The sequence below is a fragment of the Pseudomonas sp. HP_14 genome (assembly GCF_055283875.1).
Genome location: NZ_JBTOQI010000017.1, coordinates 1 through 56,071, shown reverse-complemented (window position 1 = coordinate 56,071; position 56,071 = coordinate 1). Strand labels below are relative to the sequence as shown.

56 protein-coding genes and 1 tRNA gene (1 of these 57 cut by a window edge) are annotated in these 56,071 nt (G+C 57.7%); 26 read left to right on the top strand and 31 right to left on the bottom strand.

Annotation, left to right across the window (positions count from 1 at the left end; translation table 11 throughout):
- Positions 1–1,951: the 3' portion of a TonB-dependent receptor gene (locus tag ACYASS_RS13385; RefSeq protein WP_463586483.1), read on the top strand. It extends 77 nt beyond the left edge of the window; 1,951 of the gene's 2,028 nt are visible here — the last part of the coding sequence; its start codon lies off the left edge, out of view; the stop codon is at positions 1,949–1,951.
- Positions 1,952–1,962: 11 nt separating this feature from the next.
- On the opposite strand, the gene ACYASS_RS13380 is transcribed toward ACYASS_RS13385, so the two are convergent.
- The gene (locus tag ACYASS_RS13380) at positions 1,963–2,247 is read right to left on the bottom strand and encodes a DUF6124 family protein (RefSeq protein ID WP_463586482.1); all 285 of its coding nucleotides are present in this window, start codon (positions 2,245–2,247) and stop codon (positions 1,963–1,965) included.
- Between the two features lie 409 nt (positions 2,248–2,656).
- On the opposite strand from ACYASS_RS13380, the gene ACYASS_RS13375 reads away from it, so the two are divergent.
- The gene (locus tag ACYASS_RS13375) at positions 2,657–2,953 is read left to right on the top strand and encodes a YciI family protein (protein WP_463586481.1); all 297 of its coding nucleotides are present in this window, start codon (positions 2,657–2,659) and stop codon (positions 2,951–2,953) included.
- A gap of 180 nt (positions 2,954–3,133) precedes the next feature.
- The gene (locus tag ACYASS_RS13370) at positions 3,134–3,616 is read left to right on the top strand and encodes a DUF3617 domain-containing protein (RefSeq protein ID WP_463586480.1); all 483 of its coding nucleotides are present in this window, start codon (positions 3,134–3,136) and stop codon (positions 3,614–3,616) included.
- A 179-nt stretch (positions 3,617–3,795) separates the two neighbouring features.
- On the opposite strand, the gene ACYASS_RS13365 is transcribed toward ACYASS_RS13370, so the two are convergent.
- Positions 3,796–3,872 (bottom strand) — tRNA-Arg (locus tag ACYASS_RS13365).
- A gap of 352 nt (positions 3,873–4,224) precedes the next feature.
- Here ACYASS_RS13365 and gabD point away from each other — a divergent pair.
- From gabD to ACYASS_RS13350, 3 genes are all read left to right on the top strand, one after another.
- The gene (gene gabD, locus ACYASS_RS13360) at positions 4,225–5,667 is read left to right on the top strand and encodes an NADP-dependent succinate-semialdehyde dehydrogenase (protein ID WP_463586479.1); all 1,443 of its coding nucleotides are present in this window, start codon (positions 4,225–4,227) and stop codon (positions 5,665–5,667) included.
- Positions 5,668–5,841: 174 nt separating this feature from the next.
- Positions 5,842–7,122: a 4-aminobutyrate--2-oxoglutarate transaminase gene (gene gabT, locus ACYASS_RS13355; RefSeq protein WP_463586478.1), complete on the top strand. Its 1,281-nt coding sequence runs from the start codon at positions 5,842–5,844 to the stop codon at positions 7,120–7,122.
- 411 nt (positions 7,123–7,533) lie between these two features.
- Positions 7,534–8,880 carry an HDOD domain-containing protein gene (locus tag ACYASS_RS13350; RefSeq protein WP_463586477.1) on the top strand — a complete coding sequence of 449 codons (1,347 nt, stop codon included), beginning with the start codon at positions 7,534–7,536 and terminating at the stop codon, positions 8,878–8,880.
- 123 nt (positions 8,881–9,003) lie between these two features.
- Here the strand turns inward: ACYASS_RS13350 and ACYASS_RS13345 are convergent, their stop codons facing one another.
- The 4 genes from ACYASS_RS13345 to ACYASS_RS13330 all read right to left on the bottom strand — a co-directional run bounded on the left by ACYASS_RS13345 (position 9,004) and on the right by ACYASS_RS13330 (position 12,245).
- Positions 9,004–9,648 (bottom strand): LysE family translocator, encoded by a 645-nt coding sequence (locus ACYASS_RS13345; RefSeq protein WP_243244542.1) that lies wholly within the window; start codon positions 9,646–9,648, stop codon positions 9,004–9,006.
- 88 nt (positions 9,649–9,736) lie between these two features.
- Complete coding sequence (locus ACYASS_RS13340; RefSeq protein ID WP_463586476.1) at positions 9,737–10,033, bottom strand: hypothetical protein; 297 nt, start codon at positions 10,031–10,033, stop codon at positions 9,737–9,739.
- A gap of 14 nt (positions 10,034–10,047) precedes the next feature.
- The gene (locus tag ACYASS_RS13335) at positions 10,048–10,191 is read right to left on the bottom strand and encodes a hypothetical protein (protein WP_463586475.1); all 144 of its coding nucleotides are present in this window, start codon (positions 10,189–10,191) and stop codon (positions 10,048–10,050) included.
- A 560-nt stretch (positions 10,192–10,751) separates the two neighbouring features.
- Complete coding sequence (locus ACYASS_RS13330) at positions 10,752–12,245, bottom strand: YifB family Mg chelatase-like AAA ATPase (RefSeq protein WP_463586474.1); 1,494 nt, start codon at positions 12,243–12,245, stop codon at positions 10,752–10,754.
- Between the two features lie 401 nt (positions 12,246–12,646).
- On the opposite strand from ACYASS_RS13330, the gene ACYASS_RS13325 reads away from it, so the two are divergent.
- From ACYASS_RS13325 to ACYASS_RS13310, 4 genes are all read left to right on the top strand, one after another.
- The gene (locus tag ACYASS_RS13325) at positions 12,647–13,168 is read left to right on the top strand and encodes a hypothetical protein (RefSeq protein WP_463586473.1); all 522 of its coding nucleotides are present in this window, start codon (positions 12,647–12,649) and stop codon (positions 13,166–13,168) included.
- Between the two features lie 105 nt (positions 13,169–13,273).
- A complete protein-coding gene (locus ACYASS_RS13320) occupies positions 13,274–13,774 on the top strand; it encodes a sigma-70 family RNA polymerase sigma factor (RefSeq protein WP_463586472.1) in 501 nt (166 codons plus the stop codon).
- Positions 13,771–14,769, top strand: a complete 999-nt coding sequence (locus ACYASS_RS13315) for a FecR domain-containing protein (protein ID WP_463586471.1) — start codon at positions 13,771–13,773, stop codon at positions 14,767–14,769. The genes ACYASS_RS13320 and ACYASS_RS13315 overlap by 4 nt, the downstream gene beginning before the upstream one ends.
- Before the next feature lie 90 nt (positions 14,770–14,859).
- Positions 14,860–17,376 (top strand): TonB-dependent siderophore receptor, encoded by a 2,517-nt coding sequence (locus tag ACYASS_RS13310; protein ID WP_463586470.1) that lies wholly within the window; start codon positions 14,860–14,862, stop codon positions 17,374–17,376.
- A 46-nt stretch (positions 17,377–17,422) separates the two neighbouring features.
- Here ACYASS_RS13310 and ACYASS_RS13305 read toward each other — a convergent pair whose 3' ends face one another.
- Entirely contained in the window at positions 17,423–17,884 is a 462-nt protein-coding gene (locus ACYASS_RS13305) for an Lrp/AsnC family transcriptional regulator (RefSeq protein WP_122667313.1), read from the bottom strand.
- Positions 17,885–18,020: 136 nt separating this feature from the next.
- Here ACYASS_RS13305 and ACYASS_RS13300 point away from each other — a divergent pair, with 136 nt between their 5' ends.
- Positions 18,021–19,070, top strand: coding sequence for a PLP-dependent cysteine synthase family protein (locus ACYASS_RS13300; protein WP_463586469.1), 1,050 nt, complete (start codon positions 18,021–18,023; stop codon positions 19,068–19,070).
- A 314-nt stretch (positions 19,071–19,384) separates the two neighbouring features.
- Here the strand turns inward: ACYASS_RS13300 and ACYASS_RS13295 are convergent, their stop codons facing one another.
- Positions 19,385–19,648: an accessory factor UbiK family protein gene (locus tag ACYASS_RS13295; RefSeq protein ID WP_087271569.1), complete on the bottom strand. Its 264-nt coding sequence runs from the start codon at positions 19,646–19,648 to the stop codon at positions 19,385–19,387.
- Between the two features lie 418 nt (positions 19,649–20,066).
- Between ACYASS_RS13295 and glnK the strand changes: the two genes are divergently transcribed.
- From glnK to sutA, 4 genes are all read left to right on the top strand, one after another.
- Complete coding sequence (gene glnK, locus ACYASS_RS13290) at positions 20,067–20,405, top strand: P-II family nitrogen regulator (RefSeq protein WP_002555808.1); 339 nt, start codon at positions 20,067–20,069, stop codon at positions 20,403–20,405.
- A 32-nt stretch (positions 20,406–20,437) separates the two neighbouring features.
- Positions 20,438–21,775: an ammonium transporter gene (locus ACYASS_RS13285; RefSeq protein ID WP_087271566.1), complete on the top strand. Its 1,338-nt coding sequence runs from the start codon at positions 20,438–20,440 to the stop codon at positions 21,773–21,775.
- A 244-nt stretch (positions 21,776–22,019) separates the two neighbouring features.
- Entirely contained in the window at positions 22,020–22,445 is a 426-nt protein-coding gene (locus ACYASS_RS13280; RefSeq protein ID WP_463586468.1) for a secondary thiamine-phosphate synthase enzyme YjbQ, read from the top strand.
- A 100-nt stretch (positions 22,446–22,545) separates the two neighbouring features.
- Positions 22,546–22,872, top strand: coding sequence for a transcriptional regulator SutA (gene sutA / locus ACYASS_RS13275; protein ID WP_463586467.1), 327 nt, complete (start codon positions 22,546–22,548; stop codon positions 22,870–22,872).
- Between the two features lie 168 nt (positions 22,873–23,040).
- Here sutA and ACYASS_RS13270 read toward each other — a convergent pair whose 3' ends face one another.
- From ACYASS_RS13270 to lptM, 6 genes are read right to left on the bottom strand one after another with little or no spacing between them, the layout of a single operon-like run.
- Positions 23,041–23,733 (bottom strand): HAD family hydrolase, encoded by a 693-nt coding sequence (locus tag ACYASS_RS13270; protein ID WP_463586466.1) that lies wholly within the window; start codon positions 23,731–23,733, stop codon positions 23,041–23,043.
- The gene (gene xerC / locus ACYASS_RS13265) at positions 23,726–24,625 is read right to left on the bottom strand and encodes a tyrosine recombinase XerC (protein WP_463586465.1); all 900 of its coding nucleotides are present in this window, start codon (positions 24,623–24,625) and stop codon (positions 23,726–23,728) included. The genes ACYASS_RS13270 and xerC overlap by 8 nt, the downstream gene beginning before the upstream one ends.
- A 2-nt stretch (positions 24,626–24,627) precedes the next feature.
- A complete protein-coding gene (locus ACYASS_RS13260) occupies positions 24,628–25,362 on the bottom strand; it encodes a DUF484 family protein (RefSeq protein WP_463586464.1) in 735 nt (244 codons plus the stop codon).
- A 13-nt stretch (positions 25,363–25,375) separates the two neighbouring features.
- The gene (gene dapF, locus ACYASS_RS13255) at positions 25,376–26,206 is read right to left on the bottom strand and encodes a diaminopimelate epimerase (RefSeq protein WP_122396657.1); all 831 of its coding nucleotides are present in this window, start codon (positions 26,204–26,206) and stop codon (positions 25,376–25,378) included.
- Between the two features lie 3 nt (positions 26,207–26,209).
- Positions 26,210–27,457, bottom strand: a complete 1,248-nt coding sequence (lysA, locus tag ACYASS_RS13250) for a diaminopimelate decarboxylase (RefSeq protein WP_463586463.1) — start codon at positions 27,455–27,457, stop codon at positions 26,210–26,212.
- A gap of 9 nt (positions 27,458–27,466) precedes the next feature.
- Positions 27,467–27,613: an LPS translocon maturation chaperone LptM gene (lptM, locus tag ACYASS_RS13245; protein WP_049827215.1), complete on the bottom strand. Its 147-nt coding sequence runs from the start codon at positions 27,611–27,613 to the stop codon at positions 27,467–27,469.
- Between the two features lie 238 nt (positions 27,614–27,851).
- Between lptM and cyaY the strand changes: the two genes are divergently transcribed.
- The 3 genes from cyaY to rnk all read left to right on the top strand — a co-directional run bounded on the left by cyaY (position 27,852) and on the right by rnk (position 28,980).
- Entirely contained in the window at positions 27,852–28,184 is a 333-nt protein-coding gene (gene cyaY / locus ACYASS_RS13240; protein ID WP_122667304.1) for an iron donor protein CyaY, read from the top strand.
- A 2-nt stretch (positions 28,185–28,186) separates the two neighbouring features.
- Entirely contained in the window at positions 28,187–28,432 is a 246-nt protein-coding gene (locus ACYASS_RS13235) for a DUF1289 domain-containing protein (RefSeq protein WP_243244559.1), read from the top strand.
- A gap of 140 nt (positions 28,433–28,572) precedes the next feature.
- Positions 28,573–28,980, top strand: coding sequence for a nucleoside diphosphate kinase regulator (gene rnk, locus ACYASS_RS13230; protein WP_463586462.1), 408 nt, complete (start codon positions 28,573–28,575; stop codon positions 28,978–28,980).
- A 114-nt stretch (positions 28,981–29,094) separates the two neighbouring features.
- Here the strand turns inward: rnk and ACYASS_RS13225 are convergent, their stop codons facing one another.
- From ACYASS_RS13225 to ACYASS_RS13215, 3 genes are all read right to left on the bottom strand, one after another.
- On the bottom strand, positions 29,095–29,721 hold the full coding sequence (locus tag ACYASS_RS13225; protein WP_122667302.1) for a LysE family transporter: 627 nt from the start codon (positions 29,719–29,721) through the stop codon (positions 29,095–29,097).
- Between the two features lie 89 nt (positions 29,722–29,810).
- On the bottom strand, positions 29,811–30,398 hold the full coding sequence (locus ACYASS_RS13220) for a mechanosensitive ion channel family protein (RefSeq protein ID WP_122667301.1): 588 nt from the start codon (positions 30,396–30,398) through the stop codon (positions 29,811–29,813).
- A 16-nt stretch (positions 30,399–30,414) separates the two neighbouring features.
- Entirely contained in the window at positions 30,415–32,325 is a 1,911-nt protein-coding gene (locus ACYASS_RS13215; RefSeq protein WP_463586461.1) for an ATP-binding cassette domain-containing protein, read from the bottom strand.
- A gap of 45 nt (positions 32,326–32,370) precedes the next feature.
- Here ACYASS_RS13215 and ACYASS_RS13210 point away from each other — a divergent pair, with 45 nt between their 5' ends.
- A complete protein-coding gene (locus ACYASS_RS13210; protein ID WP_463586460.1) occupies positions 32,371–32,835 on the top strand; it encodes a TIGR02444 family protein in 465 nt (154 codons plus the stop codon).
- On the opposite strand, the gene ACYASS_RS13205 is transcribed toward ACYASS_RS13210, so the two are convergent.
- On the bottom strand, positions 32,832–34,022 hold the full coding sequence (locus tag ACYASS_RS13205) for an AlgP family protein (RefSeq protein WP_463586458.1): 1,191 nt from the start codon (positions 34,020–34,022) through the stop codon (positions 32,832–32,834). The genes ACYASS_RS13210 and ACYASS_RS13205 overlap by 4 nt on opposite strands.
- 217 nt (positions 34,023–34,239) lie before the next feature.
- On the opposite strand from ACYASS_RS13205, the gene ACYASS_RS13200 reads away from it, so the two are divergent.
- Complete coding sequence (locus tag ACYASS_RS13200; RefSeq protein ID WP_243244565.1) at positions 34,240–34,917, top strand: FKBP-type peptidyl-prolyl cis-trans isomerase; 678 nt, start codon at positions 34,240–34,242, stop codon at positions 34,915–34,917.
- Positions 34,918–35,105: 188 nt separating this feature from the next.
- Here the strand turns inward: ACYASS_RS13200 and rsd are convergent, their stop codons facing one another.
- The 8 genes from rsd to ACYASS_RS13160 all read right to left on the bottom strand — a co-directional run bounded on the left by rsd (position 35,106) and on the right by ACYASS_RS13160 (position 42,702).
- On the bottom strand, positions 35,106–35,582 hold the full coding sequence (gene rsd / locus ACYASS_RS13195) for a sigma D regulator (RefSeq protein ID WP_243244567.1): 477 nt from the start codon (positions 35,580–35,582) through the stop codon (positions 35,106–35,108).
- A 181-nt stretch (positions 35,583–35,763) separates the two neighbouring features.
- A complete protein-coding gene (locus ACYASS_RS13190; protein WP_463586457.1) occupies positions 35,764–36,291 on the bottom strand; it encodes a disulfide bond formation protein B in 528 nt (175 codons plus the stop codon).
- A gap of 228 nt (positions 36,292–36,519) precedes the next feature.
- Complete coding sequence (locus ACYASS_RS13185) at positions 36,520–37,764, bottom strand: heme biosynthesis HemY N-terminal domain-containing protein (RefSeq protein ID WP_243244571.1); 1,245 nt, start codon at positions 37,762–37,764, stop codon at positions 36,520–36,522.
- The gene (locus tag ACYASS_RS13180) at positions 37,761–38,903 is read right to left on the bottom strand and encodes a uroporphyrinogen-III C-methyltransferase (protein ID WP_463586456.1); all 1,143 of its coding nucleotides are present in this window, start codon (positions 38,901–38,903) and stop codon (positions 37,761–37,763) included. The genes ACYASS_RS13185 and ACYASS_RS13180 overlap by 4 nt, the downstream gene beginning before the upstream one ends.
- Before the next feature lie 48 nt (positions 38,904–38,951).
- Positions 38,952–39,728, bottom strand: a complete 777-nt coding sequence (locus ACYASS_RS13175; protein ID WP_463586455.1) for a uroporphyrinogen-III synthase — start codon at positions 39,726–39,728, stop codon at positions 38,952–38,954.
- The gene (hemC, locus tag ACYASS_RS13170) at positions 39,725–40,666 is read right to left on the bottom strand and encodes a hydroxymethylbilane synthase (protein WP_463586454.1); all 942 of its coding nucleotides are present in this window, start codon (positions 40,664–40,666) and stop codon (positions 39,725–39,727) included. Before hemC ends, ACYASS_RS13175 begins: the two co-directional genes overlap by 4 nt.
- Positions 40,667–40,876: 210 nt before the next feature.
- Complete coding sequence (locus ACYASS_RS13165) at positions 40,877–41,623, bottom strand: LytR/AlgR family response regulator transcription factor (RefSeq protein ID WP_463586453.1); 747 nt, start codon at positions 41,621–41,623, stop codon at positions 40,877–40,879.
- A complete protein-coding gene (locus tag ACYASS_RS13160; RefSeq protein WP_463586497.1) occupies positions 41,620–42,702 on the bottom strand; it encodes a sensor histidine kinase in 1,083 nt (360 codons plus the stop codon). The genes ACYASS_RS13165 and ACYASS_RS13160 overlap by 4 nt, the downstream gene beginning before the upstream one ends.
- 132 nt (positions 42,703–42,834) lie before the next feature.
- Here ACYASS_RS13160 and argH point away from each other — a divergent pair, with 132 nt between their 5' ends.
- From argH to ACYASS_RS13140, 4 genes are all read left to right on the top strand, one after another.
- Positions 42,835–44,229 carry an argininosuccinate lyase gene (argH, locus tag ACYASS_RS13155; protein WP_463586452.1) on the top strand — a complete coding sequence of 465 codons (1,395 nt, stop codon included), beginning with the start codon at positions 42,835–42,837 and terminating at the stop codon, positions 44,227–44,229.
- A 160-nt stretch (positions 44,230–44,389) separates the two neighbouring features.
- A complete protein-coding gene (locus tag ACYASS_RS13150; RefSeq protein ID WP_122667288.1) occupies positions 44,390–44,665 on the top strand; it encodes a hypothetical protein in 276 nt (91 codons plus the stop codon).
- 236 nt (positions 44,666–44,901) lie between these two features.
- Positions 44,902–45,150: a TIGR02647 family protein gene (locus tag ACYASS_RS13145; protein ID WP_122667287.1), complete on the top strand. Its 249-nt coding sequence runs from the start codon at positions 44,902–44,904 to the stop codon at positions 45,148–45,150.
- Positions 45,151–45,330: 180 nt separating this feature from the next.
- Positions 45,331–48,180, top strand: coding sequence for a class I adenylate cyclase (locus ACYASS_RS13140; protein WP_463586451.1), 2,850 nt, complete (start codon positions 45,331–45,333; stop codon positions 48,178–48,180).
- Between the two features lie 312 nt (positions 48,181–48,492).
- Here the strand turns inward: ACYASS_RS13140 and gltP are convergent, their stop codons facing one another.
- From gltP to ACYASS_RS13115, 5 genes are all read right to left on the bottom strand, one after another.
- Positions 48,493–49,833, bottom strand: a complete 1,341-nt coding sequence (gene gltP, locus ACYASS_RS13135; protein WP_463586450.1) for a glutamate/aspartate:proton symporter GltP — start codon at positions 49,831–49,833, stop codon at positions 48,493–48,495.
- Positions 49,834–50,485: 652 nt separating this feature from the next.
- A complete protein-coding gene (locus ACYASS_RS13130; protein ID WP_463586449.1) occupies positions 50,486–50,953 on the bottom strand; it encodes an inhibitor of vertebrate lysozyme family protein in 468 nt (155 codons plus the stop codon).
- A gap of 2 nt (positions 50,954–50,955) precedes the next feature.
- Positions 50,956–51,120: a DUF1328 domain-containing protein gene (locus ACYASS_RS13125; RefSeq protein WP_002555679.1), complete on the bottom strand. Its 165-nt coding sequence runs from the start codon at positions 51,118–51,120 to the stop codon at positions 50,956–50,958.
- 50 nt (positions 51,121–51,170) lie between these two features.
- Positions 51,171–51,452: a hypothetical protein gene (locus ACYASS_RS13120; protein ID WP_463586448.1), complete on the bottom strand. Its 282-nt coding sequence runs from the start codon at positions 51,450–51,452 to the stop codon at positions 51,171–51,173.
- Between the two features lie 223 nt (positions 51,453–51,675).
- On the bottom strand, positions 51,676–52,524 hold the full coding sequence (locus ACYASS_RS13115) for a BON domain-containing protein (protein ID WP_463586447.1): 849 nt from the start codon (positions 52,522–52,524) through the stop codon (positions 51,676–51,678).
- 245 nt (positions 52,525–52,769) lie between these two features.
- Between ACYASS_RS13115 and algB the strand changes: the two genes are divergently transcribed.
- Together algB and ACYASS_RS13105 are read left to right on the top strand one after the other, a co-directional pair.
- A complete protein-coding gene (algB, locus tag ACYASS_RS13110; RefSeq protein ID WP_463586446.1) occupies positions 52,770–54,116 on the top strand; it encodes a sigma-54-dependent response regulator transcription factor AlgB in 1,347 nt (448 codons plus the stop codon).
- 10 nt (positions 54,117–54,126) lie between these two features.
- Complete coding sequence (locus ACYASS_RS13105; protein ID WP_463586445.1) at positions 54,127–55,914, top strand: KinB sensor domain-containing domain; 1,788 nt, start codon at positions 54,127–54,129, stop codon at positions 55,912–55,914.
- Positions 55,915–56,071 lie beyond the last annotated feature (157 nt).

The following is a 56,071-nucleotide window of genomic DNA, read 5'->3' as shown; positions in this document are numbered from 1 at the left end:
AGACTCAACACTCACGCTCGGTACCGTCAACGTTTCCGGCTCTGCCACGGGCCCGTTGTCGACGACCAGCGTGTTGAGCTCGGTGGATATTCTGGGCGGCGATGTCATCGAAAGCATGCCGGTGGCCTACAGCTGGGAACTGTTTCGTCGTACGCCCGGCGTCACGATCACCGAGTTCAACCAAGGCACGACGTCCGGGAAAATCTCCTTCCGTGGCTTTAATGGCGAGGGCGAAGTGAATGCCGTGAAGTTGTTGATCGACGGCATTCCCAGCAACAGCAACGACGGCAACATGCCGTTTATGGACATGATCTTCCCGCTGGATATCGACAGCATCGAAGTGGTGCGCGGCACCAGCGACCCGCGCTACGGCCTCAACAACATTGCCGGTAACGTCAACATCAATACCCGGATTGGCGGCGATTACAGTAAGGCTCGGTTGCGATACGGCAGCTACAACACCCAGGAAACCCAACTGGCCAAAGGCATCGAAAGCGCCAACTGGACTCAGAACTACTTCTTCGCCTACCAAAAAAGCGACGGCTATCGCGATCATGCCCAGGCAGACAAATTTTCACTGGGCGGCAAGTGGTTCTACACGCCGGATGATGAAAGTTATCGCATCGGCCTGATCGCCCGGCACTACGAAACCGAAGCCCAGGAACCGGGCTACCTCACTGAAGACAATGCCCGCAACCACCCGCGCATGACCAATGCCTACAACGCCAGCGACAAAGGTACGCGGCGCATGAACCAGCTCAGCGTGCACTTCGACACTGACTTGACCGAGCAACTGGCGTGGGGCGCCAAGGCCTACGTCAACACCTTCGATGATCGCCGCTGGACGCAATACTGGAGCAGCAGCGCGCAACAGGAACGCGATGCCTACGAAAAGCAGTACGGCGCAATGAGCAACCTAACCTGGCGACCGGTGATCCGTGGGCTCTACGACTTCGCGCTGGAAGGCGGACTCGACGTACAAAAGCAGGACAACCAGAGTGAGCGTTATCGCACCCTGAATCGCACCCGCCAGACGCAAGCCCGGAGCCAGCAATTCGATTTCAATACCTATGGCGGCTACGTTCAGGCCGTCATCCAACCCTTTGAATCGCTGAAAATCATCCCGGCGTATCGCGTGGATAAAATCGAGGGCGACTTCACCAATCGCCTGACCGGTCTCGACTCCGACATCAACGACTACGGCCTGATCAAACAACCGAAAATCAGCGTGGTGTACTCACCCTGGAAAGAGGCCAGCCTTTACGCCAACTGGGGGCGCACCTTCCAGGTCGGCACTGGCGCCGCCGCCTACAAAGTGCCGCCTCGGGATACCGACCTCGAACCGTCAATCAATGACGGCTGGGAGACCGGCATCAAGTTCGCCCCCGCAGACTGGATCGACGGTCGCGTCGCCTACTGGCAACAGGAAGCCAGCGGTGAAGTCAGCCGACGCCTGAACGACCCAAGCGGCGAATCCGATAACGTCGGTGAAACACGACGCTGGGGCTACGACCTGCAAGTCAACCTGCACCCCAACGAACGCACCGACCTGTGGATGGCCTACTCCTGGCAGTACTCAAAAATCCTCCAGCCAAGCGCCACCTACCCCGACAGCAAAGGCCGGGAAATCGACCACGTCCCCCATCACCTGTACAGCGCGGGCGCCAACTACCAACTGACCGAAGCCTTGCAACTGTCAGCGTGGATGAACGGCCAGACCAACTACTACCTGGAGCGCGACAACACCGAAGGCACCTACGGCGGCTACGTACTGATGAACATCGGCGCCACCTACAAAGTCAGCCCAACCGTCACCGTCGACCTGCAACTGAAAAACCTGACCGATCGCTACTACGAATACGTCTGGTACGACCCGGACGGCGCGCAAGGCTCGCTGCACTCGCCGGGTGACGGGCGTGCGTTGTATGCGGGGGTTACGTTTGATTTTTGACGTCTGGCAGTTCAGCCCAGCTGATTCTTTACTGCGCCAGCCGACAACGCGTCATCCAGAATCGCCTTCGCCATATCACTCAAATGATGAACCGCCCACACACTCTGCTTACCCGCATCATTCATCGCGGCGTCGAGGCTCAATTCATGGATACACGCCAATAAGCTGGAAGCGTGCTCCAGTGCAGATTCGATAGGGATGTCGGGATTGATGCGGAACAGCGGCTGACGAGATGGCCCGCAGGTAGAGAAGGTGGTGGTGCCGAGGGTTTTGCTTGAGGTATGCGGTTGCTTCATTGACTGCTCCTGGAGTTGGAAGCTGCGACCGTTTGCGGCCAAGCAAATCAGGGTGGCAACTGTACGCGGGTTGGCCGACCGGAACTCCAGGCACCCGGCACACCCGAAGGTGTCCCGCGCACAGCTGCCATAACTCGATATCGCGGGCAGGCAACATGCCCTGAAATCGAATGGTGAGCGCCTGTGCGCCTGAAGTTTAGTCGAGCGGCCAAGCCCGGTCGTTACGTTTGCAGCGACGGCGTGGACTCTAGGGTTGTCGGGCGGGAGCGACAAGGATGTGAAGGGGACGGAGGGTGTAGGGGAATTCCGTAAATCAGTTTGGAGGTGGAGTGCGTTTTACGCAGGCAAGTCGACTATTCTGCTAGTGGGTGATGCGCCAAGGGCGCTACTAATTTCAAAAGGAGATGAGATGTTGTTTGCCGTATTTTTTGAGGATAAACCTGAGGCATCGGAGATTCGGAAAAAAACTCTCATCGACCATATCCAATGGTTAGAGCAGCACAAAGATTTGATTTTAGTAGGTGGATCACTCCGAGAGCATCCGTCCTCAGAACCTTTAGGGGGATTGTGGCTGGTCGAGGCGGAAAGCAAAGAAACAGTGACTCGTTTGATTCATACAGACCCGTTCTGGATCGAAGGTCTGCGTAAGAGTTTTAGAATTCTTCACTGGTCGAAGGCATTCCCCCATCTGAAAACTTTGGTTTAAAGAGGTCATTTATATTGGGATTTTAGGAATTTGTTAGGCTGAAGTGACTGACCGAGTCCGGCCAAAAGCCGACCATAGAGTGAAGTATTAGAGAACCTTGAATAGCGCATGCCATAAACGAATGGCGCAGCGCGCTTCTGTTTCGATATTAAATTTAGCGTTTTACAGAAAGGATTCATGATGAAGTACGCCGCGATATTGTTTTCGATTCCAGTCATAGCGCTTGCGCTCGTATTGCCGGTATCGGCCGATGAATCATCCCAGCGTCTGCAACGCGCCTCAGGCTTGTGGAAAGTGACACCGGCCACCTCGCCGTTTTCCTGGGAAATTTGCGTCGACCAGGCAAAGGACCGTCTGATTGACGACGACTTGTGGGCCAACTTCGAACAGGAATGCAAGATCGAGTCAAAAAGCGGTAACGGCGACGGCTACAGCTTTATATCCAGCTGCCCAGACGCGAAGCTGGCCGCCTCGTTCAAGGGCGATCTGACGAAATCGTACATATTGACGGCCGACACTTCGTTCGACCTGAACGGAAAAACCGAAACGCAACGCACCATCGTCAATGGCAGCTTTGAAGGCGCATGCCCGGCCGACATGGAGCCGGGCGTCAAGAAAATGCGCGGCGGCATGAAGATGAAAAGCCTGTACATCAACCGCTGAACGGTCAGAGATATTGCACTGGCCGCGGGACACTGACTGGTAGTACGAGTCAAGGCGATTGCTGACTGGTGCGATTTCGGCACAAGCCTCAGCGAAACTTTCCAGCAAAAACAACAAAGCCCGCACAAGGCGGGCTTTGGGTAATTTCAGATCTGCTAATCCAGCCCTGAAATCAAATATGGTGCACCAGGCGGGATTCGAACCCACGACCCCTGCCTTCGGAGGGCAGTACTCTATCCAGCTGAGCTACTGGTGCAATGCGGGCGCCATGATACTCATCTGGTTGGCGGGCGTCCATGCTGGTGAGTGCTGTTGTTGATTTTGCACGTTTCAAGGTATTTGGACGACGCTGATCAGAAAATCGGGCCGATGTTGGCAAATGCGTTCTTTTTTTCGAACGGCCTATTGTCCTTTGCCCTAGCAGTGCCTAGGATTCGTTTGAGATTTCAAACGCTCTTGTCCGGTTTACCTGCACTTTGTGACCCTGCGTCGCGGGGGCCGGCAGATGATTTCCTGATGGCAGCCTTGTTCGAGGCGCCTTTTGTACGATCAAAAACCTGCTCCGCCGGTGTGCGGTGCATTTTCGGTATATCAAAGCGGAGGCCGACATGCAGCTCAAAGACTCCAAGTTGTTCCGCCAGCAAGCCTATATCAATGGCACCTGGCTGGATGCGGACAATGGCCAGACCATCAAGGTTAACAACCCTGCAACAGATGAAACTCTGGGCACTGTGCCGAAGATGGGCGCTGCTGAAACCCGTCGTGCGATTGAAGCGGCTGACAAGGCGTTGCCAGCCTGGCGTGCACTGACCGCCAAGGATCGTGGCAACAAGCTGCGTCGCTGGTTTGAGCTGATGATCGAGAATCAGGACGACCTGGCTCGCCTGATGACCTTGGAGCAAGGCAAGCCGCTGGCCGAGGCCAAAGGTGAGATCGGTTATGCCGCTTCCTTTATTGAGTGGTTCGCTGAAGAAGCCAAGCGCGTGTATGGCGATGTCATCCCAGGCCATCAGCCGGACAAGCGTCTGATTGTGCTCAAGCAGCCGATTGGTGTGACCGCTGCTATTACGCCGTGGAACTTCCCGGCGGCGATGATCACCCGTAAAGCCGGTCCGGCATTGGCTGCCGGTTGCACCATGGTGCTCAAGCCTGCTTCGCAAACCCCGTATTCCGCACTGGCGCTGGCTGAACTGGCCGAACGTGCAGGCATTCCGGCTGGCGTGTTCAGCGTTGTTACTGGCAGCGCTGGCGATATCGGCAGTGAGCTGACCGGCAACCCGATTGTGCGCAAGCTGTCCTTCACCGGCTCGACCGAGATTGGTCGCCAGTTGATGGCTGAATGCTCCAAGGACATCAAGAAGGTCTCGCTGGAACTGGGCGGCAACGCTCCGTTCATCGTGTTCGACGACGCGGACCTGGATAAGGCTGTCGAAGGCGCGATCATTTCCAAGTACCGCAACAACGGTCAGACCTGTGTCTGCGCCAACCGGATCTACGTGCAGGACGCGGTTTACGATGCGTTCGCTGAAAAGCTCAAGGTCGCAGTGGCCAAGCTGAAGATCGGTAACGGTCTGGAAGAAGGCACCACCACTGGCCCGCTGATCGACGGCAAGGCTGTGGCCAAGGTTAAAGAGCACATTGCCGACGCGGTGAGCAAAGGCGCGAAAGTGCTGTTCGGTGGCAACAGCATTGAAGGCAACTTCTTCGAGCCGACTATTCTGGTCAATGTGTCCAAAGATGCAGCCGTTGCCAAAGAAGAAACCTTCGGCCCGCTGGCACCGCTGTTCCGCTTCAAAGACGAAGCAGATGTGATTGCCATGGCCAACGACACTGAGTTCGGCCTGGCGTCGTATTTCTATGCTCAGAACATGAGCCGCGTGTTCCGCGTGGCCGAGGCGCTGGAGTACGGCATGGTAGGCATCAATACCGGCCTGATCTCCAACGAAGTCGCGCCGTTTGGCGGTATCAAGGCCTCGGGCCTGGGCCGTGAAGGCTCGAAGTACGGCATCGAAGATTATCTGGAAATCAAATACCTCTGCCTGTCGGTTTAACGCAGGGGTTTGCAGCCGCCGGGGCGCGAGAGCGACGTTTCGGCGGTTTTTAGTGGCACCCAAAACCTTTTTGGTGGCCGGAGGCCGTGACAGTCGATCATCGAATGCTGTCACGCGTTGATCCGCCGCTTGATCCTTGAACCACGCCGACCGATGAGCGGCGAATGAGGAAACATGTCCCAGACAAACGCAGAATTGATGCAACGCCGCGAAGCCGCTGTTCCACGCGGTGTTGGCCAGATTCACCCGATCTTCGCCGAGTCGGCAAAGAACGCCACGGTTACCGACGTTGAAGGTCGTGAGTTCATCGACTTCGCGGGCGGTATCGCCGTACTGAACACCGGTCACCTGCACCCGAAAATCATTGCTGCTGTGCAAGAGCAACTGACCAAGCTGACTCACACCTGCTTCCAGGTATTGGCTTACGAGCCGTACGTTGAGCTGTGCGAGAAAATCAACGCCAAGGTGCCAGGTGATTTCGCCAAGAAAACCCTGCTGGTCACCACCGGTTCCGAAGCGGTAGAGAACGCCGTGAAAATCGCCCGCGCTGCCACTGGCCGTGCTGGCGTGATCGCGTTCACCGGCGCTTACCATGGCCGGACCATGATGACCCTGGGCCTGACAGGTAAAGTCGTGCCTTACTCGGCAGGCATGGGCCTGATGCCGGGCGGTATCTTCCGCGCACTGTACCCGTGTGAACTGCATGGCATCAGCGTTGATGATTCCATCGCCAGCATCGAGCGCATCTTCAAGAACGACGCCGAGCCTAAAGACATCGCGGCAATCATCATCGAGCCGGTTCAGGGCGAAGGTGGTTTCTACGTGGCGCCGAAAGCGTTCATGGCTCGCTTGCGCGAACTGTGCGACAAGCACGGCATCCTGCTGATCGCTGACGAAGTGCAGACCGGCGCGGGTCGTACCGGTACGTTCTTCGCCATGGAACAGATGGGCGTTACGGCTGACCTGACTACTTTCGCTAAATCCATCGCTGGCGGTTTCCCGCTGGCCGGTGTGTGCGGTAAAGCTGAATATATGGATGCCATTGCCCCAGGCGGTCTGGGCGGCACGTATGCCGGTAGCCCGGTGGCCTGTGCTGCTGCGCTGGCGGTGTTGCAGGTCTTCGAAGAAGAGCATCTGCTGGATCGCTGCAAAGCGGTCGGCGAGCGTCTGGTGACAGGTCTGAAAGCCATTCAAGCCAAGTATCCAGTGATCGGTGAAGTCCGTGCGCTGGGTGCGATGATCGCGGTTGAGCTGTTCGAAAACGGCGATTCCCACAAGCCAAACGCTGCTGCTGTTGCGCAAGTAGTGGCCAAGGCTCGCGACAAGGGTTTGATCCTGCTGTCGTGCGGCACCTACGGCAACGTGTTGCGCGTGCTGGTACCGCTGACCTCGCCGGACGAGCAACTGGATAAAGGTCTGGCAATCATCGAAGAATGTTTCGCTGAGTTGGCGTGAAAATGCCAGGGTCGCAATTGATTAAAATGTGACCAAACAGACAAAAAAGACCCGCTTCGGCGGGTTTTTTTGCGTCTAAAAGGGGTAAATGAGGCTTTTTGTCTATATCCCGTCGTTTGCTTTGGCTAAGGTGGGTGCATTGGTGGAAGAGGATCGTAGTTCTTCGTATTGGTGTTTCTGACTTCGCGCTGTCGTGAAGCAAGCACATGACCTGTAGGAGTGAGCTTGCTCGCGATTCGATCTCTTGGTCGACTAATTTGTCGCCTGGACTGGGGCTATCGCGAGCAATGTGGATCGCCACCCCGGTCACTTCTACAGGGAATGCATTCCAGTTCAACGGATGCAGTAAGGTTGGTTCATACAGATACATTTCAGTTCATTGGTTATGAGTTGTTCGACGAGAGAGTTCTGATGACAGCTGTAGATACACCCGCAGGACCTCGGGTTTTGATTGCTGAATCCGATCCATGGATTCGTGAAACGCTCAGTGAACTGATTCTGACTGTGCGTGACGATGTTGCGCTCGAGATTTGCAGCGATGGTAAGCAGGTCGTTGAGTTCTTGAAGAAGCACATTCCTGATCTGATCATCGCCGCCAGAGAGTTGCCCGTTGTCGACGGTTTGAGCTTGCTGCGCGGTGTGCGCGCATTGCGCCGCCAGCCCCAGGTACCTTTTATCCTGATCAGCAATCGCGGTGACACCGCCAGTGTCCGCGAGGCTGTCCCGCTGGCGCCGACTGCCTATCTGACCAAACCGCTGGACACCGAAAAACTTCGCCAGCGTCTTGAAGGATTGCTGCTGGCCTGTCCGGTGCCGGGCGCAGTGCCAGCGCTTGCGCCGGGTCAGACGCTGAGCAAGTACCTTGAAAAACACCGTGACACTGCCGACGGTGCGCCGTTGTTCGTGGACGTTGCCACTGCGCTCAAACTCAGTCAGGTAGGGGGCGGCGTTGATGCGACGTTGCTTGAACAAGAGCTACGCGCAGACCCGCATATCACGGCGGTGTTGATTGCTGCGGCCAATACGGCGGCCAAACATCTGGTCAAACCGGTGCAGACCCTCGGCGCCGCACTGGCGCTTTTGGGCGCTCCGCAGAGTGCCAGTATTGTTTCCGGTTTGACCAAGAAGCGCGTGTCTATCCTCAGCAGCAGTGCGTTACAGACAAAGGCCAGCGAGTTCTGGGAGATGTCGCAACGCACGGCCGAATATGCACGGGTGTTGGCGGGCATGCTTGATGTGGATCCGGAGCGTTGCTTCTGCGCGGGGCTGCTGCTGTCTCTGGGGGACCTTGCCGTGCTGGGCAGTTTGCAGGAGTGGCTGCTGGCCGGTGGCAAGCTGGATGACGAGCAGATAGGCAAGGCGCTGGAGCAGTATTCCGCCGCTTACGGCTCAGCATTGCGCGTGCGCTGGCGTCTGCCGCTTGAACTGCGTGAGTTGACTTCATCGGTCTACCAGTACAACACCGGGGTTTATACCCGCGAAGTGTTGGTCATGAACCTGGCCGGGCACATGGCGCGTCTGGGTGATGAAGACAGCGTTACGACGCTGCTCAAAACCAAACCTGCCAGATTGTTGAAGTTGACGGTCGCGGACTTGCAGCGGTTGCGCAAGAAGCTGACGGGTGTGACGGACCCAAGTCTGCTGGCGCCACCGGTAGCATTGGCGGTTGAAACGCTGCCCGAAGCGGAGGCGGACGAAGGCCCGGATTTGCTGGACGGTACGCCGGAGGTGGAGCCTGAAGCAAACACCGACCTGTAGGAGCGCACGAGCACCGCGAGGCCGCGATAGCGGTTTATCAGGCAGGCCGCCATCGCTGCCTCGCGGTGCTCGTGAGCTCCTACAGGATGCCTTCCAATTCAGCGACCTGGATGTAATTGGCCCCTACAGACCAACCGCCCCCCCGACAAACTCCGCATACCCGCTCACCACCACGTACACCGCGAAGTACGCAAAGATCAGCGCCGACGCGATATAGGTGTACTTCATCAGCTTCTCGCCGATGAGTCGACCGCCCTGGTAGGCCACCGCACACAGCGAAATAGACCACAGCAAACCCGCCGCAAAAAAGCCTGACAGGAATAGACCTGCACTCGCCACGTCATGCCCTTGTCGCGCAATGATCGCGCCGCCCACAGCCGCAAACCACAAAATGGCACTCGGTGAAGACATCGCCAGCATGATGCCTTTGGAGAACAACGCCAGATTGGTCTTGCCCCACTGCTCACCGCTTTGCTGCATTGTCCCGTCAGTCTTGAAGGCACTGAGCAGCATTTTCACGCTCAAGAAGCACAGCACCAGCGAGCCACCAATCCACAACACCCAGCGCACCGCTTCGAATTGCAACAAGACCGCCATGCCCATCATCGCCAGTACGGCATAGATCAGATCGCCGACGCAGGTACCCAGCCCCAACCAGACGCCCTGAGCAAAACCGCGCTGCATGGCGATATTGATCATCGCCATGTTGGCCAGGCCAATTTCCAGGCACAGCGACAGGCTGAGCAGGAAGCCGTTGTTGAATTCCATGAGGGTGTATTCCTTACTTAAGTGGGCGCCACTTTAAGCAGGAGACAAATGGCCCGCAAGATACAGTCCGCGATACCAACTGTATGGTTTAAGCCAGCAACCGTCGCCACCACGAAGCGGTCTTCCCGGCACTCTGCCGAGAACGCTCCAGCAAAATCTCTGGCATATCCCGCACGCGAATCCACGATTCGTTCTGCCAGTTCAGCAGGCTCAGCGTCATGTTGGGCCAATGCATCAAACCCAGCACCGGGCGTTGTGATGTTGGCACTTGATCACGGTCGCGCACGGCTTGCACAACATGATGCTCAAGCCATTCACGCAGCGGCCCGTTGTGAGCGCCGTGCTGGTAGAGCAACAGAGCGTAGGTCCCGGATTCGCTGATCATTAGCGCTTCCTGAGTCACCCCATAGCGCTCCAGCAAAACGGTTTACGCTGGTCGGGCGCCAGTTTGCGGGCGCGGTGCTCATCCAGAAAAATCCCCATCAGATAGCCCGGATCGCGCGCGCAGAACCAGACCTGGCCTTCGAGGCAAATGGCGTGCATGTGTTTTTTCTGGCGGATGAAGAGCATGGGGGGTGGGGTGGGTTAGTGCATGTATTCAAAAGTGCATCTCCTTGGTGGGAGCCACCGCTTCTCGTCGCCAAACGATAGGGTGGCAACTGCATGCGGGTTGGCGAACCGGTAAGGAGCGACCGGCAGACCCGAAGATCTCCCGCATACAGCAGCCATAACAAGGCGCAGGCAAATGTGCCCGCTTCATATGAACAGCAGTATCACTCCCTTTTCCAGATCGCCAAATCCAGTAGCTGAATATTCAGCCGGGAGAGAGGTTAATTCGTTGAGGCGCACACGACTGTCAGCGCAGGACACTGGCGACCTGTGGATAACTCCGTTCCTGCTGTAGGGCCGATCCTGTGGAAAACTCAAGGCTTACCCACACCTTAAAGAGCATTGCAAATCGCCTGTGGGAGCTGGGCTTGCCCGCGATAAGGACACCTCGGTATCTCAGACAAACCGCGATGCCCTTATCGCGGGCAAGCCCGGCTCCCACAGGATCTTCACAATTTAGTGGGACCATCAAACTCATGGTGCCAACCTGCTGATCATCCACTCGCCGGCCGATACTGCAACGCCTCGGCCACATGACTGCGGTTAATCGCATCCACCTGCTCCAGATCGGCCAACGTCCTTGCGACCTTCAACAGCCGATGTGCCGAGCGCAGCGACAAGGTCAGTCGCTCACACGCCGTTTCCAGCCAAGCCTCGTCCTCACGCGATAACCCGCAATGCTTGCGCAACCCGGCCATATCCAGAAACGCGTTGGCACATCCCTGACGTCGGTTCTGGCGATCCCTTGCTTTGGCAACCAACGCCGCAGCGCTGGCGGTGGTTTCACCGCTTTGCACGGCAGGATTGAGGGCGGTGGTTTCTCGGGCGACGGTCAGGTGCAAATCAATACGGTCCAGCAACGGGCCGGACAGCTTATTGCGATAACGCTGGATCTGCTCCGTCGAACAACGGCACCTACCGGTGGGCTCGCCAAGATATCCACAAGGGCAGGGATTCATGGCAGCGACCAATTGAAAGCGCGCCGGAAACTGCACGCGATCCCGCGCTCGGGAGATCACGATATGGCCCGATTCCAGCGGCTCGCGAAGCACTTCCAATACGCGCCGATCAAATTCCGGCAACTCATCCAGAAACAGAACGCCGTGATGGGCGAGGGTGATTTCACCGGGCTGCGGCCGACTGCCACCGCCGACCAGTGCCGGGCCGGATGCTGAGTGATGGGGTTGTCGAAACGGTCGCTGCGGCCAACAGGTAAGCGGGATCTGGCTGGCCACCGACTGAATGGCCGCCACCTCCAGCGCTTCGTACTCATCCAGCGGCGGCAGCAAACCCGGCAAGCGGCTGGCGAGCAGGGTTTTGCCGGTGCCGGGTGGGCCGCTAAAAAGTAGATTGTGCGCGCCAGCAGCGGCAATGATCAGCGCCCGTTTCGCAGCAGTCTGGCCTTGGACTTCGCTAAGGTCCGGGTAGGGCTTGGGCTGATGCAAAAGCCCGCTGGACTGGTACGGCGTGATGGGCGTCTGCCCGTTGAAATGCGCCACCAGCTCCAACAGATGATGGACCGCGATCACCCGCAAGCCCGACGCCAGACACGCTTCTTCGGCATTCACCGCCGGAATGATCAGCGTCCGCTGCGCAGCGCGAGCCGCCAATGCTGCAGGTAAAACACCTTGAATCGGACGAATCGCACCCGACAGGGCTAGCTCGCCAAGGCATTCGACATCCTGCAACGCCACCAATGGCACCTGCCCACTGGCCGCCAACAAACCCAGAGCAATGGCCAGATCGAACCGACCACCGTCCTTGGGCAGATCCGCCGGAGCGAGGTTGAGCGTGATACGCCGATCCGGAAACTTCAGCCCGGAATTAATGATCGCACTGCGCACCCGATCCTTGCTTTCGCGCACCGCGCCTTCCGGCAAACCCACCAGCGTCAGCGCAGGCAGACCGTTAGCCAAATGCGCTTCGACCGTAACCGCAGGCGCTTCTACGCCCACTTGAGCACGACTATGAACGATGGCCAGAGACATGATTCTTCCTTGAAAAAGCGACCCTCGCATCCTGCGACATCGGGCCGAGCTTTGAAGGAATGAATGGTTGCTGGGTGTTAATGAGAGGTCGCGTTGTGTCCGAGACACCGCGCTGTTGCGCTGCAAACATTGGACCTGTAGGAGTGAGCTTGCTCGCGATTCGATTTCCTGGTCGACAAATTTATCGCATGAGCTAACGCTTCACGAGCAAGCTCACTCCTACAGAAAAGCGTTTAAATTCAGTAATTTATTTTGGTTTATGAGAGCTACCTAAGGTTGTGATACCGGTATGTCAGGAAAAACGCATCGCAGCCTTCGGCAGCTCCTACAAGGTATGCGTTTCAAACTCAGCAGAGATAAGCTGATCGCCCCAACCAATCTGCAAACAAAAAGAGCCCTCAATGCCAACCCCAGCCCAAGCCATCGAACACTACATTCTCGCCAAAGACGGCAATCGCCCGCACTTGCTACGCCAAGCATTCGTCAGCGACGCCACGCTGGAGATGGTTGTCCACACGGGGAGCATTTCTTTCCCGCCCAAGGTTGAGGGGCGGGACGGCATCGCGGAGGTGCTGGTGCGGCGTTTCGGGCAGACCTATGAAAACGTCTACACCTTCTGCATGGGTGAGCCACCAACCGACGGGGCTAGCGAGCATCACTGCAAGTGGCTGGTGGGGATGTCGGACAAAGCCACCGGGGACCTACGTTTTGGTTGCGGGCGATATGACTGGCAGTTCGATTCCGGATTGGCCACGTATCTGACTATCACCATTGAGCAGATGCTGGTCTGCCCGGCAGTGGAGCTGGAGCCGGTGATGGATTGGTTGCAACAGGTCAGTTATCCGTGGTGCCCAACCGGGGAGTTAATGTCTGCACCACCACTGGCCAGCATCGAAACCGTCCTGCAATACCTGAGGGCATAAGCCACACGCGACGGGCGTTTCATCCCTAAGCAGTTGCAAATTGTGCGGCGCCTCAACACAATGCGACTCATTATCATTTACACTGCGCTGGGATGGCGCGCCGCGATGCCCTCTCATCACGCCACATTGCGCACGCTCTACATCGATCATCACGGTTGGCTGAATACCTGGCTGCGCAGCAAGCTGGGCAATGCCGCCGATGCTGCGGATCTGGCGCAGGACACGTTTGTCCGCCTACTCAATCGTCATGAAATGCAGGAGCTGAAAGCACCGCGGGCGTTTCTGCGCACGGTCGCCAAAGGAATCGTTATCGACCATTGGCGCCGCGAGGAATTGGAGCGCGCTTACCTGGAAGCCCTCGCACATGTGCCTTGCAACGAGTCCCCTTCGCCCGAGTCTCGGGAATTGGTTTTCGAGTTGCTGGAGAGCATTGCGAAAATGCTCGATGGCTTGAAACCCAAGGTCCGTCAGGCGTTTCTGCTGGCTCAGTGTGAAGGCCTGACTTACAAGCAGATTGCCGAACGAATGGGCGTGTCGTTGCGCTCGGTAGAACGCTATGTCGCCGACGCGCTTTATCACTGCTATCTGCTGCGGTATTCAGCGTGAGCGGTGCCCCTGTTCATGCGCGATCGCAAGAGCCTTCGCCACAGATCGTAAAACAGGCGATTCAATGGTCAATGCGCCTGAACAGCCAGGGACATGACCCTCGACTGCGCGAGCAATGTGAGCAGTGGCGCGTTGCGCATGCGGACCACGAATGCGCCTGGCAGCGTATCCAGGCCTTGAACGGCGAACTCAACAGCCGCTTTCAGAATCTGCCCGCGCCGGGTGCAGCACTGGAAGCACTGGAAAACAGCGCTCAGCGCCTGGGTCGCAGACAAGCGCTGAAACTGCTGTCTGGTCTGGTCGTGGTGGGCTCCAGTGCCTGGCTGTCGCGCGAAGTCATGCCTTGGCAGCAATGGAGCGCAGATTTCGCTACCCACGTGGGTCAACGTGGAAGGTATCAGCTACTGGATGGCTCCAGCCTGCAACTGAACACAGACAGTGCAGTGGATCAGGACTTCAACGCGGAACGCCGCCTGATCACTCTTGATAGAGGCGAGATTCTGCTGGGATGTGGTGCCGACGTGAAAAGTCCAACTCGCAGGCCGCTGCTCATCCAGAGCCGCCACGGGTTGTTCGAGGGTCTGCATGGACGCTTCGTCGTCAGGCAGTATCAGGACCAGACTCGCATCAGCGTACTAGAGGGCCAGTCGATTATCCGCTCGCCTGCCGCGTCCCCCATCACGGTGAGCGCCGGGCAGCATTATCGGGTGTCGTCTCGCGAAGCGGTTCAGTTGCCCGAGCCCAACATGGATGCCGGGGCGTGGAGCGAAGGCCTGATCGTGACCCGCAACATGCGTCTCAGAGACTTGCTCACCGAGGTAGGGACCTATCGTCACGGTCATCTCGGTTGCGCTGACGACGTCGCCGACCTGCGCCTTTCTGGTGTTTTCCGGCTGGAGGACACCGACAAACTGCTCTCGGTCATTACCCAGACCCTGCCTGTGCAACTGCGGTATCGCACGCGCTGGTGGGTCACGCTGCAGCGCCAGGCCTGATGTCTCGAATTTTTTTGGCGGGTTTTGCCTGCAGGTCCGGCTTAGAGGACAGCACCACCGTTCTCTTCACTGACCTTCACGGAATCGCCCATGACCCGGCCTCAAGGTAAATCGCAATCGAACCCGCAAAACGTCGCCGTTGATGCTTGCGCAACACACCTCACCACGGCTGTTCGCGCGGCATTGATTTGCCTGGCCTTGGGCGCCACTACGCTGCCTTTAGCAGTTCAGGCTCAGGACGGCGCGGTACCAGCAGGTGCCATGCGTAGCTATTCCATCGCAGCAGGACCATTGGGCGAAGCGCTGAACCAGTTTGCCCGGCAAGCGGGTATCACATTGGCCGCCACGCCAGCGCAAACAGCCGGCAAGCAGTCGCCAGGTTTGCAAGGCAGCTATGCCCCGGATCAGGCCTTGAGCGTATTGCTCGGTAATAACAACCTGCAAGCTGTCACTCAGGATGGCAGCAGTTATGTGCTGCGCGAAACGACGGGTGAAGCGCTGGCATTACCCAGCACAGACATTCGAGGCTTTGCACTGGGTAATGCTCTAGGCAGCATGGAAGGCTATAACGCTACTCATAGCCAGATCGCGACTAAAACCAGTACGTCGGTGCTGGAAACCTCGCAGTCAGTCTCGGTCGTGACCCGCCAGCAAATGGATGATCAAGGTTCGCAAACCGTGTCGCAGGCCATGCGTTATACACCGGGCGTGCTGACCAACCCCTACGGTGCAACTCATCGCTATGACTACGTTGCCATGCGTGGTTTCAACGACGGGTCTGTGGATAACATTTACCTGGACGGCCTCAAGTCCATGGGCGATAGCGGCACCTACAGCACCATGCAGGTTGATCCGTACTTTCTGGAGCGGGTCGACATCCTCAAAGGCCCGTCATCGGTCCTGTACGGGCGCAGTTCGCCGGGCGGCCTGGTGGCGCTGACCAGTAAAAAACCCCTGTATGAGCCGTACCATCAGGTTCAGGCCACGGTGGGTACCCAAGGCCAGCGCGGCATGGGGTTTGATTTCAGCGGGCCTGTGGATGAAGACAAGCGAATCGCCTATCGTCTGACCGGGCTTGTGGATAAGTCAGATACGCAGTTCGATCACGTCGAAGAGAAACGCTATGCGCTGGCACCCACCGTCAGCATCGATTTCAGCGAGGACACATCGCTGACCCTTCAGGCCTATCTGCAACACGACCCTGAAGGCGGCTATCACGGTGGCGTACCAGCCAGCGGCAGTCTGCATCAACGCAACGGGCAGCGTTTTTCCGAGCACTTCTTCGACGGCGAGCCGGGCGTGGATGGATACAGCCGCGACCAACAGTCCTTTGGGTACCAGTTCGAGCACCGCTTCAACGATGTCTTTACCGCCAGACAGAACTTCCGCTACCTGGACTCGAAGGTGAAGAACGATCAGATTTACGCCTACGACTGGACGACGCCCACCAGTAACGAACTGACGCGCTACTACTCCGGCGGCGACGAACGCCTGCACGCGTTTATCGTCGATAACATGCTGCAGGCGGAGTTCTTCACTGGTTCGGCCAAGCACACGACGCTATTGGGTGTTGACTACCAGCGGCGCAAAACCATGGTGGACTGGACCAGCGGTTCAGTCGCATCGCTCAATGGGTTCGACCCGGTCTATGGCAACTCAGCGATCAGCTACTTCAGCCCAACCAGTTACGAGCGCCGCCTGGAGCAAACCGGCGTGTATGCACAGGACTTGATCGAACTGGACAAGTGGCGCTTCTCTCTGGGCCTGCGTCAGGACTGGGTAGAGACCTCCGAGGAAAACCGGATAGCAGAAGTCGGGCGTCCAGAAGGTACCGAAGTCAGTGACAAGCGCACCAAACTCACCGGTCGAGCAGGCGTGTTGTATCTGTTCGATAACGGAATTGCGCCCTACCTGAGCTATTCCGAGTCGTTTAATCCGAACTCGTATGCAGACAGCGCGGGTAACCCGCTGGCGCCGACCGATGGCACCCAATGGGAAGCGGGCATCAAGTATCAACCGCCCGGAACGGACAACCTGTTTACCGCCTCGGTTTTCCGTATTGATCAAGAGAACCTTGCCTCCAAGCTCCCTCAGGAGAACTTCTACCGCCCCATTGGCGCAGTGCGCTCGCAGGGTCTGGAGCTTGAGGGGCATATGCAGCTAACCGATAACTTCAAAGTGTTGGGCAGCTACACCCTGACTGACATTGAATACTCCAAATCAATGATCAGCACGTTGAGCACAGCCACCAACATTATCGAGAACAAAGGCAACTCACCGACACAAGCGCCCAAGCACATGGCATCGCTCTGGGGGGATTACGCGTTCAACAGCGGCGCGCTGGATGGGTTGCGTTTGGGCGCCGGGGTTCGCTACGTCGGCTATAGCTGGGCAGATGCAGAGAACACCATGAAGGTGCCGTCATACACCCTGTTCGATGCCTCGGTCGGCTACGACCTGAGCAAAGTCGGGCTCAAAGGCGTGGACGTGCGCGTGAACGCGAACAACCTGACCAACGAATCCTACGTCGCCTCCTGTGCAAGCCTGAGCTACTGCTATCTGGGCGAAGAGCGTAACGTCAGCGCCACGGTCAGCTACAACTTCTAACTGTCGTTGAGGCACGTTCAGCCTGTTCACTATTCAGCGAACAGGCTCAGCCGCGAGGCAACGGCAGCGCCGTGGTGTATTTCAACTGCTCCATGGCGAAGCTGGAGGTAATGGTCGAAAGGCCTTCAGTGCTGCTGATCAGCTTTTTATAGAAGCGGTCGTAGGCAGCCATGTCGCTGACCACCAGCCGCAGCATGTAGTCCCATTCGCCTGCCATCCGATAAAACTCCATGACCTCTTCGTACTGCATGACGGTTTGGGCAAATTGCTCAAGCCACTGGGTGTCGTGGCGCTGGGTCTTGAGCTGAACGAAAACCGACAATCCCAGCCCCAGCTTTTCCGGGTCCAGGAGCGCGACTCTGGATTTGATGTACCCGGCCTCTTCGAGCTTTTTGACTCGTTTCCAGCACGGCGTCGTTGAGAGGTTGACTGCGTCAGCCAGATCTTTCAGCACAATGGTGGCATCACGCTGCAAAATACTGAGGATGTGGCGATCAAGACTGTCCATTTTTCAAATCAGTCCTTTTGGAGAATATTTTTCTATCAAACAGCTCGTATGGTAGTACAAAAAGAAATTCTTTTTTCCAGCGATCAGTAACATTTGCCCTCAAGAATAGATGTGTTTTTGCCGAGGCGCAGAAGTGATGAATGACTGGATTCGTACCGCGATCAAAACCCTTGCCTGCGATCAGCAGCGCTCTGCGGATACGCACATGCTCAAGCTGGATGTTCCGGCGTTGAACGGCATCGATATCTATATCAAAGACGAAAGCACTCACCCCAGCGGCAGCCTGAAACATCGTCTGGCGCGCTCGTTGTTTCTTCACGCGATCTGCAGCGGCAACATTTGCCAGGGCACGCATGTGGTGGAAGCATCTTCCGGCAGTACGGCGGTATCGGAGGCTTACTTCGCAAAACTGCTGGGATTGCCGTTCACGGCGGTCATGCCGCACCATACCGCCAGCAGGAAAATTCAGCAGGTTGAGCTGCTCGGCGGGCGCTGCCACTTCGTGGAGCAATCTTGCGACATGTACCCGGAGGCGGAACGCCTGGCTCGGCTCGACAATGGTCATTACATGGATCAGTTCACCTACGCAGAACGGGCGACGGACTGGCGGGGCAATAACAACATCGCTGACAGTATTTTCGATCAACTGAGTGGCGAGGAGCACCCTATCCCGACAGCGATTGTGATGAGCGCGGGTACCGGCGGGACTTCAGCAACCATCGGCCGTTTTATTCGCTACAAAGGCCATGACACGAAGTTGATCGTCGTGGACCCGGAGAACTCGGTGTTCTACGACAGCTACCGCAGCGGTGATAACAACCTGACCAGCCAGAAGGGCAGCCGCATCGAGGGCATTGGGCGCCCTCGGGTAGAGGCGTCGTTTTTGCCGGGGGTCATTGACGACATGCTGCAGATCCCCGATGCAGCGAGCATCGCCACCCTTGGCTGGCTGGAAAAACGCCTGGGGAAAAAGCCGGGCGGTTCCACGGGGACCAACGTCTGGGGCGCACTGACCGTAGCGCTGCAAATGCAGGAGCAAGGCTTGAAGGGGTCAGTGGTGACGTTGATGTGCGACAGCGGCGAGCGCTATCTGGATACCTATTACGACCCCGAATGGGTCGCCCGCACCATCGGTGATCTTTCGCCGTATACGAAACGGCTGGAGCGGTTGTTGATTGCAAGGTGAGGCAGATGCAGAAGGGGATGCACCATTTTGTGTCCGTAGGAATGTCCTTTTTATACTGACACCACCCTGTCATGCAGAAAATGCAAATCCCTGTGGGAGCGAGGCTTGCCCGCGATATAGACGCCTCGGTACTCAGGTAGACCGCGTTATCATTTATCGCGAGCAAGCTCGGCTCCCACAGGGATGATCGATATCTGTGGGGAGGATTGCCCGCGATGAAGGCGCCGCGGTTTATCAGAAACCCGCGTCATCGCTCATCGTCGGAATGCCGCCCAGACCAAGCTTGGCCCCCACAAAACCGTCGCATGTCAGCTCTACTCACCCGCAGGTGGATTCAGCTTCGCTTCCATCTCTGCAACTTTCGCCTCAAGCGCTTCAAGGCGGGCACGGGTGCGGGCGAGGACGGCCATCTGGCTGTCGAACTCCTCACGGCTGACCAGATCCAGTTTGCTGAAGCCGCTTTGCAGCAGGGCCTTGAACTGGGTTTCGAATTCGTTACGCGGGATCGGCGTTTCGCCATTGAACAAGCGCGAGGCGTGGCCGCTCAGGGCATCGAGAAAAGCTTTGGGCGCGAGCATGTCTACCTCCGGTTTCAGATGGGCGGCAGTGTAGCACGGAGCGTCTATAGTCATTTCTAGCGACGACGGGCGCACGATAATGGCGCACCACTGCGTGCACGAACGCACTTTAGTTGTGCGCCGACACGCCTCGCGGGGCGGTTCCGGTGCCTGAAACAGGGATCAAGAGCCTGTATTCAATGAAAAATCAGGAGATGGCAAGCTTTCTGCTTAGTCGCTGATGACCCATGCACTGATGCAGTCGCGTTGACGATTACAGTGCGGCAGGCGGAGCGGGGAATGTTTCGTCAAAAGCGGTTTTCTGGGGTTGGTCGGACCTCCTTCAGGCGACCGATGCGTTACAAAGCCAGGCACTGCGCTTAGACTTGAGTCGGGTTTGTTTTCCTGGGGCAAGTCCACCAATTCGGGAGAAAGTTTCATGAAGCTAGTCACTGCCATCATCAAGCCGTTCAAATTGGACGACGTGCGCGAGTCGCTGTCCGAAATCGGCGTGCAGGGCATCACCGTTACTGAAGTCAAAGGCTTCGGACGTCAGAAAGGCCACACCGAGTTGTATCGCGGTGCGGAATACGTAGTCGACTTCCTTCCCAAGGTGAAGATCGATGTTGCCATTGACGATAAGGATCTGGATCGCGTTATCGAGGCGATAACCAAGGCCGCCAACACCGGCAAGATTGGTGACGGCAAGATCTTTGTAGTGAATCTGGAACAGGCTATTCGCATCCGTACCGGCGAAACCGATACCGACGCAATCTAAGCCGTCAACCCAACGCCCCAGGAGAAAACAATATGACTCTGCGTCAATTCGCAGGGCTAGGAGCCCTGTTGTCCCTCGTAACCCCTGGCTTGGCCATGGCGGCAGACGAAGTGGCAGCCCCAGTCCTCAACTCAGGCGACACCGCCTGGATGCTGACTGCAACAGCCTTGGTGCTGTTCATGACCATTCCCGGCCTCGCGCTGTTCTACGGCGGTATGGTCCGTTCCAAAAACATTCTTTCTGTGATGATGCAGTGCTTCGCCATCACTGGTTTGATCAGCATCCTGTGGGTCGTCTACGGCTACAGCATTGCGTTCGATACCACCGGTATGGAAGAAGGCGTCGTCAACTTCAACTCGTTCTTCGGCGGCATGGGCAAAGCGTTCCTGGCAGGCGTCACGCCAGCCAGCATCACTGGCGCTGCGGCTCTGTTCCCTGAAGCGGTGTTCATCACCTTCCAGATGACCTTCGCAATCATCACACCAGCCCTGATTGTCGGTGCTTTCGCAGAACGCATGAAGTTCTCCGCAATGCTGATCTTCATGGCTATCTGGTTCACCCTGGTCTACGCGCCAATCGCGCACATGGTCTGGGGCGGCGTCGGCGGCCTGATGTGGGACTGGGGCGTTCTGGACTTCGCAGGCGGCACCGTTGTTCACATCAACGCAGGTGTGGCCGGTCTGGTAGCGTGCCTGGTACTTGGCAAGCGTAAAGGCTTCCCTACCACTCCAATGGCACCGCACAACCTGGGTTACACCCTGGTCGGCGCAGCAATGCTCTGGATTGGCTGGTTCGGTTTCAACGCCGGTTCCGCCGCTGCTGCCAACGGCACTGCAGGCATGGCGATGCTGGTTACTCAGATCGCTACCGCCGCTGCCGCACTGAGCTGGATGTTCGCCGAGTGGCTGACCCACGGTAAGCCAAGCGCACTGGGTATCGCTTCGGGTGTTGTTGCCGGCCTGGTTGCAATCACTCCGGCCGCTGGCACAGTAGGCCCGATGGGCGCTCTGATCATCGGTCTGGCGGCAGGCGTGATCTGCTTCTTCTGCGCCACCAGCCTCAAGCGCAAGCTGGGCTATGACGACTCCCTGGATGCTTTCGGCGTTCACGGCATCGGCGGCATCGTCGGCGCAATCCTGACCGGCGTGTTCGCAGCCCCTGCTCTGGGCGGCTTCGGCACTGTGACTGACATCGCAGCTCAAGTCTGGATTCAGTTCAAAGGCGTGGCGTTCACCGTTGTTTACACAGCGATCGTGACCTTCATCATCCTCAAGGTGCTGGACGCGGTCATGGGCCTGCGTGTCACCGAAGAGGAAGAAGCTGTCGGCCTCGACCTTGCGCAACACAACGAGCGTGGCTACAACTTGTAAGCCACTGTAAAAAAATGCCCGGTTTACCGGGCATTTTTTTGTCTGGAGTTTGTCGATACATTGCCCGGCGAAAACTGCTTATCCGATACATGAGCAGCATTACAAGGGGCATTCCTGACAGTTTGCAGAGATACCCGCCATGTCGGCGAGCAAGCGTTGATGGCTTACACAAAAGACGGATTATTGCGCGCTTTGCTTTTTCTTCCAGCGCGTTAGAATGCGCGCCGAATATGCGGAGAACTGTATGTGGCAACAAACCAGAATTACCCTGCGGGCCAGGACTCGCGGGTTTCATCTGGTAACCGATGAGATTCTTGCAGGCTTGCCCGAGCTGCGAGAGTGTCGAGTCGGGTTGCTGCATTTGTGGCTGCAGCATACCTCGGCTTCGTTGACCATCAACGAGAACGCCGACCCGGCTGTGCGTCGTGACTTCGAGCGCTTTTTCAACCGTCTGGTGCCACAAGGCACCCACGGCTTTGAACATGAAGACGAAGGCCCTGACGATCTGCCGGCGCATTTCAAGGCCAGTTTGCTAGGCTGCCAGTTGGTTTTGCCGGTCTCGGCAGGTCGATTGGCGCTGGGCACCTGGCAAGGTGTTTATCTGGGTGAGCACCGTGATGCTGGCGGTGCTCGCAACGTCCTCGCCACCCTTCAAGGTGAACAGGCCTAACCGCTGTTTTGCAGCGGATGTTGAATTTTTTCCGGCAGCATTCGAAAACGTACGCAGCTGGGCTATAACTAATCTGCTTTCGCAAGTCATGAGGTAGAACATGAGCGACGACGACAACGACGATCTGGTTGATGATCTGGAAGGTGAAGAGGACGGTGAGGAGCTTGCAGCTGCTCCCGAAGAAGATGGCGCTGAAGCCGATGACGGTGCGGAACCTTCGGCAACCCCAACCAAAGGTAAAGCCAAGGCTGCTGTCTCGGTTGATGAACTGCCTAGCGTAGAAGCCAAAAACAAAGAGCGTGATGCTCTGGCTCGCGCCATGGAAGAGTTCCTCGCCCGTGGTGGCAAGGTGCAGGAAGTGGAGGCCAATGTGGTCGCCGATCCGCCCAAGAAGCCTGATAACAAATACGGTAGCCGCCCTATCTAAGGGGGTCTGATGCCGGATGAAAAAAGCCCGCTGTCGCTGCGGGCTTTTTTTTTGGCAAAAATCTGGCTGCGGGCTCAGGCCTGAGCAGCCCAAGCAAGACCGATGATGACTGTGGGAGCCGCCCAGACCAAGCCCAGCTCCCACAATCATCACCAGCCGCCACATCGCCTATGCCCAGCGACTCAATACCTCCGGCAGCTGCGTCAGGCTGCTGATCTCGGCGTCAGGCAGTTTGTCGCCTTCCCACGGCTTACCAGCCGGGTTGTACCAGATCGCTCGCATACCGGCTTGCTGAGCGCCTGCGATGTCGTCGCCAGGGTGATCGCCGATGTGCACCGCAGCGCCCGCGTCGACGTCCGCGCGCTTGAGTGCTTCCACGAATGGAGCAGGGTCTGGCTTGCCGATGCCCAGGTCTTCAGCACACAGCGCGAAGGCGAAATAATCGGCCAGCCCCAGACGACGCACATCGGCATTGCCGTTGGTAATCACCCCCAGAGTGAAGGTCCTGGCCAGAATCTCCAGGGTCGGATGGACCTCCGGGAAGATCTCGACCTGATGGCGGCCATGCAGGAATACTTCAAACGCCTGATCGGCCAGCGCCCCAGCTTCAGCCGAGGGGTAACCGGCGTCTTCTAGCGCATGGAACAGCACGCGCCGCCGCAGGGCGCTGATGCGGTACTTGAAAGTGGGGTCGGCTTCTACCAGACGCGCACGAATTTCCCCCAAATGCTCGACTGGCACCGGACCAAGCTTTGGCGCATTTGCCGCGAGCCATTCGCGCAGGATGGCCTCTGCGCCGACGATGGCCGGCGCGGTATGCCACAAAGTGTCATCCAGATCGAAGGTGATCAGCTTAATCATGGTCAGAACCTTTACGTTTGGCCCGCGGATGGGCGCTGTCGTAGACCGACGCCAGATGCTGGAAATCCAGGTGGGTGTAAATCTGCGTGGTTTTGATGTCGGCGTGCCCAAGCAGCTCCTGCACAGCGCGCAAGTCCTGGGATGACTCCAGCAGATGGCTCGCAAACGAGTGGCGCAACATGTGCGGGTGCAGGTTCTGCCCTAACTCGCGCTCGCCTACGGCTTTGACCCGTTTCTGAATAGCGCGAGGGCCGAGACGTCTGCCTTGCTGGCTGATGAATACCGCATCATCTTCAGGGTTGGCCAGGACACGTAGCGCGATCCAGGCGTGGAGCGCCTCACGGGCCTTCTTGCCTACCGGCAGGACACGGGTCTTGCTGCCTTTACCGAGTACCTGCACCAGACCTTCGCTCAGGTCCAGTTGCTCCATGTTCAAGCTGGTCAGCTCGGACAGCCGCAGCCCTGAAGAATAGAACAACTCCAGAATGGCCTGATCGCGATGAGCCAGAAAGTCATCTTCAACACCGCCATCCAGCAGTTGCAGGGCGCGATCGGTATCAAGTGTCTTTGGCAAGCGACGCTCACCTTTGGGGGGCGACAGGCCATTGGCCGGATCGTGCTCGCAGATGCCTTCACGATTAAGGTAGTGATAAAGCCCGCGCACCGCCGAGAGCAGACGCGACAGGCTGCGCGAGGATTGGCCCTGCTGATGCTGGCGGGCAATCAGGCTGCGCAGATGCTGGATGTCCAGCGCAGCCCAACTGCTCAGCTGTTGCTTCTCGCAGTACGCCAGTACCTTGTTGAGGTCACGGCGATAAGCTTCGAGCGTGTGAGGCGACACTTGGCGCTCACTGCGCAAATGAGTGCAGTAAGCGTCCAGCTGTCGTTCCATCACTAGCGAACCGAGCGTAAGGAGTGGGTGAAGCGCGGCAGTAGACGACTCAGCACATCGGCGATGTAGTTGAGGAACAGGGTGCCCACCGAGCTCTTGTAATGCTGCGGATCGCGGCTACCGATGGCCAACACGCCATGCAGGCCAAGATGGTTGAGGGTCACCACGGCGGTGGAGCCAACTTCCTTGCCTTGCTCGGCGCCGAACAGAAAGGTCAACTCGTGCTCACGCAGGGCACCACACACTGTCTTGTCGCCAATCAGGCCGCCAATGGTCTTTTGCGCTTCGACACTGCTGACCCAACGGCCGACCGGCATAGCGTTGTCGCTGAACAGAATCAAACTGACGAAGGGCACCTGGAAGTCCTGACGCAGGCTGTCTTCTACAGCAATCACGATTTCTTCAAGACTGGCGGCATCCATCAGCGCGAGGTTCAGGCGGCGGGTCTTGTCGAATAGCCGGTCGTTATCGCGAGCAACGTCCATCAGTTGCGACAAACGATGGCGCATCTCGATGTTGCGCTCACGCAGCAGCTTGAGCTGACGCTCAACCAACGAGACAGTATCGCCGCGCTGATGCGGGATGCGCATCGACACCAGTAATTCGTCGTGCTCGGCAAAGAAATCGGGACGGTCGAGCAGGTAAGCGATGATCGCCTCTGCTTCAAGATTTGGCGCTGCGTTATCGACCGGCGATTCGCTAGGCTTGTCGGTTGAAGTCTGAGGCTTGTCAGTCATCGCTTTTGCTCACTCATAGACGAACTTGGCCTTCATATACGCGGACCGCAGGACCGGTCATCAGCACCGGATGACCAGGACCGGCCCATTCGATGGACAGTCGACCGCCCGGCAGATCGATCAGCAGTGGCGAATCCATCCAGCCCTGGCTGATCGCCGCGACCGCAGCCGCACACGCACCGGTGCCACAGGCCTGGGTTTCCCCGGCTCCGCGCTCCCAGACGCGCAACTGCGCACGCTGGCGATCAACGACGTAGAGAAAGCCTACGTTGACCCGCGCCGGAAAGCGCGGGTGGTGTTCAATCTTCGGACCCAGTGCATGCACGGGCGCGTTGTTGATGTCGTCCACGCGCAACACAGCATGGGGATTGCCCATGGAGACGGCGGCCAGCTCGACCGTCTGGCCGTCGACATCGACGCTGTAGCTCAATGCCTGCTCGGTAGCCTGGAACGGGATGTCCGCCGGGACCAGCCGTGGCGGCCCCATATCGACGCTGATCTGGCCGTCATTGCGGATTTCCAGCTCGATAATTCCGCTTTTGGTCTCTACCTTGATCAGGCGCTTGGCGGTCAGACGCTTGTCCAGCACGAAGCGGGCAAAGCAGCGCGCACCATTGCCACACTGCTCGACTTCGGAGCCATCAGAGTTGAAGATCCGATAACGGAAATCGACATCCGGATTGGTCGGTGTTTCGACCAGTAACAGCTGATCGAAGCCAACGCCGGTATGCCGATCACCCCATTGTTTGGCGTGCTTGGGCAAAATATGCGCGTGCTGACTGACCAGGTCCAAAACCATGAAGTCGTTGCCCAGGCCATGCATCTTGGTAAAACGCAGCAGCATGGGTTACTCCGGCAGCAGGCTTTCGCCAGCAAACAGCTCGGCCACGGTCTCGCGGCGGCGTACTTCGAAAGCCTGCGAGCCGTCGACCAACACTTCAGCGGTACGGCCGCGAGTGTTGTAGTTCGAGCTCATGACAAAACCATAGGCACCGGCCGAATGCACAGCCAGCAGATCACCTTCAGCCAAAGCCAGTTCGCGGCCTTTGGCCAGGAAGTCACCGGTTTCGCAGATAGGACCGACAATATCGTAAGTGCGAGGGGCGCTGTCACGCGGGCGAACCGCGGTCACGTCCATCCAGGCCTGATACAGCGCCGGGCGGATCAGGTCGTTCATCGCCGCGTCGACGATAGCGAAATCCTTGTGCTCGGTGTGCTTGAGGTACTCGACTTGAGTCAGCAGCACGCCAGCGTTGGCGACGATAAACCGGCCAGGTTCGAAAACCAGCGACAGGTCACGGCCTTCCATGCGCTCACGGACCGCCTTGATGTAATCGGAAGCCAGCGGTGGCTCCTCATCGCGGTAACGCACGCCAAGACCGCCACCCAGATCGATGTGACGCAGCAGAATGCCGCAATCGCCAAGACGATCCACCAGGGCAAGCAGACGATCCAGAGCGTCAATGAACGGCTCCAGCGTGGTCAGCTGTGAACCGATGTGGCAATCGACGCCGACCACTTCCAGATTCGGCAACTGCGCGGCGCGCACGTAGACATCTTCGGCGTCTGCGATGGCGATGCCGAACTTGTTTTCTTTGAGGCCTGTGGAGATGTACGGGTGCGTACCGGCGTCGACATCCGGGTTGACGCGCAGCGAGACAGGCGCACGCACGCCCATTTCAGCGGCTACGATCTGTAGACGCTCAAGCTCGTCAGTGGACTCGACATTGAAGCAGTGCACGCCGACTTCCAGCGCGCGACGCATGTCATCACGGGTCTTGCCAACACCGGAGAAAACGATCTTGTCAGCCTGGCCGCCAGCAGCGAGTACACGCTCCAGTTCGCCACGGGACACGATGTCAAAGCCCGAACCCATACGCGCCAGAACGTTGAGCACACCCAGGTTGGAGTTGGCTTTTACAGCAAAGCAGACCAGATGCGGCATGCCGCTCAGTGCATCTGCATAGGCGTTATATTGCGCTTCAATGTGAGCGCGGGAGTAGACGTAGGTCGGCGTGCCGAAGCGCTCGGCAATGGCAGACAACGCTACACCTTCCGCGAACAGTTCACCGTCGCGGTAGTTGAAGGCGTCCATGGAATACCCTTAAAGATGCTTGTGCGATTGCGACTTGGCTTGGTCGTCGGAAGACTTCTGGTCATCCGGCAGGTACAACGGGCCTTTCTGGCCACAGGCAGTAACGAGGCAAGCGACCGCGACAAGCGCAGCAAGCGAAGAGATCAGGCGCTTCATGGCGAAATCCTTTGTAAAAGCAGTAATTGCGCCCGAGTATACCGGCCACCCATCGGCTTGCCTACGTGGCGGTCCTCCCGTCCGGCGGGGCTTTGACGCAACGCTGCCGAATTGCAGCCAACAAAGCGGATTATTGGCGTCTGTACGGGTCGTTGGGCGGGTATGCTTTGCATTTGCCTTTAAGCGACCGTATCTTGCGTCGCTGCGCAAACAGCCGACACTTTTTGAGGTTCCCCCCATGAGTTTGACCGAAGCCCGTTTTCACGACCTGGTGGATGCCACCCAGCAAGCGCTGGAAGATATTTTCGATGAGAGTGGCCTGGACCTGGACATCGAAAACTCGGCGGGCGTGCTGACCGTCAAGTTCGAAAATGGCACTCAGTTGATCTTCAGTCGCCAGGAACCGCTGCGCCAGCTGTGGCTGGCAGCACGCTCGGGTGGTTTCCACTTCGACTATGACGAAGAAGAAAAGCGCTGGAGCTGCGACACCAGCGATGAGCTGCTGAGCGAAATGCTTGCGCGCCTTACGCTGGATCAGGCGGGCGCAGAGCTCGATTTCGACGAGATTTGATCGTGACCGCCAACACCGCATCAGTTCGCCCGCCAAAGCCGCTGTACAGCAATGTCAGCCCGGCGGTGCCTTCGCCTTGCATCAGCCTGTGTCGACTGGACGAGCAGAAAGTCTGCCTGGGTTGCTTCCGCCATGTGGAAGACATCCGTGAGTGGCGCTCGGCGGACGACAATCGTCGCCGACAGATTCGCGCGAACGCGGACCAACGCCGGGCAGTCGCTGATTCAAATCAGGCTCCCGACGCATAACAGCCCACCATGGCTGTGTCGGGTTGTGTAATGCCCGTGCTGTGTTAGTGTCCAGACATGCTTCATCGATGAAGCCTTCAAAACCCCGCCACTTCAGGCGGGGTTTTGCTTTATGCAGCGCAGAAAAGGAGCCTGCCCACATGTCGACTCAACCTTCCATCATTTTGACCCGGCTGGACGTTCAGCGCCTTGAGCAGTTGATCGAGAGCCTTGAGGAAACGACCCCCGGCCTTGAAGCTCTGCAAGCCGAGCTGGACCGCGCCGAACAGGTGGTTGGCCACGAAGAAGTGCCCGCCGGCGTCGTGACCATGAATTCAAAAGTGCATTGCCGCGAAGAAGTCAGCGGCAAGGATTACCACTTGAAGCTCGTCTACCCGAAAGATGCCGGTGCCGAGGACACAGTCTCAATCCTCGCACCGATTGGCTCAGCCTTGCTGGGCCTGCAGGTCGGCCAACACATCGACTGGCCCGCCCCGGGCGGCAAGACCCTCAAACTGACTCTGCTGGCGGTTGAATATCAACCGGAGGCGGCGGGGGAGTATTTGTAGCCCTAAGACCACTGTGCAGACTTTGTGGGAACAGAGCTTGCTCGCGATAAGACTGGGCTCAACTCAGGATAGACCGCAGTGTTCTTATCGCGAGCAAGCTCGGCTCCCACAAGATTACGCTCGGTGCAGCGTCGCCAGGAAACCCGCAGCGCCCACGAACAAACCGGCAAAGGTGCGGTTCATACGGCGCTGCTGTTTTGGGGTTTTAAGCGCCCGCAGTACGCGCGAAGCCAGCCCGGTGTAACCCGCCATCACGGTCATGTCTACCGCAACCATGGTTGCCATGATCGTCAGGTACTGAGCCAGCAACGGTGCGTTGGGATCAATAAACTGCGGCAGTATCGCCAGCATGAACACCAACGCCTTGGGATTGCTGATGTTGACCAGAAAACCCCGGGCGATCAGTGCCATTGGCTTGCCGATAGGGCGAATGGTCGAGTCATCGGTCAGGTCGGCGGGCAGCGCACGCCATTGCTTGATACCCAGATAGACCAGATACGCCACACCGAACCATTTGATCAGCGTGAATGCCATGTCCGAAGCGGCGAGTACGGCGCCAAGACCGGCGGCAACAATTGCAATCTGTGCAATGAGTGCCAATTGCAGGCCAAGAGCGACCCAATACCCTCGCAGGAATCCATAGCGCAAACCGCTGGACATCGATGCAATAGCGCCCGCACCCGGCGAAAGACTGATTACCCAGCACGCGGCAAAAAAAGCCAGCCATGTTTCGAAAGACATCACACACCTCGGGCGAACACCATAGCCCGCTAAGCTAGTAGCTTCTCGGGCAATTGACTAGGCTCTGCGAGTCGGCAACTTCAAAAAATTCAGTTTTCGGGCGTTTTATCGACGGCGATGGTCGGGAAGCCATCTGTGCCACGCCAGCGGCGTACCGACTTCTGGAAAAACTGGCTGTTGGGGACCTGAACCAGCGCACCGCCCGCTTCGGCAGGCTCGATCAACGTGGTGAACATCAGGTTGATCTCTAACACGCGGCCTTTGACGCCCGGCTTGTCGAGGGTATCAACCAGCTCGACCACATCACCGATGCGAAACGGGCCAATCGTGTAAATAAGCACAGCGCACAGCAGGTTGGACAGCACGCTCCACATGGCGAAGAACGCCACAGCGGCAACGGCGACAAAGCCCGAGAGCGCGGTCCATAGCACAGTGGCGGAAACACCGAGCTGCCCCAGCACAATGACAAACGCGCTGCCCATGATGAACCAGCGCAAGCCACCGCGCAGCGGCAGCAACAGTTCGGGTGGCAACGGATAGCGCTCACCAAGACGGGTCAGAAAACGCCCCACCAGCCGTTGCGCCATGTAACCGGCGACCAGGATCAACAGGATCTGCAACCCCAGCCAGATCGGCTCCACCCAGTGCGGAGGAACCAGCGATCCAAAAGATTCCATCAATCCCCCAACGTATTTACGAGAGTGCTTCCAGCTCAGCCTGCATGGACTCCAGCAATTCCAGAGCTTCCATCCAGGCTTCTTCCAGCTCGGCCTCACTCACTTTGAGTTTCGCCTGCTCAGCCAAAAGATCGCGCAGTTTGTCTTTGTTGGCGGCCTCGTAATTGGCGCTATCGGCCAACTCGGCTTCAACCCTGGCAAGCCGCTCATGCAAAGTACCAAGGTCGCGCTCAAGCTTGTCGGCCAGTTTCTTGTGCGGAGCCAGTTGCTGACGAAGCGCTGCCGCCTGCTGGCGCTGGGCTTTTTTATCGGTCTTGTCGACGTTGACCGGTGTGTTGCTGACGGGCGCATTGCGCAGCCGGTAATCAGCCAGCCAGCGAGCGTAATCTTCAAGGTCGCCATCGAACTCCTGAACACGGCCGTCAGCGACCAGCAGGAAATCATCGGTCGTACTTTTGAGCAGATGCCGATCGTGAGAAACCACCAATACCGCACCGCTGAATTCTTGAAGCGCCATGGTCAACGCCAGACGCATTTCCAGATCCAGGTGGTTGGTAGGCTCATCGAGCAGCAACAGGTTCGGCCTGTCCCAGGCGATCAAGGCAAGCGCCAGACGTGCTTTTTCCCCACCAGAGAAATTCAGTACGGGCTCATCGAGACGCGCGCCACGGAAGTCGAAACCACCCAAAAAATCGCGCAAAGCCTGCTCACGCTCAGTGGGTGCGATGCGTTGCAGGTGCAGCAACGGGCTAGCCTTGGCATCCAGCGAGTCCAACTGGTGCTGGGCAAAGTAACCCACCACCGTGTTCTCACCCCGAGCCATGCGACCGCTCAAGGGCTCAAGCTCACCAGCAAGGTTTTTGATCAGGGTCGATTTACCCGCGCCGTTCGGCCCGAGCAAGCCAATACGAGCGCCTGGAGTCAGTTGTAATTTGACCTTCTCCAGCACCGCTCTGTCGCCATAACCCAAGCGAGCGTCGGACAGATCCAGCAGCGGGCTGGAGATCTTGCTCGACTCGCGGAAGGTGAAATCGAACGGCGAATCCACATGCGCGGCGGAGAGTTCTTCCATCCGCTCCAGAGCCTTGATCCGGCTCTGGGCCTGCTTGGCTTTGGTGGCCTGAGCTTTGAAGCGGGTGATGAATTTTTCCATGTGCGCGCGCTGCGCCTGCTGCTTCTCGTAGGCCTGTTGTTGTTGGGCCATACGTTCGGCGCGGGCGCGCTCGAAAGCACTGTAACCGCCACGATAAAGCGTGATCTTGCGCTGCTCGACGTGGGCAACATGGTCGACCACGGCATCCAGAAAATCCCTGTCATGGGAAATCAGCAGCAGAGTGCCCGGATAGCTTTTCAGCCAGTCCTCAAGCCACAGGATTGCATCGAGATCCAGGTGGTTGGTGGGCTCGTCGAGCAACAGCAGGTCCGAAGGGCACATCAAGGCTTGTGCCAGGTTCAGACGCATCCGCCAACCACCGGAAAAGTCTCCGACCGGCTTTTCCATCTGTTCGTTGGTAAAGCCGAGACCAGCCAGGAGCTTGCGAGCACGAGCGTCAGCGGTATAACCATCGGCGCTGTCGAGCTCCGAGTGCATGCGCGCCTGGGCCGCGCCGTCCTGCGCGGCCTCCGCCTCAGCCAGCAAGAGCTGCACTTCGCGCAGACGCAGGTCGCCATCCAGGACGTAGTCCACAGCGATGCGTTCAAGGGTATCGACCTCTTGACGCATGTGCGCGATACGCCAGTCGGCGGGTAGCAGACAGTCACCGGCGTCGGGGGTCAGTTCACCCCGAAGCAAAGCGAACAGGCTGGATTTACCGGCGCCATTGGCACCGATCAGGCCGGCTTTTTGACCGGCGTGCAGGGTCAGCTCGGCGTCTTCTAGCAGACGTTGCGGGCCACGCTGTAAGGTAAGGCTTTGAAGTCGAATCATAATGGCGGCGGAGTCTACCAGCTTCGTCTCAAACAGGTGCTAACTATGCCTTCTGACCTTTGGAGTTTCACCCTGGATTTCTATGCAAGACCCGGCGTAGAGCAAGCCTGCCTGAGCCTGCAGACCAGCGGCGCCAATGTTTGCCTGCTCTTGTGTGGCGTGTGGCTTACGCAACGTGGCGTGGCGTGCAATGCCGAGCGGGCGAGGGAAATCGGACAGTTGGCGGCCCCGTGGCATGACGATGTAGTGCGCCCGCTTCGCGAAATACGCACGGCGTGGCGTAACGAAGCTCAGCATGATGTGCCATTGCGCTTGCTACGTGAGCAAGTCAAAGCATTGGAACTGGAAGCGGAGAGGGAGCTGCTGACGAGGCTCGAAGCACAGACCCGGAGTTGGTCAGCACAGCAAGCGGCAGAGCAAGGGGATTGGTTGATTTGCCTGGCGGGCGAGGCCGCCGGGCAAAGTCGCGACGCGCTGCGGATGCTGCGCGCCGCGATGAATCAGCCTTAAGACGCGCTGGTTGGCGTGGTGCCGGTGGTTGGCGCTGGAGCAGGCGTTACGGCTGGCGCTGGCGCAGTTGCCGGAGTGGCAGACGGAGCCGCTGGCGCAGGTGCAGTGGCTGGCTTGGCAGCTACAGGCTTCGCGGCAGGCTTGGCAGCTGCCGGTTTCGCAGCGGGTTTGGCTGCAACTGGTTTAGCCGCTGGCTTGGCTGCAGGTTTGGCGGGTGCAGCTTTAGTCGGCGTTTTCGCTACGGGCTTGGCGGCTGGCTTGCTCGCTGGTTTTGCAGCGGCGGCCGGTGCCTTGGCGGTAGGTTTTGCCACTGCGGTTTTAGCCGGAGCCTTGGCCGTCGAGGCTGGCTTGGCGGCTGCAGTTTTAGCAGACGCTTTCACTACGGGCTTGGCGGCTGGCTTGCTCGCTGGTTTTGCAGCAGCAGCCGGTGCTTTAGCGGCAGGTTTTGCAGCTGCAGTTTTGGCCGGCGCTTTGGCCGTCGAAGCTGGCTTGGTTGCTGCAGCTTTAGCCGGCGCTTTCGCTACGGGCTTGGCGGCCGGCTTGCTCGCTGGTTTTGCAGCGGCGGCGGGCGCTTTGACGGCAGGTTTTGCCGCAGCCTTGGCTGGCGTCGATTTTACAGGTGCCTTGGCAGCAGGTTTGGCTGCGGCAATTTTAGCGGGAACTTTGACTGGAGCCTTGGCCGGAGCTTTCGCAGGCGCTTTTGCAGCAGCGGTTTTGGCCACAGGTGCTTTTGCTTTTGCAGCGACAGCTTTGGCAGGTGTTGCTTTGGCAGGAGCTGGTTTGGCTGCACGGCTGGACAGTGCCTTGCCAACCGCTTCCTTGACTCGGCCAACGCCTTGAGCCAGTTTCAGACTTTCTTGAGCGTCACGCTTGAGTTGCAGAATGTAGCCGCGGGTTTCGCTCTGACGTTCTTTCAGCGCGTCCAGCAATTCTTCCAGTTCAGCCACGGCAGACTTCGCTTTGCCTTGTGCCTTGGCCTTACCGGCGGTAGCGGCGTCTTGCAGTTTGGTACGCGACTTGTGCAGTTTTTCCTGCGCCTTGCCACGTTGTTTTTCAAGCTTCGCGAGCAGTTTTTCAGCATCAGCCAGCGCTTGGGAGCAGGCGTCTTCAAGATGTTCGAGCAGGCTGCTCGACAGCTGTTGTAGCAAATGCAACGGAGTATTTACTGGCTTCTTTTTGGCCGACATGACTTACCTCCTGGCTGACTGATTTGCGGCTCATACTAGACCTCTGTCAGCAGCGCCGCTAGGGCATCTTGACAGTATGAAACGCTCGCTGTTGCATAGCGGAAAAAATGCCTGTTGCAAGCACCACCAACGCAGTGCGAAATTCATCTTCAAACACCCGTCACGTACAGGCCATTGCACTGGCATAATCGCTGACTTCCCAGGCCGGAGAGCATTCATGTCGCGCTACCTGTTCACGTCGTTGTTCCTCTTGTTGCCGGTGGTCCAGGCTGTACAAGCCGCACCGTCCAGCGAGGCACACGACCTCGCTTACAGCCTTGGCGCAAGCCTGGGCGAACGCCTGCATCAGGAAGTGCCGGATCTTGATTTGCCTGCGCTGATTGAAGGCTTGCAGCAGTCTTACGAAGGCAAGCCTCTTGCATTGAAGAAGGAACGCATCGAGCAAATTCTTCGCGAGCATGACGCTGCTGTCGCCCAGGCCGAAGCCTCCGGCGCAGTCGAACCGCTGAGCGAAGCGGCCATGGAAAGCGAACAAAAATTCATGGCGGCTGAAAAGGCCAAACCTGGTGTAACCGAGTTGGCAGACGGCATATTGATGACCGAACTGGTCGCTGGCCACGGAGCCAAACCAAGCGCTGATGGCCGGGTGCAGGTCCGCTATGTCGGCCGCCTGCCCGATGGCACGGTGTTCGATCAGAGCACACAACCACAGTGGTTTCGTCTCGACAGCGTGATCAGTGGCTGGACTACAGCCCTGCAAAACATGCCGGTGGGTGCCAAATGGCGCCTGGTCATCCCCTCGGCAGAAGCGTACGGCGCAGAAGGCGCGGGTGACTTGATTGACCCGTTCACACCACTGGTATTTGAAATCGAGCTGGTTGGGGTGTCGCAGTAAGACATACGCGGTGCCTGTAGGAGCTCACCGAGGTTACGAGGCCAGCGATCACGGTTTGTCTGACATTACGCCATCGCTGGCCTCGTAACCTCGGTGAGCGCCTACAGATCACTTGAAATAAAGCCTCATATCGATCCGCAGAAAAAAGGGTGCCCATGGGCACCCCTTTTTCATTCACGCAGAAGTCATCAGGCTTGAGTAGTCGCCGCTTCTTCCTTGTGGGAGTTGTGGAGCACCTCAATCAGGCAGTCCTCCAACTCAAAGCGCTCATGCAACAAGCCACCCAGCGTGTTGAACTCCGCAGCAACGGCGGTGCAATCGGAGCAATCACCTCTGTCGCAACGGTCATTGAACGCAAGCGCTGACTCGGTTATCACTTTGAGTCGCGGGTAAATAGTGTCTGCCAGTTCAAGGCCGCGCTCATCGTTGAATGCCTTGGCTTCGCTGTTGAGCTGCTCATAGATTTCGAAATGCCCGGCCGAAACATAATCGACGAGCACCTCACAGAATTTCTGCAAACCTTCACGATCAGCAGCCAATGCTTCGGGCGTATCACCGAGGGCATCGTAGACGCGAACCAGTTCAAGGCGTTCCTGCAGCCAGCGATCAATCAGCTTATTGACCCCGCCCCAGCGTTCCTGCGCATTCTGACAGCTTTCCAACATGATGATCTCTTCCCTTCAGGGGCATGCAGTCTGCGCAGGCCTGGTTTTGAGCTCGTCGCAGTGGACGACACAGGCTTTATGGGCGACAGATGATGCATATATCCAATAACGCTTGCGGGCCAGATTATGCCCGCATGACTAGGCCATCAAGGTACGCAGGAGAGAAAGTTCATACAAGTGTTTAATCCTCGGCCCGACTTTCGGCTGTCGAAGTGCGGAAAGTAGTCCTGAAAAGCGCATACAGCATGACCATTGCTAAACCGACGAAGGCCAGAAGGCTCCACTCCGGCAGGCTGATACCAAACAGTGACCAGGAGATTTCTGCGCAGAAAGCGGCATCGCTGTACAACCTGTCGATCCATTGATTTAACGAAAGAGCGTCCAGCAGCCATTCACCTTGAGCAATAACTTCAATGGTGTCATCGACGGTTGCTGTCTGAAGCCAGACCTGGAAGCCAGCAAGTGCGGCACCGGCGAGCATCAATAGCAAAATCACTGCGCTGTAGGCACGGCAGCCTGTCCGGCCCGGCGCATGAAGCGTAGCAATCAGCGCCAGAACGCCGCTGCCAACGAAAGCTGCCCGCTGCCACAGGCACAGTACGCAAGGTGAGAGCCCATACGCAGACTGCACATAAAAAACACAGCCGATGATCATTGCGCAGGCAATAAACACCAGAAAAAACAGGGAGCGCGTGTGAGCCAGTTGCATGGCAAATCCGTAACGTAAGACGAAGGCAGTTACGGTAGAGAAAGCGTTCAACCCTTTCAAGGCGCGGCCGTAAGGATACGTCCCTGTTTAGCTGGGCCTTTGCAGACAATGGATGACAGCCACCAGACCAACTCCTGAAGGAAATTGCCTACAGCAAACAAGCATGGAGGATTGTTCCTACATAGCTGTCTGCGTGCACTAGCGCAGACAGCTATTCAGCCAGCGCTTTCAGCTTGCCAATGCCGGAAGTGGTCGCGCCAGAAGTCGTTCGTCAAGTAAGCTCAAGCCCTCCTGAAAAAGCTGATTGCTGCGCTCTGTTTCGCCCAATTGGGCCAGCAGGCGAGCAAGCTCCGCACAGGTTTCCGGATTACGTTGCAGACGCAGGCTGGTTTCCAGATAGTCCCGCGCCTTGCCCCACAAGCTGCTTTGCAGACACAGCCGACCAAGCGTCAATAGCAAGCTTGGATCATCTGGATGGTTTTTCAGCCATCCCTCTGCAACCTGCAACTGACGCGCCGGATCATCACCACGCACCAGTCCGTACAGGCGAGCAAGGTGGCTGTTGTATTCGCGCTTGATCGCAGCACGCAAAGCTTCTTCAGCCTGACCGTCAGCACCCAACCGGCGCAACTGCTCAGCGTAAGCAAGCACCAATTGCGGCTCCTGACGTTGCGCGGAGGTCAGGCCTTTCCACGCATTGTCCAGCCCGGGCAGGCCCGCCGAGCGTCCATCGTCGTCCTGCTCGCGGTACGCGGCAAGGGTGAGGTTTTCACCCCAGGCGCGTCGTTCCAGCTCGGCCAGCTCCTGAGGTGGCAGTACCTTGTCCTTGCGCAACTCAGGCATGAGTTTGATCAAGGCAGACCACTCACCACGCTGACGGTACAAGCGCTGCAGCTGACGCAGAATTTGCGCGTTATGAGGGTGACGCTCGTTCATGGCCTGCAAGGTTACCAACGCGCCATCGCTGTCACCGCGATCCTGTTGCAACTGGGCGTGGCTTAGAGCAATGGCCAACTCGGCCTGAGGCTGACGCTCCAGCGCGCGCTCCAGCAGATTGTCGCACTCGTCATAACGACCTTGCTCGTTAGCCGCACGGGCTGCCCCGAGGTAGTACAGAAGCGGTTGCGGTTCAGCCTCGGCGGCACGATGCAGATGGCGTTGCGCACTGGCCCAGCGACCTTCAACCAGATCCATCTGCCCTTGCTCGATTGCAAGTTGCACACGGCGACTGCGGTTACGCCTGGACCATGGGTTGGCAACTGAACCCGAGGTCGTCACGAGACGAACCAGCAGGCGAATCACCACGAGCACCAGCCAGATAACGAACAGCAGGCCTAATGTGGCCCACAGGCTCGATTCGTAACGGAAGTTTTGATAAGCAATGAGGACGTAACCGGAATGTTCGGCAATCGCCACACCAATCGCCGCTGCGGCCGCGATTGCAATGAACAACAGCACATAGGCACGCTTCATGGGCTCGTCCCCTGCCGCGTTTCAGCGGGTTGGCTAGTCGCAGTTCCCGGTGCATCTGCCGAGGCATGACGCCGCTCAAGATAGGCCTGAACCGCACTCAAGCTTTGCGCCAGATCGGGCGTCATCACCGAAACCGGTTGCTTGGAAAGTTCATCCAGCCGGGCGGTGAGCATCTTGCTCTGGGAATCGTCCTGATTGAAGTTGGTACGCAATACTTCCTTCGCTTCAGCCAGGGCCTTGTCAAACACGACGGGCTGGCCGTTAAGAGCCGCCCACTGCGCCTGCTCCAGAGCGAGGCTCAGCGCCAGGCGAACCTGGGTAAGACTCTGACCGGCCAGTAAAGGGCGGATGTTTTTGTCAGCATTGAAATCGATGCGGATGTAATGGGATATCTCGTTCCACCACTGGACCAGATGGCTGTCCTGGCTATTGGCGCTCGTGAGGCCCAACAGCGACTCGCCTTTATCCTTGTATTCAGGAGCCAGCTCATTGAGTTGGGCGACCTGATCACGCAGTGCGGCAAGCTGCAAAAACAACCCGGTACGGTCGGGCTGATCAATGCTGCGCAACGACGCCAGACTTTTCGCCAACTGATCTCGTGCCGCAAACGAACCCGGGTCATCTTGCTCGCGAAGAATTTCATCCGCGCCCTGCACCAATGCCTGAGCACTGTTGATGTCTTGCAACGCAGACAAGCGCAAGCTGGCCAGACGCAGCAAATGCTCAGCCTCAGCCAGACGCCAGTCCTTGCGGCTCGCACCGAGCACAGTCTCAAGCCGCTGGCTCAGGCGTTGCTGATCACCTTGCAACTGCGCAACCAGGCGACGACGCTCTTCCAGCTCATTAGCAGGAGGCAGCTGCGCCAGACGCTCGGAGAGCTGCTTCTCGCTGGTCTGCAAGGTCAGGGTTTGAGCGGCGATGTCCTGCATTTGCGTGCGTTGCAGTTGATGGCTCGCCTGAACAGCGCGCAGTTGCCAAATTCCCCAACCGGCGACAGCAATGCCACCCACGCCAAATAGCAAGGCCAGCACAACCAGACCGTTACTCCGTCCAGCCGGACGTTCAGGCCGCAACGGATCGGGGGTCGGTGGTGTCAGCACAGATTCAGAATCATCTTTGGGCAAGGCTGTTTCGCTCACGTATCCATCCTTTGCATTTGGGCGTAATCGGTAAAAGACAGCAGTCGATCAATACGCCTGAAGAGCAGGTCCGGGTTGTTCCCGTAACGCCGCCAGCAAAGCCGCAGCGCTTGCGCCGCGGCAATTCACAACTGTTCGGGCTCCGGCTTCGCGCGCCATTTCTGCAACGCGCGGGCTCGGCACGAATAAAGTCAAACGCGTCAGTTCAGGCCAATCATCGCCCGCTAACTGGCGCAGGTGTTCCAAACCCTGCCCACTGCTGACCACCACCGCGTTCAAGCGTTCCGCCTGGATAAGCCGAGTCAGCGTTGAAGGCGGATAATATGGCAGGTTACGTTTATACAGCGGCAGATAATCAACGCTGACACCCAGACCGCGCAAACGCTCGGCGAGCAATTCACGCCCATCTTCGCCACGCATGATTAACACGCGTGAGCCGGGTATGGCGATGGATTGTTGCAGTCGGGATAAATCAAGCAGAGCCTCGCTGTCATCACCATTTTCGGGCCAACTCACATCCAGGCCGTAGTCCTGAAGTATCTGCGCGGTACCCGCTCCCACAGTGAACCAAGGCAGGATAGGTGTCTGCGGCCACAATTGCGCGACCCACTGCAAGCCCAGACGCGCGGCGGGTTTGCTAACCACAATAACGGCGCTGTAGAGGTCCAGGTTCTGAACCAGCGACTGCTGATCAGCGCTGGCAGGCAAAGGCTCAATTTCGAGCAATGGCAGGCTGCTGCTGAAAATCCCCGTCTCGGCCAACGTCAACGCCAGCGCAGCGGACTCTTCGGCAGGGCGGGTTAGCAACAGCCGCCAATCGCTCATTCTCGTTCGGCCTCGCCATAAACGGCTTTGAGAATGCCCTCTGCGCCCTGTTCGAGCAGGGCATCGGCAACCTGAACGCCAAGCGCCTGAGCGTCTGCTTGCGGAGCACGTGCCTCAGCACGCAACAGCAAACTACCCGAAGGATCACCTACCAGACCGCGTAGCCAGATTTGCTCGCCCTCAAGTACGGCATAACAGGCGATTGGTACCTGACAGCCGCCATTGAGGTGCTTGTTCAGGGAGCGTTCGGCAACCACCCGGATGGCCGTTTCGTCGTGGTGCAAAGGCGCAAGCAACGCGTGGATTTCAGCATCGACGCTACGGCATTCGATCCCGACTGCACCTTGGCCGCCTGCAGGCAGACTGTCGTCAACGCTGATGCTGGCAGTAATGCGCTCTTCAAAACCCAGGCGAATCAAACCCGCCGCAGCGAGGATGATTGCGTCGTACTCACCGGCATCGAGCTTGGCCAGACGGGTATTGACGTTGCCGCGCAGGAAATGAATCTTCAGGTCAGGGCGGCGCGCCAGTAGCTGGGCCTGACGACGCAAGCTTGAGGTACCGACGACGCTGCCCGCTGGCAGTGCCTCAAGGTTGGCGAAGTGGTTGGAGACAAAGGCGTCGCGGGGGTCTTCACGCTCGCAGATGCAAAACAGACCAAGACCCTGAGGGAAGTCCATGGGCACGTCTTTCATGGAGTGAACAGCGATATCCGCGCGATTTTCCAGCAGAGCTGTTTCGAGTTCTTTGACGAAAAGTCCCTTGCCGCCAATTTTCGACAGTGGAGAGTCGAGCAACTTATCGCCACGACTGACCATGGGGACCAGCGTCACGAGCAAACCCGGATGAGCGTGTTCCAGACGAGCTTTGACGTATTCGGCCTGCCATAGGGCCAGCGCACTTTTGCGGGTGGCGATGCGAATTTCGCGAGAGGACATGGATCAATCCGTACATGATAGTTGCGACGGATAATAACAGTTCAGGCAAATCAGCTCAGCGCTGTGTGGTCGCAGTGATGATCCAGATCAGCGATCTATAGAACTGTAGGAGTGAGCTTGCTCGCGATCGACTGCGAAGCAGGCGCAAGACAACAAAAAAGCTGCCATAGCATGACGGTCGTTCCGACCTTATCGCGAGCAAGCTCACTCCTACAACTGCTGCATCATCTTGCGCACGCCAGCCACATGTCGACGGCTGACGATCAGCGCGTCACCATTCAGCCCTTTGAGGAACAACTGGAAATGCCCCAGAGGCGTGCGTTGCAGCCGTTCGATACGCTCACGAGCAACCAGCGCGTTGCGGTGGATACGCACAAAGCGATCGCCGAACTCATCTTCCAGCGCCTTCAAAGGCTCATCCAGCAGGACCTCACCGCCTTCATGGCGCAACGTGACGTACTTGTGATCGGCGATGAAATAGATCACGTGATCCAACGGGATCAGCTCGATGCCTTTGCGTGTCCGCGCACTGATGTGTGTACGCGGGCCGTTGCCACTTTCAGCCGCAGGACGCGTCATGGCCGCCAACTGCACGCGGTTTGGGCGCTCGGCCTTTCTCAACGCATCAATCAGGTGTTCAGGCCGCACTGGTTTGACCAGGTAGCCGACTGCGCTCACCTGAAAGGCTTCAAGGGCAAACTCATCGTGCGCAGTACAAAAGACCACAGCAGGCGGAGTTTCCCGCTCGCACAATCTGGCAGCGACTTGCAGGCCATCGAGGCCCGGCATGCGGATATCCAGCAAAACGATATCCGGCTTGTGACTTTCAATCAGCGCCAGGGCTTCTTCGCCATTGGACGCGCTGGGTTCCAAAACCCGGTAACCCTCAATTTCATTGACCATCCGGCTCAGCCGTTCGCGGGCCAGTGGTTCGTCATCAACGATCAGGACATTCATATAGCTCTGGCTTCCTGCGTGAGTCTCGCACAAGGATAGCGTAGACAGGTGAAGTGACGACCGTCACGGCGCTCCACGCTCAGACTGGCGTGCGGACCAAAAAGTGCCGTAAGACGAGCACCGATGTTTACCAGGGCCTGTTGAGTGCCGTTGGAAGTCTGCCGATTGGCAACTTCGTCATAGGGATTGCTTACACACAATACGAACTCTCCCCTTTCATAATCCGCTTCTACCTTTACGACACCTCCTTCGACGCGAGGTGCAATCCCGTAAAGCAAAGCGTTTTCAAGTAATGGCTGCAAGGTTAGCTGGGGAATCGGAAGGTCGTCTGGAATTCCACTGATCACCCAGTCCAACTGTAGACGCTCACCGAGACGATATTGCTCAATTGATAAATATCGTTTCGCCAACTCCAGCTCATCGCGCCAGGTAACAAGGCTTCCGGGTTTGGCAAGGCTTGCGCGAAAAAGGTCCGACAAATCGAGCACGGCTTGTTCGGCTTTCGCCGGGTTGGAGGCCACAAGGCTCGCAATGCTATTAAGGGTATTGAACAGAAAATGCGGGCGGATGCGCGCCTGCAGCGATTCAATACGGGCGCGCAACTCGCCTTGCTGTTGCTTTCGCCACTGACTCTGCAGATAAAAATAGCGAAGCATGAGTGCCGACATGATCAGCGCAATCACTCCGTAGCGCACATAACGCTCAACCATCACCCCGAACGTCACCCTGCCGGTCAACTGGCAGACGTCAGTGACCGCGGTGCAGAGCAGTGTGATAGCCACGACCAGCAAACAACCGAACAGGCCCGCACGCCCTGCAGGCAAGCGCGCCAGCCACGGCCGAAGCCCGCACAACAGGGCCGCCGACAGCAGCACGATCCATTGCACAAACAGCGACATGAGCGCCAACCGCACCCAATCGAAAGTCGGGCGCATCGGTTCGACCAGCACCAGAACCAGCACTAATAATTCGGCGAGCAGAACCAGTACCAACAGCGCTTGCGGAAGGCACAACTCAGGAAGAAAGAATTCTTTGCCTGGCCCTGAAGGCGAGGGGTGTTTCGGTAAGCTTTTTCGCATGGACCCAGTCTCGGCTCTGCCGGTCCGTGCGGCAAGCTGCCTGCGAATAAAAAAATGCCAACCTGTTATTATCGCGTGTGTCCGGCGAGCAGACGCGGGCATGTCATTCTTCAGCAGATCACGAGCGAATCCATGAGCACCGACAAGACCAACCAGTCCTGGGGCGGCCGCTTCAGTGAACCCGTCGACGCCTTCGTCGCGCGCTTCACGGCCTCCGTCACCTTCGACCAACGCCTTTATCGCCACGACATCATGGGCTCGGTTGCCCACGCAACGATGCTGGCCAAGGTCGGCGTCCTCACCGATGCCGAGCGCGACACCATTATTGACGGCCTGAAGACTATCCAGGCCGAGATCGAAGCGGGCAGCTTCGAGTGGCGCGTTGACCTGGAAGACGTGCACATGAACATCGAAGCGCGTCTGACCGACCGCATCGGCATCACCGGCAAAAAACTGCACACAGGGCGCAGCCGTAACGATCAGGTCGCTACCGACATACGCCTGTGGCTGCGTGATGAAATCGACCTGATTCTTTCGGAAATCACCCGCCTGCAACAAGGCCTGCTAGGCCAGGCAGAGCGTGAAGCCGAGACCATCATGCCGGGCTTCACCCACTTGCAGACCGCACAGCCGGTAACATTCGGTCACCATATGCTGGCGTGGTTTGAAATGCTCAGCCGCGATTACGAGCGCCTGGTCGACTGCCGCAAGCGTCTGAACCGCATGCCGTTGGGCAGCGCAGCGTTGGCAGGCACGACTTACCCGATCGACCGCGAGCTGACCTGCAAACTGTTGGACTTCGATGTCGTCGGCGGCAACTCGCTGGACAGCGTTTCGGATCGTGACTTCGCCATCGAGTTCTGCTCGGCCGCCAGCATCGCGATGATGCACTTGTCGCGCTTCTCGGAAGAGCTGGTGCTGTGGACCAGCGCTCAGTTCCAGTTCATCGACCTGCCAGACCGTTTCTGCACCGGCAGCTCCATCATGCCGCAGAAGAAAAACCCTGACGTTCCAGAACTGGTCCGTGGCAAGAGCGGCCGCGTATTCGGCGCCTTGATGGGCCTGCTGACCTTGATGAAAGGCCAGCCGCTGGCCTACAACAAGGACAATCAGGAAGACAAGGAACCGCTGTTCGACGCCGCCGACACACTGCGCGACTCGCTGCGAGCGTTTGCCGACATGATCCCGGCGATCAAGCCAAAGCACGCCATCATGCGTGAAGCCGCGCTGCGCGGTTTCTCCACTGCGACTGACCTTGCGGACTACCTGGTACGCCGGGGCCTGCCGTTCCGTGACTGCCACGAAATCGTCGGTCACGCCGTGAAGTACGGTGTTGAAAGCGGCAAGGACCTGGCTGAAATGAGCCTGGAAGAACTGCGCAAGTTCAGCGATCAGATCGAGCAGGACGTGTTTGCCGTGCTGACGCTGGAAGGCTCGGTCAACGCCCGCGATCACATCGGCGGCACCGCGCCAGCGCAGGTCAAGGCTGCAGTAGTTCGCGGCCAGGCGTTGCTCGCTGCGCGCTAATCCCAAATCTGTTGGAGCGAGGCTTGCCCGCGAATGACGGTAACGCGGTTTACTTGTTAGACCGCGATAACCCATTCGCGGGCAAGCCTCGCTCCCACAGGGACCGTGGCTAACCATCACATTTATGCGCTCCGACTAAAAATTCTCAAGGATGCACCCCATGACCGACACCCTCGACAACGATGAAGAAGAATTCGCTGAATCAACCCTGGTTCAAGCCATCGAAAATCAGATTGAAAGCGACAATCCTCCCGCCGCGAAAGCCACGTTCAACAAGCTGACCCTGGTTGGCTATGAGCGCGAAGAGATCCTGCAGTTGATGGCCCATGTTCTGGCTATCGAAATTGACGCGCTGCTTGAAGAAGACCGCGCGTTCAACACCGAATGGTATGAAGCAGCGCTGCGTGCCCTGCCTGAGCTGCCCCCAGAGGCATGAGCTGACATGCGCACCGGCCAACTGACGGCCGGTGGCTAACACTCGATAAATCGGGCTCGGCAAAATCCACAGACCAGGTCTACACTGCAAATGCCTCGCTGCCACTAGAACGACGGGGCTACCACGCCGAGCAGGCTTTAACGGTCATCCAGAACCGACGAGCGCAGCACAGACACGTTGATTCCAGGGCCGCGCCAGTCAGTAAGGCGTCTTACTAGAAAAAGTCTGGAGCACCTATGTCGTATACCCCTGAGCTGGTTGCCGAACTGGAAATCCTCGCACTCTACAATCTGGGCAATACCCTTGAAGGACTCAAAGTCCATCACGTGGCCGCCCCGACAGCTGTAGCAGCCGCACAAAGACTCTTCGAAAAAGGCCTTACCACACAGGTTGATGGCGGTTATCTGACCAGCCTTGGGCTGGAAGCTGCCGAGCACGCACAGTCACTACTGACTATCCTCAACGTCGCCAAACAAGCTGCTTGATCACCGCGAGGGTCCGCGAGCCGAAAAAGGTTTAGCGGGCCCTTCATTTATGAAAAACTGCGCCGATAAAAAAATGGCGCCAGAATAAAAACAGACTGACGTTTCAGGCCGTCCTGCCCGCCGTCTTGCTCACCACTTCAATGCTGCCCTTTTCGAGCCCGACAGCCGGTTTGAGTTGTAATGACGCGTAACTCCGAAATCCGTCCAGACCTGGATGAAGGCATTGACCGCAAGGTGCTTTCCCAGCTCCGCAGCCGTTTCCTGACCCTGAACAACGGGCGGCTTGCGCGTGCCATGGAGGGTCTGTCGACTCGCCAGCAAACCGTACTGAATCTGCTGCCGCTGTTCTTCCACGTGAATCATCCGTTGTTGCCCGGTTATGTGTCCGGCAGCACGCCCGCAGGCGTTTCTCATTACGAACCCGCCAGCCTTGCATTGGCTGAAGCCCAACGCCTGACCCGGTCTTTCTCGTATAAAGCGCGGCGCGGCCATGCGCGACAGCCTATTCACGGTTTGTTCCTGATGGGCAGCCTGGGCACTCTGGCGCAAGCTGAAGAAAGCGACATGGATGTCTGGGTCTGCCATGACTCTGAGCTGAGCCCCGATGAAATCGCCGAGCTGCGCAAGAAATGCCAGGCACTGGAAGCGTGGGCAGACAGCCAGGGCGCTGAAGCCCACTTTTTCCTGATTGACCCGCAACGCTTCGTCGCGGGCGAGCGCGATACCCAGCTCAGCTCCGACAATTGCGGCACGACTCAACATTACTTGCTGCTGGATGAGTTCTACCGCACCGCCATTTGGCTCGCAGGCCGCACACCGATGTGGTGGCTGGTGCCGAGCTACGAAGAACAGCGCTACGCCGATTACACCCATACGTTGCTGTCGAAGCGCTTTATCCGCGAGGACGAAGTGCTCGACCTGGGTCATATGGCTGTTATCCCGCCTGGCGAGTTCCTCGGCGCCGGTTTATGGCAGTTATTCAAAGGTATCGAGTCGCCCTACAAATCGGTGCTCAAACTGCTGCTGACAGAGGTTTACGCCAGTGAGCATCCGAAGGTTCAGTGCCTGAGCCTGCGCTTCAAGAAAGCGGTGTTTGCCAACCGTGTGGATCTGGATGAACTGGACCCCTATATGGTGGTGTACCGGCGCATTGAGGAGTACCTGATCGAGCGCGGCGAGCTTGAGCGGCTGGAGCTGGTACGCCGTAGCCTGTACCTCAAGGTGAATAAAAAACTGACGGGCTCGACGCGTCTGCGCAATACCGGTTGGCAACGGCAATTGCTCGAACGCCTGACTCAGGAATGGGGCTGGGACGAACGCCAATTGCTGCTGCTCGACAGTCGCAGCCAATGGAAAGTGCGTCAGGTCGCCCACGAGCGTCGTGCACTGGTCAACGAACTCAATTACAGCTATCGCTTCCTGACGCAGCTGGCTCGCCAGCAAAACGTGGCCAGTTCGGCAACCGCCAGGGACCTGAATGTACTCGGCCGCCGACTGTATGCGGCGTTTGAACGCAAGGCTGGCAAGGTTGAATTCATCAATCCGGGTATTGCACCTGACCTGGCTGAAGACACCCTGACACTGGTGCAATCGCCTAACAAGCGCGAACCGGGCAAAGCTCAGTGGGCGCTGTATAACGGCAGCCTGGGTGTCCACGAGTGGATTAACTTCTCGCCGATAAAACGCAGCCGCGAGCTGCTTGAACTGCTGACCTGGTGCCATCGCAACAACGTGATCGACAGCACCACACGGCTTGCGCTGCATCCGGGCAGCAGCGACCTGAGTGAATTTGAGCTGTTCAATCTACTGGGCGCGCTGCAACAGCAAATCCCGGTGCCGCTGGAGGTCGTCAGCGAAGAGCGCCTGTTGAGTCCCGCAGTACCGAGCGAGATTCTGTTGCTGGTAAACGTCGGCGTTGATCCTCTCAGGCATCACCGGGACCTGAACATCCTGATGACCACCGAGCGTACAGACTCATTGAGCTACGCCGGAGTACGGGAAAACCTTGTTCTGACCCTGGACCAGATCACCCTTAATAGCTGGAATGAAATCCTTGTCAGCCGCTATGACGGCGTCCACGCGCTGCTCGATTGCCTCAGCGAGCTGCTGAGCAATCTGCCTGAGGGAGCGATGCAGCCTGCTGTTCGAGTGCGTTGTTTCTGTCACAACCGCGCCCCCGCCATCGCCCAGCGCGTTGAAGAGCTGGTTGCGACAGCGCAATTGCTGCACGCCGCAAGCCTCAACCATCGCTATCTGATTCAGGTGCAACAGCAGTATCACGTGCTGGAAATGGTCCCGGCTCAACCGGTGACCCATGTGGTGATCAACAGCCTTTCGGGTCTGTTCGAATATTTAGGTGAAGAGCTACCGCGCTACAGCCCCTTGCACCTGGACCCACACGCACTGAGTGATCACGACCTGGCGCTGATTCTGCCCCACGGCCAGCCCGAATGCATTCAGGTGTTTTACCGGGTCAACGAGACCGAAGCGGACCTCTACGCACTTGATGAGCACAACGCGCTCTGGCATCAGCGCGTTCCTTATCACGATGAATTGAGCTTACTGGTGCCGCTGCAGCGCTTCTTCCATTCACTGGTTTATCGCCGTAGCGCCATGCTGCCTGTGGACAACTCCAGCGCACCGGGATTTCTTGAAACGCTTTACTATCAAGTGCTGCCGTCCGGGGCAGGGCGTGCCCGACGGATCGAGTCGCGCAGTGCGCCGACCGCACCGAGCAAGCCGTTTTATGACGTGCAGGCGATCGTCGAAGAAGCATCGCCCGGCCAGGTCAGCGTCACGCTGTACTGCGACAACAATGAGTTTTCCGAACTGGAGCATGGTGATCAGCTGTTCAGCGTCGTAGCCCGTCAGATCCTTGAGCGACGTACGGAGCCTGAGCACTATCGCTGCTACATCACCGACCTGGATCTATCAGGGCTGCTGGACGAGGCTCGCGGACAGACCATCCTGTACCTGCGCTACAAAGCGCAGCTGGAAAAGTCGCTCAACGACGCCATGGCTCAGGCCTGAGCCAGTCACAGAAACAACAAACCCCGGCATGCCGGGGTTTGTTTGCACAATAAGAAACCTATGGGAGCAGGGCTTGCACGCGATTCAGGCACCGCAGCCTGTCTAGGTGACCGCGTTGTTCTTATCGCGGGCAAGCCCGGCTCCCACAACGCGAATTCATTCGCGAAGAGGCCAGTACCTCCACAGCATATACATTGCCTGGAGTACCGCCTTCCCGAATAAATTCGGTCCTACCGGTCTTGCGTGAGCTTGAGACCACTACCCACCTGTGGGAGCAGGGCTTGCCCGCGATTCAGGCGCCGCCGCCAGCATTTATGCGTTATTCGACGGAATAGGCTCTGCACCCGGAACAGGCTCCTTGCTGCGCCAGTGCGGCAAGGAGTTCCAGTAGCGCTCGCCCTTGGCATCGTCGTACATGCCTTCCCAGCGGGAGATGACCAGTACGGCCAGTGCGTTGCCGATCACGTTCAGCGCAGTGCGCGCCATATCCATGATCCGGTCGACACCGGCAATGAACGCCAGGCCTTCAAGCGGAATGCCCACGCTGCCCAGCGTCGCCAGCAACACCACGAAAGAAACCCCCGGTACGCCTGCAATACCTTTGGAGGTCACCATCAGAGTCAGGACCAGCATCAACTGCTGACCGATAGACAGATCAATGCCGTACAGCTGTGCAATGAACATCGCCGCGATGCTTTGGTACAAGGTCGAACCGTCGAGGTTGAACGAGTAACCGGTCGGCACAACAAAGCTGCAAATAGCCTTCGGTGCGCCATAGGCTTCCATCTTGCTGATCACGCGCGGCAGCGCTGTTTCAGAACTCGCCGTCGAGTAAGCCAGGATCAGCTCATCCTTGAAGATGCGCATCAGCTTGATCACTGAGAAACCAAACAGGCGGGCGATCAACCCAAGCACAACGAAAGCGAAGAACGCGATGGCCACGTAAACCAGAATCACCAGCTTGGCCAATGGCAGCAAGGACGCGAAGCCAAAGTTGGCAACGGTCACGGCGATCAGGGCAAACACACCAATGGGGGCATAGTTCATGATCATGTGAGTGACCTTGAACATGGTTTCCGAGATGCCCTGGAACACCTTCAGGACGGGATCCCGCACTTCAGCGTCAAGACTGGCCAGACCCAGACCGAACATCACCGAGAAGAAGATAATCGGCAACATGTCGCCACGGGCGACAGCGGCGAAAATATTAGACGGAATCAGGTTGAGAATCGTCGCGATGAACGCATGGTCATGCTGCACCTCCGCCGTGGTCGCGGTGTACTTGGAAATATCGACCGTACCCAGGGTACTCATGTCGATGCCGGCACCTGGCTGGAACACATTAGCCAGCACCAGTCCGACCAGAATGGCGATCGTCGTGACCACTTCGAAGTAGAGGATAGTCTTGAGACCAATACGGCCCAGCTTCTTGGCATCGCCAACGCCCGCAATCCCGACCACCAGAGAGGCAACCACAATCGGCACGACGATCATCTTGATCAGGCGGATAAAGATATCGCCCGCAGGCTGAAGGATATTACTGATCCACCAGGCCTTCTCTGCACTGAAATGGTTAAGTAGCGCACCCAGTGCAATCCCGAGTGTCAGACCGATGAGGATCTGCCAGGCCAGGCTCAGCTTTGCCTTCTTCATGTCGTTACCTTTTTTCAAGTGGCTCGGACATCTCTAGACCCACATGCCTGAATTCGCTGATCCACAGCAGCATCAAGTCACCGGTTACCGGTCAGAGCTGTCCCGAGTAGGTGCAGCAAGCGAGCATCCGGCTCTGTAGCTGACGAAAAAAGGCGCAACTATTCCCACGCATCGTCGCAACGTCTAATGCCGTAAACGACTACCCCATACCGAATCGGCATAATGTTTGCGACGAAAAACATGCCTGAAAACGACAAAGACGTACCGCGAATTGGCTAAAAGGTGGCTAATTCGCCCTCTAGAGACCATCTGGAAAATTAAGCACAAGGGATCAAACAGAATATGGCGGGGGAGAAAAGAGGATAGTTCTTACATGAAATGTCGGATGTGTGGCGGCGTTACGCGAGCTGAAATGATAAAACGCAACGCAAGACAGCCGATGTTTTCCCGAGGATTCGAGATCACCATCATGGACTTGCGTCGCGGTTCTTCCTGACCCGGCCCTCGTCGGGAGTACTCCCTGTACTCCTAGGTCACTCCGATCCGAACAATCAAAGCGTCCCGGCCCCCTGGTCATGCGCGAGTCTTTTCAAATCGCGCATCTGAAAGAGCATCCCGAACAAGGAAGCTCTCTGTTCTTGAATACGTTGCATCAATACCAATTTGGGTCTTTGCGAAGCTGCTCTTGAAGCATGCCCTGCATACCCTCATCGGGTTCACCCAGGTATCGATAGGTTGCATGACGTGTCGGCGACTTGTCCGAAGGCAGGCCAGCCGGCACATCTACCAGCAGCGCATAGGCTTTGTCCTTGTCGAGGCTAAAGGCCACGAGCAGACGCTGGCTCTTGCAGGTTTCAGCGGTTTCGCACAAAGGACCTACAAGGTAATTCTCGCCATCCTCAGGCACAGCAGTCATCTGCTGCTCGCTGGCGCCGGAAAGATTGATCACCCAGTCGGGCAACCGCTCCTCCTTTTTGATCACTGAAGTCCAAGTGGATCGGTACTCAGGGTCAGATCCCAGTAACTGATTGACCCGAGCCTGACCGTCATTGGCAGCCATCGCCATCGCGCTACCGCCCATTAACAGGGCGGCTGCGATTGAGTGCAGAGACGTGCGCATATTCAGCCTCGGCCGCGACGGCCAAAGAAGAACGAGACCACGAACATAACCAGGAATACGACGAAGAGGATCTTCGCGATACCGGTTGCGGTGCCTGCGATACCACCGAAGCCAAGTACAGCGGCGACAATGGCAATGATCAGAAACGTGATTGCCCAACTCAACATGATGACTCTCCTTATCTGCTTTTAATGGATGCTGCTATTACTGCTGTGGGTCAAAAAACCCAGGTTTGCTGGTGCTGCACTTCACTTACAGGAGCCTTGCGGTCAACAGGCGTAAGGCTCAGCGAGGTATCCCGAGCCATCGATGCGCTGGCGTTGGAATAGGACTGGCTGTAGGTGAAGGGCTGCTTGATCTGTGCAGCTTGGCGGGAGTTATCCCATTGCTGAAACTGCTGAACTGCAATCAGAGTGACCATCAGCGCAAGACTGGCGAACAGGCCCTGCTGAATGTGTTGAGGCGAAATACGCAGTTGAGTAAGACGCTGACGGTTCATCTGGTTGCTCCTGACGCCACACCGGGCGTCAAACTTGATCTTGTTGCCGGTTAGTCACGGCTTGTATGAATAGGTTATTGCAGCCTGCGTGCCAGCTTTTCAACAACAATAATATTCATATAAATCAATGACTTAAAAACACAAAACAAAATCACCTGCTAGCATCCTGCACGATCACCCGTCATGGGTCGTGCAGGATGCACGAGCTTCCCTGGCAGGCTGATCAGCCTGTTGTCCGGGTCATGACTTTCAGGGCATCCGCATTGACGCCTTTCACGCCGCGAATATTCCGCGCGATCTCGACCGCAAGTTCTTTTTCAGCGTAATTGGCGACAATACCGTTGAGGCTGACCAACCCGCTTTTGGTATCGACCTTGATATTCAGGCCATCGAGGTTGCGGCTATAGATAAGGCTGGATTTGACCTTGCTGGTGATCCACACATCGCTGATGTCTTCAGCCGGACTATTGGCCTGTGGATCGGTGCGTGACGCTATGGAGTCTGCGGCACTGATGCTGATCAGGTTATTCACACTGACCACGCCATCGGTGTTGGTCGCCAGGCTACCGGCGACTTCTTTGGCTTCCGGGCTCTGCGCACGACCTTTGAGGGTGACGACGCCGTTTTTAGCGTCCACATCAATGTTCAGCGCCTGCGTGACACTGCTCCATAACAGTTTGGATTTCACGGTTGCGGTCAGCGTAGCGTCTTCGAAGCGCTGGGCCATGCTGGCCTTGGCGCCAGGCTCCGCGGCGACATTGGCATCGATTTGCAGCTGATTGTCGACCTTATCGATGCCTTTGACGTCCAGCGCAATTCGCTCGGCCAGCTCACGATCAACCTGATTTTCGACCTTCCCCTTCAGTACCGCCGTTCCCTGCTCAACGCTTACGTCGATTTTGAAAGGGCTCAGGTGTTTATTGAGGGCAAATGCGGTCCAGATCGAACCTTCCTGACGTGCTTCGGCAAGCTGGCTGGGCAAATCGCCCTGGGCGGCACTGGCCATCAAAGGGTTCAGGCCCAGCACGGTGATTGTGGCTGTGGCCAGAGCGAGCTTTTTCAGCGGGTGCATGGCACTTCTCCGTCTTATCGCTATGTAAGGGTTTCGAGCAAATCACTCAACGTGAAAAGCAAAAGAAACCCGCAAGCGATGTGCCAGGCAGTTATTGAATTAAATATCCTTACAAATCAAATATTTAAATCTAATTCAGTCAGATAGCTACCATGCAGCTCGCATAATCAATCAGAATCAACCATGCAACTTGCCCGATTATTCCGACACTAACGCAAGACAATTCATTAAGGAGCGTAGGAAAAATGGAAGCAGCCACTGAGAATCAGGGCCGTATTCTGCTTGTGGATGACGAATCCGCGATCCTTCGCACGTTCCGTTATTGCCTGGAAGATGAGGGCTACAGTGTCGCCACCGCCAACAGCGCATCCCAAGCGGAAACGTTGCTGCAACGCCAGGTCTTCGACCTGTGCTTTCTGGACTTGCGGCTAGGCGAAGACAATGGACTCGATGTACTGGCGCAAATGCGCGTCCAGGCACCCTGGATGCGGGTAGTGATTGTCACTGCCCACTCAGCGGTAGATACCGCAGTCGATGCGATTCAGGCCGGTGCAGCCGATTATCTGGTCAAGCCGTGCAGCCCCGATCAGCTACGTCTGGCGACGGCCAAGCAATTGGAAGTACGTCAGCTATCGGCGCGGCTGGAAGCGCTGGAAGGTGAAATTCGCAAACCTAAAGATGGCCTTGATTCCCACAGCCCTTCGATGATGGCGATTCTGGAAACCGCCCGCCAGGTGGCGACCACCGACGCTAACATACTCATTCTGGGTGAGTCAGGTACTGGTAAGGGCGAACTGGCCCGCGCCATTCATGGCTGGAGCAAACGCAACAAGAAATCCTGCGTCACTATCAACTGTCCGTCGCTGACCGCAGAGCTGATGGAAAGCGAGCTGTTTGGTCACAGCCGTGGGGCCTTTACCGGTGCGAGCGAAAGCACGCTGGGACGTGTCAACCAGGCCGACGGCGGCACGCTATTTCTCGACGAGATCGGCGATTTTCCGCTCGCTTTGCAGCCAAAACTGCTGCGTTTTATTCAAGATAAAGAATACGAGCGCGTCGGCGACCCTGTGACTCGACGGGCCGATGTGCGCATTCTTGCGGCGACCAACCTGAATCTGGAAGACATGGTTCGCAATGGCCGTTTCCGGGAGGATCTGCTGTATCGCCTGAACGTCATCACCCTGCACCTGCCCGCCCTGCGTGAGCGCACCGAAGATATCCTGACCCTGGCAGACAGATTCCTGGCCCGCTTCGTCAAGGATTACGCCCGCCCGGCAAGGGGTTTCAGCGACGAGGCCAAAGCCGCCCTGCTGAACTATCGCTGGCCCGGCAATATTCGCGAGCTGCGTAATGTGATCGAGCGCGCGAGCATCATCTGCCCGCAGGAAAGGGTTGAAATCGCCCATTTGGGTATGGCCGAGCAGCCCACCAGCAACGCCCCGCGAGTCGGTGCGGCGCTGAGTCTGGACGAGCTGGAAAAAGCCCATATCGGCGCGGTGCTGGCTACCAGCGACACACTCGACCAGGCAGCCAAAACGCTAGGCATCGATGCGTCGACGCTCTATCGCAAACGCAAGCAGTACAACCTATGACTAACGCGGCATGAAACTGGCTATGAAGTTGCGAACGCGGCTGTTCTTCAGCATCTCGGCCTTGATAACGGTAGCGTTGTTGGGGTTGATGCTTGGGCTCGTCAGCGTGATGCAGATGGCGAACTCGCAGGAATCGCTGATCCAGCAGAACTTCGTGACGCTGGACACTGGGCTGAAGCTTCGGCAAAACCTGGGCGATCAGTTGGTCATGATGCTCAATGAAACACCTGATCCCAAGCCACTTAGCAAGCTTCAGGACCAGTTCCGGGTTCTGCTGGAGCAAGGCGTTGAGCACGACGAACGCAACAATGTCGACAACGGCTTTCATGAAGCCAGGGTGGACTATCAGAAATTTATTGATGCGTATGAAGAGTCCCGCCAGTCCTCGCGTGCGATGCGTGACAATTCGGAGGTGACCGAAGCATTCAACGACCTGCGCAATAACTTGCTGATCGCCCATCGCAAGTCGCTGGATAACATCAGCCAGGTGGAAGTGCATTCCCGTGAAAGGGCTTTATGGGTTGCGGGCCTGCTCGGGCTGGTTGGGCTTGCAGTATTGTGTATCGGATTCATCACGGCCCATGGCATCGCTCGTCGCTTCGGCGCACCTATCGAGGCACTGGCGAAGGCGGCGGATAATATTGGCAAGGGCAACTTTGAAGTAACCCTGCCGATCTCTTCTGCAGCAGAAATGAATCTGCTGACCCGACGTTTCGGGATCATGGCCGAAGCATTGCGTCAGCATCAGGCCACTAACGTGGACGAGCTTCTGGCAGGCCAACAGCGCTTGCAAGCGGTGCTGGACTGCATCGATGACGGCTTGCTGATGATTGACCGCCAAGGTCGCCTGGAGCACCTCAATCCGGTTGCCCAGCGCCAATTGGGCTGGGACGAGCCAAAGCTGGGGCAAGGGCTTGGCGAGGCGCTGCAGCGCCCCGAACTGGATGAGCAGCTCTATCTGACCCTGCGCGGCGGCACACTAGAGCGCGCGCCGGAGGATCTTGCCATCGAGGTGGACGGCGAGTCACGACTGCTGACTTACAGCCTGACGCCGGTCAGCCACAGCAAAGGCCATATTCTAGGCGCGGTGATGGTGCTCCACGATGTGACCGAGCAACGAGCCTTTGAACGGGTTCGCAGCGAGTTTGTGCTGCGCGCCTCTCATGAGCTGCGCACGCCAGTGACCGGCATGCACATGGCGTTCGGTCTGTTCCGCGAGCGTGCGAAATTCCCGGCGGATTCCCGGGAGTCAGACCTGCTTGATACGGTCAACGAAGAAATGCAGCGCTTGATGCAACTCATCAATGACCTGCTTAATTTTTCCCGCTATCAGAATGGCCTGCAGAAACTTACCCTTGCGCCCGTCTCAATCGAAGAGATGCTGGAGCAGGCACGACAGCGCTTCGACGCAAAAGCCCATGATCAAGACATTGTCTTGTCGATTGAAACGCAGGATCCACTGCCCCGACTGCACGCAGACCGCGCCCAGCTTGAACGCGTACTCGACAACCTGCTGGATAACGCACTGCGTCACACCCCTGAAAATGGCCTGATTCGCCTGCAGGCACGCCGCCATGGCGAACGGGTGATCATCAGCGTGGAAGACAATGGCGAAGGCATCGCCTACGGCCAGCAAGGGCGGATATTCGAACCTTTCGTCCAGGTCGGCCGCAAGAAGGGCGGTGCCGGTCTGGGTCTCGCGCTGTGCAAGGAAATCGTGCAGCTGCATGGCGGCCGTATGGGCGTTTATTCCAGGCCAGGGCAGGGCACCCAGTTTTATATGGCGCTGCCGTTGTAGGGTTGATCGGCACCACCGCGCAGCAAACGTTGGGCCTGTAGGAGCGGGGGGGGGGGGGGGGGGGGGGGGGGGGGGGGGCGGGGGGGGGGGGGGGGGGGTGCGGTGGGAGGGGGGGCGGGGGGCGCGGGGGAGCCGGTAGGACAAGGCCGCGGGGGGC

Bases quoted from the DNA above. Each gene is read 5' to 3' on its own strand.
- gabT (WP_463586478.1), top strand. From the start codon at position 5,842: ATGTCCCAGACAAACGCAGAATTGATGCAACGCCGCGAAGCCGCTGTT.
- ACYASS_RS13200 (WP_243244565.1), top strand. From the start codon at position 34,240: ATGTCGCGCTACCTGTTCACGTCGTTGTTCCTCTTGTTGCCGGTGGTC.
- ACYASS_RS13280 (WP_463586468.1), top strand. From the start codon at position 22,020: ATGTGGCAACAAACCAGAATTACCCTGCGGGCCAGGACTCGCGGGTTT.
- rnk (WP_463586462.1), top strand. From the start codon at position 28,573: ATGTCGACTCAACCTTCCATCATTTTGACCCGGCTGGACGTTCAGCGC.
- ACYASS_RS13350 (WP_463586477.1), top strand. From the start codon at position 7,534: ATGACAGCTGTAGATACACCCGCAGGACCTCGGGTTTTGATTGCTGAA.
- ACYASS_RS13160 (WP_463586497.1), bottom strand. From the start codon at position 42,702: ATGCGAAAAAGCTTACCGAAACACCCCTCGCCTTCAGGGCCAGGCAAA.
- ACYASS_RS13380 (WP_463586482.1), bottom strand. From the start codon at position 2,247: ATGAAGCAACCGCATACCTCAAGCAAAACCCTCGGCACCACCACCTTC.
- ACYASS_RS13260 (WP_463586464.1), bottom strand. From the start codon at position 25,362: ATGACTGACAAGCCTCAGACTTCAACCGACAAGCCTAGCGAATCGCCG.
- ACYASS_RS13190 (WP_463586457.1), bottom strand. From the start codon at position 36,291: ATGCAACTGGCTCACACGCGCTCCCTGTTTTTTCTGGTGTTTATTGCC.
- gabD (WP_463586479.1), top strand. From the start codon at position 4,225: ATGCAGCTCAAAGACTCCAAGTTGTTCCGCCAGCAAGCCTATATCAAT.
- ACYASS_RS13300 (WP_463586469.1), top strand. From the start codon at position 18,021: ATGAATGACTGGATTCGTACCGCGATCAAAACCCTTGCCTGCGATCAG.
- ACYASS_RS13285 (WP_087271566.1), top strand. From the start codon at position 20,438: ATGACTCTGCGTCAATTCGCAGGGCTAGGAGCCCTGTTGTCCCTCGTA.
- ACYASS_RS13125 (WP_002555679.1), bottom strand. From the start codon at position 51,120: ATGTTGAGTTGGGCAATCACGTTTCTGATCATTGCCATTGTCGCCGCT.
- ACYASS_RS13150 (WP_122667288.1), top strand. From the start codon at position 44,390: ATGACCGACACCCTCGACAACGATGAAGAAGAATTCGCTGAATCAACC.
- algB (WP_463586446.1), top strand. From the start codon at position 52,770: ATGGAAGCAGCCACTGAGAATCAGGGCCGTATTCTGCTTGTGGATGAC.
- ACYASS_RS13105 (WP_463586445.1), top strand. From the start codon at position 54,127: ATGAAACTGGCTATGAAGTTGCGAACGCGGCTGTTCTTCAGCATCTCG.
- gltP (WP_463586450.1), bottom strand. From the start codon at position 49,833: ATGAAGAAGGCAAAGCTGAGCCTGGCCTGGCAGATCCTCATCGGTCTG.
- dapF (WP_122396657.1), bottom strand. From the start codon at position 26,206: ATGCTGCTGCGTTTTACCAAGATGCATGGCCTGGGCAACGACTTCATG.
- ACYASS_RS13325 (WP_463586473.1), top strand. From the start codon at position 12,647: ATGCCAACCCCAGCCCAAGCCATCGAACACTACATTCTCGCCAAAGAC.
- argH (WP_463586452.1), top strand. From the start codon at position 42,835: ATGAGCACCGACAAGACCAACCAGTCCTGGGGCGGCCGCTTCAGTGAA.
- ACYASS_RS13310 (WP_463586470.1), top strand. From the start codon at position 14,860: ATGACCCGGCCTCAAGGTAAATCGCAATCGAACCCGCAAAACGTCGCC.
- ACYASS_RS13330 (WP_463586474.1), bottom strand. From the start codon at position 12,245: ATGTCTCTGGCCATCGTTCATAGTCGTGCTCAAGTGGGCGTAGAAGCG.
- ACYASS_RS13145 (WP_122667287.1), top strand. From the start codon at position 44,902: ATGTCGTATACCCCTGAGCTGGTTGCCGAACTGGAAATCCTCGCACTC.
- ACYASS_RS13305 (WP_122667313.1), bottom strand. From the start codon at position 17,884: ATGGACAGTCTTGATCGCCACATCCTCAGTATTTTGCAGCGTGATGCC.
- ACYASS_RS13375 (WP_463586481.1), top strand. From the start codon at position 2,657: ATGTTGTTTGCCGTATTTTTTGAGGATAAACCTGAGGCATCGGAGATT.
- ACYASS_RS13165 (WP_463586453.1), bottom strand. From the start codon at position 41,623: ATGAATGTCCTGATCGTTGATGACGAACCACTGGCCCGCGAACGGCTG.
- sutA (WP_463586467.1), top strand. From the start codon at position 22,546: ATGAGCGACGACGACAACGACGATCTGGTTGATGATCTGGAAGGTGAA.
- ACYASS_RS13115 (WP_463586447.1), bottom strand. From the start codon at position 52,524: ATGCACCCGCTGAAAAAGCTCGCTCTGGCCACAGCCACAATCACCGTG.
- cyaY (WP_122667304.1), top strand. From the start codon at position 27,852: ATGAGTTTGACCGAAGCCCGTTTTCACGACCTGGTGGATGCCACCCAG.
- ACYASS_RS13175 (WP_463586455.1), bottom strand. From the start codon at position 39,728: ATGAGCGATTGGCGGCTGTTGCTAACCCGCCCTGCCGAAGAGTCCGCT.
- ACYASS_RS13215 (WP_463586461.1), bottom strand. From the start codon at position 32,325: ATGATTCGACTTCAAAGCCTTACCTTACAGCGTGGCCCGCAACGTCTG.
- ACYASS_RS13120 (WP_463586448.1), bottom strand. From the start codon at position 51,452: ATGAACCGTCAGCGTCTTACTCAACTGCGTATTTCGCCTCAACACATT.
- hemC (WP_463586454.1), bottom strand. From the start codon at position 40,666: ATGTCCTCTCGCGAAATTCGCATCGCCACCCGCAAAAGTGCGCTGGCC.
- ACYASS_RS13210 (WP_463586460.1), top strand. From the start codon at position 32,371: ATGCCTTCTGACCTTTGGAGTTTCACCCTGGATTTCTATGCAAGACCC.
- rsd (WP_243244567.1), bottom strand. From the start codon at position 35,582: ATGTTGGAAAGCTGTCAGAATGCGCAGGAACGCTGGGGCGGGGTCAAT.
- ACYASS_RS13270 (WP_463586466.1), bottom strand. From the start codon at position 23,733: ATGATTAAGCTGATCACCTTCGATCTGGATGACACTTTGTGGCATACC.
- ACYASS_RS13225 (WP_122667302.1), bottom strand. From the start codon at position 29,721: ATGTCTTTCGAAACATGGCTGGCTTTTTTTGCCGCGTGCTGGGTAATC.
- lptM (WP_049827215.1), bottom strand. From the start codon at position 27,613: ATGAAGCGCCTGATCTCTTCGCTTGCTGCGCTTGTCGCGGTCGCTTGC.
- ACYASS_RS13335 (WP_463586475.1), bottom strand. From the start codon at position 10,191: ATGCACGCCATTTGCCTCGAAGGCCAGGTCTGGTTCTGCGCGCGCGAT.
- ACYASS_RS13320 (WP_463586472.1), top strand. From the start codon at position 13,274: ATGCCCTCTCATCACGCCACATTGCGCACGCTCTACATCGATCATCAC.
- ACYASS_RS13185 (WP_243244571.1), bottom strand. From the start codon at position 37,764: ATGAAGCGTGCCTATGTGCTGTTGTTCATTGCAATCGCGGCCGCAGCG.
- ACYASS_RS13345 (WP_243244542.1), bottom strand. From the start codon at position 9,648: ATGGAATTCAACAACGGCTTCCTGCTCAGCCTGTCGCTGTGCCTGGAA.
- ACYASS_RS13130 (WP_463586449.1), bottom strand. From the start codon at position 50,953: ATGCGCACGTCTCTGCACTCAATCGCAGCCGCCCTGTTAATGGGCGGT.
- xerC (WP_463586465.1), bottom strand. From the start codon at position 24,625: ATGGAACGACAGCTGGACGCTTACTGCACTCATTTGCGCAGTGAGCGC.
- ACYASS_RS13140 (WP_463586451.1), top strand. From the start codon at position 45,331: ATGACGCGTAACTCCGAAATCCGTCCAGACCTGGATGAAGGCATTGAC.
- ACYASS_RS13205 (WP_463586458.1), bottom strand. From the start codon at position 34,022: ATGTCGGCCAAAAAGAAGCCAGTAAATACTCCGTTGCATTTGCTACAA.
- ACYASS_RS13220 (WP_122667301.1), bottom strand. From the start codon at position 30,398: ATGGAATCTTTTGGATCGCTGGTTCCTCCGCACTGGGTGGAGCCGATC.
- glnK (WP_002555808.1), top strand. From the start codon at position 20,067: ATGAAGCTAGTCACTGCCATCATCAAGCCGTTCAAATTGGACGACGTG.
- lysA (WP_463586463.1), bottom strand. From the start codon at position 27,457: ATGGACGCCTTCAACTACCGCGACGGTGAACTGTTCGCGGAAGGTGTA.
- ACYASS_RS13295 (WP_087271569.1), bottom strand. From the start codon at position 19,648: ATGCTCGCGCCCAAAGCTTTTCTCGATGCCCTGAGCGGCCACGCCTCG.
- ACYASS_RS13340 (WP_463586476.1), bottom strand. From the start codon at position 10,033: ATGATCAGCGAATCCGGGACCTACGCTCTGTTGCTCTACCAGCACGGC.
- ACYASS_RS13370 (WP_463586480.1), top strand. From the start codon at position 3,134: ATGAAGTACGCCGCGATATTGTTTTCGATTCCAGTCATAGCGCTTGCG.